Origin of the sequence: Brevibacterium sp. S22, assembly GCF_004745485.1 — a bacterium.
Lineage (GTDB): Bacteria > Actinomycetota > Actinomycetes > Actinomycetales > Brevibacteriaceae > Brevibacterium.
On record NZ_RHFG01000002.1, the window covers coordinates 346,030 to 391,147 of the forward strand.

The 45,118-nt window shown below is 66.0% G+C and carries 38 protein-coding genes and 1 pseudogene (1 of these 39 cut by a window edge); 21 read left to right on the plus strand and 18 right to left on the minus strand.

Going from position 1 to position 45,118, the window contains the following annotated elements:
- The 3 genes from EB835_RS03870 to EB835_RS03880 form a co-directional block, all read left to right on the plus strand.
- Positions 1 to 1,342: the 3' portion of an MFS transporter gene (locus EB835_RS03870; RefSeq protein WP_205749860.1), read on the plus strand. Its footprint begins 8 nt before the window's first position; the window shows 1,342 of its 1,350 coding nt (coding positions 9–1,350); the start codon falls outside the window, past its left edge; it ends in the stop codon at positions 1,340 to 1,342.
- Between the two features lie 65 nt (positions 1,343 to 1,407).
- Positions 1,408 to 2,661: an aminopeptidase P family protein gene (locus tag EB835_RS03875; protein WP_135808139.1), complete on the plus strand. Its 1,254-nt coding sequence runs from the start codon at positions 1,408 to 1,410 to the stop codon at positions 2,659 to 2,661.
- 149 nt (positions 2,662 to 2,810) lie between these two features.
- Positions 2,811 to 3,509 (plus strand): IclR family transcriptional regulator, encoded by a 699-nt coding sequence (locus tag EB835_RS03880; RefSeq protein WP_135808140.1) that lies wholly within the window; start codon positions 2,811 to 2,813, stop codon positions 3,507 to 3,509.
- A gap of 77 nt (positions 3,510 to 3,586) precedes the next feature.
- On the opposite strand, the gene EB835_RS03885 is transcribed toward EB835_RS03880, so the two are convergent.
- Both EB835_RS03885 and EB835_RS03890 read right to left on the minus strand, forming a co-directional pair.
- A complete protein-coding gene (locus EB835_RS03885) occupies positions 3,587 to 4,711 on the minus strand; it encodes a YkvI family membrane protein (protein ID WP_135808141.1) in 1,125 nt (374 codons plus the stop codon).
- 229 nt (positions 4,712 to 4,940) lie between these two features.
- Positions 4,941 to 5,594 carry a GntR family transcriptional regulator gene (locus EB835_RS03890; RefSeq protein ID WP_135808142.1) on the minus strand — a complete coding sequence of 218 codons (654 nt, stop codon included), beginning with the start codon at positions 5,592 to 5,594 and terminating at the stop codon, positions 4,941 to 4,943.
- A 162-nt stretch (positions 5,595 to 5,756) separates the two neighbouring features.
- On the opposite strand from EB835_RS03890, the gene glyA reads away from it, so the two are divergent.
- The 8 genes from glyA (at position 5,757) to EB835_RS03930 (ending at position 15,336) form a co-directional block, all read left to right on the plus strand.
- Positions 5,757 to 7,124, plus strand: coding sequence for a serine hydroxymethyltransferase (glyA, locus tag EB835_RS03895; protein ID WP_135808143.1), 1,368 nt, complete (start codon positions 5,757 to 5,759; stop codon positions 7,122 to 7,124).
- A complete protein-coding gene (locus EB835_RS03900) occupies positions 7,124 to 8,341 on the plus strand; it encodes a sarcosine oxidase subunit beta family protein (protein WP_135808144.1) in 1,218 nt (405 codons plus the stop codon). Before glyA ends, EB835_RS03900 begins: the two co-directional genes overlap by 1 nt.
- 32 nt (positions 8,342 to 8,373) lie before the next feature.
- The gene (locus EB835_RS03905) at positions 8,374 to 8,664 is read left to right on the plus strand and encodes a sarcosine oxidase subunit delta (protein WP_135808145.1); all 291 of its coding nucleotides are present in this window, start codon (positions 8,374 to 8,376) and stop codon (positions 8,662 to 8,664) included.
- Positions 8,661 to 11,570, plus strand: coding sequence for a glycine cleavage T C-terminal barrel domain-containing protein (locus EB835_RS03910; protein WP_135808146.1), 2,910 nt, complete (start codon positions 8,661 to 8,663; stop codon positions 11,568 to 11,570). The genes EB835_RS03905 and EB835_RS03910 overlap by 4 nt, the downstream gene beginning before the upstream one ends.
- Positions 11,563 to 12,246, plus strand: a complete 684-nt coding sequence (locus EB835_RS03915) for a sarcosine oxidase subunit gamma (protein ID WP_135808147.1) — start codon at positions 11,563 to 11,565, stop codon at positions 12,244 to 12,246. Before EB835_RS03910 ends, EB835_RS03915 begins: the two co-directional genes overlap by 8 nt.
- Entirely contained in the window at positions 12,246 to 13,673 is a 1,428-nt protein-coding gene (locus tag EB835_RS03920; protein WP_135808148.1) for an L-serine ammonia-lyase, read from the plus strand. The genes EB835_RS03915 and EB835_RS03920 overlap by 1 nt, the downstream gene beginning before the upstream one ends.
- Before the next feature lie 64 nt (positions 13,674 to 13,737).
- The gene (gene purU, locus EB835_RS03925; RefSeq protein WP_135808210.1) at positions 13,738 to 14,592 is read left to right on the plus strand and encodes a formyltetrahydrofolate deformylase; all 855 of its coding nucleotides are present in this window, start codon (positions 13,738 to 13,740) and stop codon (positions 14,590 to 14,592) included.
- A 69-nt stretch (positions 14,593 to 14,661) separates the two neighbouring features.
- A complete protein-coding gene (locus tag EB835_RS03930; protein WP_205749861.1) occupies positions 14,662 to 15,336 on the plus strand; it encodes a GntR family transcriptional regulator in 675 nt (224 codons plus the stop codon).
- A 100-nt stretch (positions 15,337 to 15,436) separates the two neighbouring features.
- On the opposite strand, the gene EB835_RS03935 is transcribed toward EB835_RS03930, so the two are convergent.
- Together EB835_RS03935 and EB835_RS03940 are read right to left on the minus strand one after the other, a co-directional pair.
- Positions 15,437 to 16,252, minus strand: a complete 816-nt coding sequence (locus EB835_RS03935) for a MerR family transcriptional regulator (protein WP_135808149.1) — start codon at positions 16,250 to 16,252, stop codon at positions 15,437 to 15,439.
- 89 nt (positions 16,253 to 16,341) lie between these two features.
- On the minus strand, positions 16,342 to 16,845 hold the full coding sequence (locus EB835_RS03940; protein ID WP_135808150.1) for a GyrI-like domain-containing protein: 504 nt from the start codon (positions 16,843 to 16,845) through the stop codon (positions 16,342 to 16,344).
- Between the two features lie 208 nt (positions 16,846 to 17,053).
- Here EB835_RS03940 and EB835_RS03945 point away from each other — a divergent pair, with 208 nt between their 5' ends.
- Both EB835_RS03945 and EB835_RS03950 read left to right on the plus strand, forming a co-directional pair.
- Positions 17,054 to 18,580 (plus strand): protoporphyrinogen/coproporphyrinogen oxidase, encoded by a 1,527-nt coding sequence (locus EB835_RS03945; protein ID WP_135808151.1) that lies wholly within the window; start codon positions 17,054 to 17,056, stop codon positions 18,578 to 18,580.
- The gene (locus tag EB835_RS03950; RefSeq protein ID WP_135808152.1) at positions 18,577 to 19,512 is read left to right on the plus strand and encodes a dihydrodipicolinate synthase family protein; all 936 of its coding nucleotides are present in this window, start codon (positions 18,577 to 18,579) and stop codon (positions 19,510 to 19,512) included. Before EB835_RS03945 ends, EB835_RS03950 begins: the two co-directional genes overlap by 4 nt.
- On the opposite strand, the gene EB835_RS03955 is transcribed toward EB835_RS03950, so the two are convergent.
- Complete coding sequence (locus EB835_RS03955; protein WP_135808153.1) at positions 19,457 to 20,446, minus strand: Ldh family oxidoreductase; 990 nt, start codon at positions 20,444 to 20,446, stop codon at positions 19,457 to 19,459. The two genes, EB835_RS03950 and EB835_RS03955, sit on opposite strands and share 56 nt — an antisense overlap.
- 36 nt (positions 20,447 to 20,482) lie before the next feature.
- On the minus strand, positions 20,483 to 21,406 hold the full coding sequence (locus tag EB835_RS03960) for an IclR family transcriptional regulator (protein WP_135808154.1): 924 nt from the start codon (positions 21,404 to 21,406) through the stop codon (positions 20,483 to 20,485).
- A gap of 238 nt (positions 21,407 to 21,644) precedes the next feature.
- Between EB835_RS03960 and EB835_RS03965 the strand changes: the two genes are divergently transcribed.
- Both EB835_RS03965 and EB835_RS03970 read left to right on the plus strand, forming a co-directional pair.
- Complete coding sequence (locus EB835_RS03965) at positions 21,645 to 23,255, plus strand: GMC family oxidoreductase (protein WP_135808155.1); 1,611 nt, start codon at positions 21,645 to 21,647, stop codon at positions 23,253 to 23,255.
- Positions 23,252 to 24,778 carry an aldehyde dehydrogenase family protein gene (locus tag EB835_RS03970; protein WP_135808156.1) on the plus strand — a complete coding sequence of 509 codons (1,527 nt, stop codon included), beginning with the start codon at positions 23,252 to 23,254 and terminating at the stop codon, positions 24,776 to 24,778. The genes EB835_RS03965 and EB835_RS03970 overlap by 4 nt, the downstream gene beginning before the upstream one ends.
- A gap of 144 nt (positions 24,779 to 24,922) precedes the next feature.
- Here the strand turns inward: EB835_RS03970 and EB835_RS03975 are convergent, their stop codons facing one another.
- Complete coding sequence (locus tag EB835_RS03975; protein ID WP_135808157.1) at positions 24,923 to 26,161, minus strand: PucR family transcriptional regulator; 1,239 nt, start codon at positions 26,159 to 26,161, stop codon at positions 24,923 to 24,925.
- Positions 26,162 to 26,402: 241 nt separating this feature from the next.
- Here EB835_RS03975 and EB835_RS03980 point away from each other — a divergent pair, with 241 nt between their 5' ends.
- The 4 genes from EB835_RS03980 (at position 26,403) to EB835_RS03995 (ending at position 30,082) form a co-directional block, all read left to right on the plus strand.
- On the plus strand, positions 26,403 to 27,902 hold the full coding sequence (locus EB835_RS03980) for a long-chain-fatty-acid--CoA ligase (RefSeq protein WP_135808158.1): 1,500 nt from the start codon (positions 26,403 to 26,405) through the stop codon (positions 27,900 to 27,902).
- A 116-nt stretch (positions 27,903 to 28,018) separates the two neighbouring features.
- A complete protein-coding gene (locus EB835_RS03985; RefSeq protein WP_135808159.1) occupies positions 28,019 to 28,573 on the plus strand; it encodes a GNAT family N-acetyltransferase in 555 nt (184 codons plus the stop codon).
- Between the two features lie 204 nt (positions 28,574 to 28,777).
- Positions 28,778 to 29,620, plus strand: coding sequence for an ABC transporter ATP-binding protein (locus tag EB835_RS03990; protein ID WP_240688531.1), 843 nt, complete (start codon positions 28,778 to 28,780; stop codon positions 29,618 to 29,620).
- A gap of 270 nt (positions 29,621 to 29,890) precedes the next feature.
- Positions 29,891 to 30,082: a hypothetical protein gene (locus EB835_RS03995; protein ID WP_135808161.1), complete on the plus strand. Its 192-nt coding sequence runs from the start codon at positions 29,891 to 29,893 to the stop codon at positions 30,080 to 30,082.
- Between the two features lie 74 nt (positions 30,083 to 30,156).
- Here the strand turns inward: EB835_RS03995 and EB835_RS04000 are convergent, their stop codons facing one another.
- Both EB835_RS04000 and EB835_RS04005 read right to left on the minus strand, forming a co-directional pair.
- On the minus strand, positions 30,157 to 31,158 hold the full coding sequence (locus EB835_RS04000; protein WP_135808162.1) for a threonine/serine dehydratase: 1,002 nt from the start codon (positions 31,156 to 31,158) through the stop codon (positions 30,157 to 30,159).
- 205 nt (positions 31,159 to 31,363) lie between these two features.
- Positions 31,364 to 32,728: an MFS transporter gene (locus tag EB835_RS04005; protein ID WP_135808163.1), complete on the minus strand. Its 1,365-nt coding sequence runs from the start codon at positions 32,726 to 32,728 to the stop codon at positions 31,364 to 31,366.
- A gap of 366 nt (positions 32,729 to 33,094) precedes the next feature.
- On the opposite strand from EB835_RS04005, the gene paaZ reads away from it, so the two are divergent.
- Positions 33,095 to 35,131, plus strand: coding sequence for a phenylacetic acid degradation bifunctional protein PaaZ (gene paaZ / locus EB835_RS04010; protein WP_135808164.1), 2,037 nt, complete (start codon positions 33,095 to 33,097; stop codon positions 35,129 to 35,131).
- 75 nt (positions 35,132 to 35,206) lie between these two features.
- On the opposite strand, the gene EB835_RS04015 is transcribed toward paaZ, so the two are convergent.
- Genes EB835_RS04015 through EB835_RS04025 form a run of 3 tightly spaced genes read right to left on the minus strand, consistent with a single transcriptional unit; the run spans position 35,207 to position 39,383 of the window.
- Positions 35,207 to 36,112 (minus strand): diacylglycerol/lipid kinase family protein, encoded by a 906-nt coding sequence (locus tag EB835_RS04015; protein WP_168216627.1) that lies wholly within the window; start codon positions 36,110 to 36,112, stop codon positions 35,207 to 35,209.
- Positions 36,109 to 37,761 (minus strand): FAD-binding oxidoreductase, encoded by a 1,653-nt coding sequence (locus tag EB835_RS04020; RefSeq protein ID WP_135808166.1) that lies wholly within the window; start codon positions 37,759 to 37,761, stop codon positions 36,109 to 36,111. Before EB835_RS04020 ends, EB835_RS04015 begins: the two co-directional genes overlap by 4 nt.
- 5 nt (positions 37,762 to 37,766) lie before the next feature.
- Positions 37,767 to 39,383 (minus strand): glycerol-3-phosphate dehydrogenase/oxidase, encoded by a 1,617-nt coding sequence (locus EB835_RS04025; protein ID WP_135808167.1) that lies wholly within the window; start codon positions 39,381 to 39,383, stop codon positions 37,767 to 37,769.
- A gap of 67 nt (positions 39,384 to 39,450) precedes the next feature.
- Here EB835_RS04025 and EB835_RS04030 point away from each other — a divergent pair, with 67 nt between their 5' ends.
- Positions 39,451 to 40,092 (plus strand): TetR/AcrR family transcriptional regulator, encoded by a 642-nt coding sequence (locus tag EB835_RS04030; RefSeq protein WP_168216628.1) that lies wholly within the window; start codon positions 39,451 to 39,453, stop codon positions 40,090 to 40,092.
- Positions 40,093 to 40,278: 186 nt separating this feature from the next.
- Here the strand turns inward: EB835_RS04030 and EB835_RS20755 are convergent, their stop codons facing one another.
- The 6 genes and pseudogenes from EB835_RS20755 to EB835_RS04060 form a co-directional block, all read right to left on the minus strand.
- On the minus strand, positions 40,279 to 40,515 hold the full coding sequence (locus EB835_RS20755) for a hypothetical protein (protein WP_276605978.1): 237 nt from the start codon (positions 40,513 to 40,515) through the stop codon (positions 40,279 to 40,281).
- Positions 40,516 to 40,892: 377 nt separating this feature from the next.
- Positions 40,893 to 41,447: a hypothetical protein gene (locus tag EB835_RS04040; RefSeq protein ID WP_135808169.1), complete on the minus strand. Its 555-nt coding sequence runs from the start codon at positions 41,445 to 41,447 to the stop codon at positions 40,893 to 40,895.
- Positions 41,448 to 41,665: 218 nt separating this feature from the next.
- A complete protein-coding gene (locus EB835_RS04045; protein ID WP_135808170.1) occupies positions 41,666 to 42,424 on the minus strand; it encodes a TetR/AcrR family transcriptional regulator in 759 nt (252 codons plus the stop codon).
- A gap of 131 nt (positions 42,425 to 42,555) precedes the next feature.
- Positions 42,556 to 43,851, minus strand: a complete 1,296-nt coding sequence (locus tag EB835_RS04050; protein ID WP_135808171.1) for an AMP-binding protein — start codon at positions 43,849 to 43,851, stop codon at positions 42,556 to 42,558.
- Between the two features lie 191 nt (positions 43,852 to 44,042).
- Entirely contained in the window at positions 44,043 to 44,537 is a 495-nt protein-coding gene (gene paaI, locus EB835_RS04055) for a hydroxyphenylacetyl-CoA thioesterase PaaI (protein WP_135808172.1), read from the minus strand.
- A 458-nt stretch (positions 44,538 to 44,995) separates the two neighbouring features.
- Positions 44,996 to 45,118 (minus strand): annotated as a pseudogene (locus tag EB835_RS04060) (IS30 family transposase); the annotation flags it as partial.

A 45,118-nucleotide genomic window follows, 5' to 3' on the forward strand; every position in this document is an offset into this window, starting at 1 on the left:
CGACCTCGCTCCAGAGAACAACGACGCGGCGAAGACGGAAGAGCCGTCGCCCACCCAGCCCACACTCGAGCAGAAGCGCACCCTGCGGCGCGTTGTCTCCGCGAGCTTCGTCGGCAACTTCGTCGAATGGTTCGACTACGGCGTCTACGGCTACTTCGCGACCACGATCGCGATCGTCTTCTTCCCCGAGTCCGAAGGCAACCTCGCGCTGCTGTCGACCTTCGCGGTCTTCGCCGTGTCATTCGTCGTCCGTCCCGTCGGCGGTTTCATCTGGGGACACATCGGCGACAAAATCGGACGCCGCTCCGCGCTGTCCGTGTCGATCCTCATCATGTCGGTCTCCACCTTTGCGATCGGACTGCTGCCGAGCTACGCCATGGCCGGGCTCTTCGCCCCCGTGCTGCTGCTGCTCGTCCGGCTCGTGCAGGGCTTCTCTGCGGCCGGCGAGTATGCAGGCGCCTCCGCCTTCCTCGTCGAATACGCTCCTCCCCGCCGCCGCGGCCTCTATGCCGCGGTGGTCCCCGCCAGCACCGCGACCGGACTGCTCCTCGGCTCGGTACTCGCCGCGGTCCTCTCGGCCACGCTCAGCGATGGCCAGCTGGAGAGCTGGGGCTGGAGGCTCCCGTTCTTCCTCGCCGCCCCCATGGGACTCATCGGCCGCTACATCCGGACCCGTCTCGAGGACACCCCGGCCTTCCGCGAACTCGCACAGCAGGACGAAGTCATCAAGGCCCCCGTGTTCGCGATGTTCCGCGACCACTGGCGTCCCCTGCTCATCTCGATGTGTGCGGTGCTGCTCAACGCGGTCGGCTTTTACGTCGTCCTCACTTATATGCCCACCTACCTCACGACCGAACTCGGCTACGAGGCGACCGAATCTTTCATCGCTACGACCATTGCGCTTGTGACCTACATCGGGTTCATCCTGCTCACCGGACTCGCCTCCGACCGGTTCGGTCGCAAGCGGATGCTCACCATCGCGTCCATCGCTTTCATCGCACTCACAGTGCCCGCGTTCATGCTCCTCGACGCCGGCAGCTTCACCGTCGTCGTCCTCGTCGAGATCGGGCTCGGTGCGATGCTCACGCTCAACGACGGCACACTGCCGAGCTTCCTCGCTGAGATGTTCCCGACGAAGATCCGATACACCGGATTCGCGGTCAGCTTCAATGTCTCGAACGCACTCTTCGGCGGCACGGCTCCCTTCATGGCGACCCTGCTCATCGGCCTGACGCATTCGAACTTGGCCCCCGGCTGGTACCTCATGGCCGCGGCCGCTGTCTGCCTCGGCGCGGTCATCTGCGCCAAGGAGACCTTCCACAAGCCCCTGCGCGAAGTCTGAGACCGCGCGGAAACACACCCAGCAGCCCCATTGGGACAGCTGTGCAGAACGAATAGGAGAGAACAATGACCACCTTTGCCGACAACGCCTCCACCGCTGACCTCGACCGCCTCAAGGTGCTCCACAACGGCTCGAAGACGCCGCTGACCTTCACCGACGCAGAGATGGAACGCCGACTGACCGGGCTGCGAACGATCATGGCTGAGAAGGAACTCGACGCCGTGATCCTGACCTCGTATCACAACATCAAGTACTACTCGGACTTCCTCTTCACCTACTTCGGGCGCTCCTATGCGATGGTTGTCACCGCCGACAACACCGTGACAATCACGGCGAACATCGATGCGGGTATGCCCTGGCGGACCAGCTACGGCGAGAACATCGTCTACACGGACTGGCGACGTGACAACTACTACCATGCGATCCAGGAAGGTCTCCGCGAACGAGGCATCACCGCGCCGCGCCGCCTCGGCGTCGAGGACGACAACCTTCCCCTGGACAACCGCAACCGACTGCAGGCAGCCTTCCCCGAGGCCGAACTCGTCGACATCGCCCAAGCCTCGATGCGGCAGCGGATGATCAAATCGGACGAAGAGATCGAGGTGATCAAGCACAGCGCCCGGATCGGTGACCTCGGCGGTGAGGCGATCAAGACCGCCATCACCGAGGGCATCAGCGAATACGAACTCGCCCTCATCGGCACCGAGGCGATGATCCACGAGATCGCGAAGACCTTCCCCAGCCAAGAGATCAGGGATACCTGGGTGTGGTTCCAGTCGGGAATCAACACCGACGGTGCACATAACTGGGCGACGACGAGGAAGATCCGCAAGGGCGACATTCTCAGCCTCAACTGTTTCGCAATGCCCTCGGGCTACTACACGGCATTGGAGCGGACCCTGTTCTACGGCGAGCCCGACGAGCGGTCGCTCGAGCTGTGGAACGTCAATGTCGAGGTGCACAAGCGCGGGATCGAGCTCATCAAACCCGGCGCCGTGTGCAAGGACATCGCGGCCGAACTCAACGAGATCTACATCGAGCACGGCCTCTTCGGAAATCGCACCTTCGGATATGGGCACTCCTTCGGCGTCCTCAGCCATTACTACGGTCGGGAGGCGGGCCTGGAGCTGCGTGAGGACATCGACACCGTGATCGAGCCGGGCATGGTCATCTCCATGGAACCGATGATCACGGTGCCGGAAGGTCAGCCCGGTGCCGGCGGGTATCGGGAGCACGACATCGTCGTCGTCGGTGAGCACGGCTCCGAAGACATCACGAAGTTCCCGTTCGGTCCCGACCACAACATCATTCCGGCCTGAATCTGTCGAGGACAAGGTTCCAGTGTCACGACAGTGACCGATGGCGCTGCTCTCGGTTCCGTGGACGGGGAGAGCCGAGAATGGGAACTCTGCTCTCCCCGACCCCGTGGCAGCAGGCCGGGGTCGGGGAATGGGAATAAGGTGAGAGCATGCCTCGCACCAGTTCGAATTCTGAGTCCACGGGCCGCGGTGCCTCGGTCATCGAGAACACCGTGGCGATTCTGCGTTGCTTCTCGCCCGACCGGCAGGAGCTCGGTGTCACCGAGATCGCCCCACGCGTGGGGCTGCACAAGAGCACGGTGTCCCGCATCCTTGCCTCGCTCGAGCAGGAAGGGATCGTCGAGCAGGTGCCGTCCAAGCAGTATCGCCTCGGCCTCGGAATCATCGCTATCGCCGGACCTCTGCTGGCCGACCTCGATGTGCGACGTGCCGCTTACCCGATCCTGCAGGCCCTGACACGTGCGACTTCGGAGACGAGCGCACTGATGGTGTGGGACGGGGCGGAAGCGATCACGGTCGAACAGATACCGAGTCCCCAGCCGGTCAAGCACACCTCCAGTCTGGGATCACGGTATCGGACGGATGGCAGTGCCTCGGTGAAGGTCTTCCTCGAGGCCGCGGACGGTGAAGAACGGACCGACGGGGCCGCCTATGCCCTCAATGATGCCGAGACCTCACCGAACGAGGTCGGCATCGCCGCGTCAGTGCGCGACCACCGAGGCGCGGTCGTCGCCGCGGTCCTCATCGCAGCGCCGAAGTTCCGCACCGATGCGAAACGGGTCGCCGAACTCGGGGACCACTGCGTCCAGGCCGCGCAACGGATCTCCCAGCGTCTCGGCGGACGTTAGAGCAGCGAATCCCGCCTTCACCGGCGCCGCAGCGACGGTGAGAGCGGGACGACGAGTCGCCTCGGTGACGGAAGGGCTCAGACCTTGCTGCGGGTGGCAAGGTGGCGGATGGTGCGGATGATCATCAGCGCCAGGAGCACGATGCCGACGTAGCCGTTGATGACGTAGACGACGTTGACCATCTGCGAAAACGGCAGGACGAGGCCGATGACCGTGCCGAGGGCGGCGAGGCCGATCGTCAGGTACTTGAACTTCTTCGTCTTGTCGTCGAAGAAGCGCGCCGAGACCGTCCACAGCAGCGGGATGGCCGTGGTGTAGATGCCGGCGAGGATCATCACGGAGATGAGGGCGCCGATCCACGGGCCGAGGTCACCGGCGAGGACGAGCATGGGGATCTCGGCGTCATAGACCTGCGCCATGTTCGCGAGCAGCCCGAGCCCGACGACCATGCACGCCAGCGAGAACGCGATCCCGCCGACGAGGCCGCCGGCCGTGGCCTCGCGACGGTTCTTCACGGTCTTGCCGAGGGCCGTGAGGAAGGCGGCGAGCCAGAGCATGCAGAAGCCGACGTAGGACAGGCCGAAGAGGAGCCAGTTCGACGAGGCCTGGGTGACGTCGAGGTTGGGCAGCATCGCGTTGCCGGTCGAGATGCCCTCGGGATCGCGGACGATTCCGTAGATACCCAGTGCAATCGCCACGATGACGATGATCGGGCCGATCTTGCCGATGACGTCGACGAGGCTGGTCAGGCCGAACCACACGGTGAGTCCGACGACGGCGGCCAAGGCGATTCCGCCGATGAACTTCGAAAACCCGTAGTACTCCTCGAATACGGCTCCGGCTCCGGAGATCATCACGGTGAAGCTCAGGAACACGAAGAGGATCGAGAAGTAGTCGAAGAACGTTCCGAGGTACTTCCCGCAGTAGTGGTAGAAGACGCCCGAGGGCTTCTCGAACTGCTCACGCCGGCCGGTGAGGAAGAACTCGACGGCGACATAGGAGATGAGGATGAGGACGATCGAGCCGGTGCCGAAGACGCCCCAGAACCCATAAGAGGCGTAGTACTGGAGGATCTCCTGGCCGGTGGCGAACCCGGAGCCGATGAGGAAGGCGATGATCGCCCCGGCGTAGGTGATGACCCGCAGGATGCTGGTCTTCTCGGTGGTGGCCAGGTGAGTGGTGGTGGAGGTGTTGTCTGCCATGTGTTCCTTCTTCGTTGAGGGTCAGGTCAGAGTCGGTCGGCTGACGGCGTTGCCATGCGCAAAGGCGACCGTCCAGTCCAGATCTTTCAGATCAACAACTGATATGTCAGTCGTTGGAGAGACTATCGTGCGGATGTGATCCAGTCAACATTATGTGATCACGCAGGTGGCGGGTGGTTCTTCGCGTGCTGCGGGGTCTAGGCGCTATCGAACGTGGCCGCTGTGCAGGCTAGGTGAGTGCGGACCGGATGGTGGCTTCGAATTCGCGGACGTGCTCGCCTGCGTGGGAGGCGACTTGGTCTTCATCGCCGGAGAGGATGCCTTCGAGGAGGCCGATGTGCTCGCGGATGTGGCCGATGAGGTCGGGGATCCGCGGCAGCACGAGGCACCAGATGCGCGTGGCGAGGTCGTCGAGGTGGACGAGGGTCTCCTGCAGGTGGAGATTGTCGACCGCGCGGTAGATGAGGCGATGGACGCCGAGGTCGCGCTCGATGAGCGTGCGCGCATCCTGCTCGGGGTCGAGGTTCTTGATCGCCGTGATCGTTTCGGCGAACTCCGCGCGCAGTTCGGGCGTGATGTTCCGAGCGGCCCGACGGGCGGCGATCGGCTCGAGCGCCTCGCGCATCTCGGTGATCGCGGCCAGGTCCGTGAGATCGACATTGCTCGCGAAGGTCCCGCGCCGTGGGTACGAATTGACCAGATGCTCACCTTCGAGCCGCTTGAGGGCCTCGCGGATCGGCGTCCTGCCGACGCCAAGCTCGGCGCTCAGTGATGCCTCGTTGATCGCGTCACCGGGCGCGATGTCGAGCATGATGAGTCGGTGACGAAGCACCTCGTAGGCGTGTTCGGCCAGGGAGGACTTGCTGTCGAGGGTCTCGGCCATCGATCTCGGCTCCTCTCTGCGCTCTCAATACAGCCGCCGAAGAATTCTCGTTCCAGGCATTGCACTTCTCAAGTTCCGCGTTCTAGACTACAGGAACGCATCTGATATATTAGTTGACGATCAACCCGAATAAAGGGTTCGTCGGCCGATCGAAGGAGATCCATGACAGAGCAACTCGCAAACCCCGCCGAAGCCGGCACGACCGAGACCTTTGCCAGCCGCCAACCTGTCGAGCTGAACACCAGCCTCGCCGAACTCGATCCCTCGATTGCCGGTTTCATCGACGCTGAACTGGCCCGGCAGCGCGAAGGGCTGGAGATGATCGCCTCGGAGAACCACACCGCCGCGGCAGTCATGGAAGCACAGGGATCGGTGCTGACGAACAAATACGCTGAAGGGTACCCGGGACGCCGCTACTACGGCGGCTGCGAACACGTCGATGAGATCGAACGCATCGCCATCGACCGCGTCAAGGCCCTCTTCGGCGCGGAGTATGCGAACGTCCAACCGCACTCCGGCGCCCAGGCCAACGCCTCGGTCATGCACGCCCTCATCCGTCCCGGCGACACCGTCCTCGGACTCAACCTCGCCCACGGGGGCCACCTCACCCACGGGATGAAGATCAACTTCTCCGGTCGCCTCTACAGCATCGTCCCTTACGGCCTCGATGCCGAGACCGGCCGCGTCGACATGGACGAGGTCGAACGTCTGGCCAAGGAGCACCAGCCGAAGCTCATCGTCGCCGGCTGGTCGGCGTACTCCCGGCAGCTCGACTTCGCTGAGTTCCGGCGCATCGCCGATGAGGTCGGCGCCTACCTCATGGTCGACATGGCCCACTTCGCCGGTCTCGTCGCCGCCGGCCTCCACCCCTCGCCCGTTCCGCACGCCCACGTCGTGTCCTCGACGACGCACAAGACGCTCGGCGGACCGCGCGGCGGCATCATCATCACCAACGATGCGGACATCGCGAAGAAGATCAACTCCGCCGTCTTCCCCGGGCAACAGGGCGGGCCGCTCGAACACGTCATCGCCGGAAAGGCCGTGGCCTTCGGCCTGGCCGCCACGGACACCTTCGTCGACAAGCAGAAGCGGACCCTGGCCGGTGCTGCGGAGCTTGCTCGCCGCCTGACCGAACCCGATGTCGCCGACCGCGGAATCTCCGTGCTCACCGGAGGCACCGATGTCCACCTCGTCCTCGTCGACCTGCGCAACTCCGTGCTCGACGGCGCACAGGCCGAAGATCTGCTCGCCCAGATCGGGATCACCGTCAACCGAAACGCCGTACCCGACGACCCCCGACCACCGATGGTCACCTCCGGTCTGCGGATCGGCACCCCGGCCCTGGCCAGTCGCGGCTTCGGATCCGGAGCCTTCGCCGAGGGGGCCGACATCATCGCCGAGGTGCTCAAGGCCGGCACGAACGAGGACGGAGCGAGCCCCGAGACCATCGCCTCCTTAAGCGAACGCGTCACCCGGCTGGCGAACGACCACCCCCTGTACCCCACCCTCACCGAGATCGGAGCACGCTGATGGCAGACCAGCTTCCCGAACACCCCGACTTCCTGTGGCGCAACCCCGAGCCGAAGAAGTCCTACGAAGCCGTCATCATCGGCGGCGGCGGACACGGCCTGGCCACCGCCTACTACCTGGCGAAGAACCACGGGATGACGAACATCGCCATCCTCGAGCGCGGGTGGCTGGCCGGGGGCAACATGGCCCGGAACACGACGATCATCCGCTCGAACTACCTCTGGGACGAATCCGCGGCGATCTACGAGAAGTCTCTCAAGCTCTGGGAGCAGCTTCCCGAGGAACTCGACTACGACTTCCTCTTCTCCCAGCGCGGCGTGCTCAACCTCGCCCACACCCTCCAGGACGTTCGCGAATCCCAGCGCCGCGTCAACGCCAACAAGCTCAACGGCGTCGACGCCGAATGGCTCGACCCCAGCCAAGTCAAGGAAGTCTGCCCGATCATCAACATCGGCGACGACCTGCGCTACCCCGTGATGGGCGGGACCTACCAGCCGCGCGCCGGCATCGCCAAGCACGACCATGTGGCCTGGGCCTTCGCCCGCAAGGCCGATGAGATGGGTGTCGACATCATCCAGAACTGCGAGGTCACCGGCATCGAACGCATCGGCGACAAGGTCGTCGGCGTGCAGACGAACCGCGGACCGATCGCCACCGAGAAGGTCGCGCTGGCCGTGGCCGGCGACTCCTCGGTGCTCGCCGATATGGCCGGGATCCGCCTGCCGATCCAGACTCACCCGCTGCAGGCGCTGGTCTCCGAACTCTTCGAACCCGTGCACCCGACCGTGGTCATGTCCAACCACGTCCACGTCTACGTGTCCCAGGCGCACAAGGGCGAACTCGTCATGGGCGCCGGCGTCGACTCGTACAACGGCTACGGTCAACGAGGCGGCTTCCACGTCATCGAGGAGCAGCTGGCGGCCGCGGTCGAGCTCTTCCCGATCTTCGCCCGCGCCCATGTGCTGCGCACCTGGGGCGGCAACGTCGACGTCACCCTCGACGCCTCACCGATCGTGTCGAAGACGGAAGTCCAGGGACTCTACGCCAACTGCGGCTGGGGCACCGGCGGCTTCAAGGGAACCCCTGCGGCGGGCTTCACCTACGCCCACACCATCGCCAACGACGAACCCCACCCGCTCAACGCCCCGTTCGCCCTCGACCGCTTCGAAACCGGCCACCTCATCGACGAACACGGCGCCGCCGCCGTGGCGCACTGAGCGAGTCGACGCACCGGACTGAAAGGACCGACATGCTGCTCATCCACTGCCCGAACTGCGGGCCGAGGGACGAAACCGAATTCCACTACGGCGGACAGGCGCACGTTCCCTACCCCGAGGACCCGTACGCCCTGACCGACAGGGAATGGGGCGAATACCTCTTCTACCGTGAGAACAACCGCGGTGCCTTTGCCGAGATGTGGAGCCACAGTGCCGGCTGCCGGAAATGGTTCAACGCCGTCCGCGACACGGCCACCTACGACTTCACCGCGATCTACCCGATGGGATCGCCCCGTCCCGACACTCAAGGAGAGGTTCGATGACGAACACCACCCGTCTGCCCGGTGCCACCGGCATCGACACCAGCCGTCCGATCGACTTCACCGTCGACGGAGCGACCTACTCGGGCTTCGCCGGTGACACCATCGCCAGCGCGCTCATCGCCGCAGGCCGCATCGACTGCGGCAACTCCACCTACCTCGGCCGGGCCCGCGGCGTCCTCGGCGCCGGCGTCGAGGAGTCCAACGCGCTCGTCCGCGTGCACTCCCGGTTCCCCGGTGATGTCTCCGAGTCGATGCTGCCCGCCACCCGCGTGGCCATCGTCGAGGGACTCGAAGCCGACTACCTCGCCGGGCTCGGCATCCTCGACCCCGGCCAGGACGAACTGACCTATGAGCACAAGCACGTGCACACCGACGTCCTCATCGTCGGCGCCGGCCCTGCCGGACTCGCTGCCGCCCGCGAAGCCGGCAAGTCCGGTGCCCGCACGCTGCTGCTCGATGACCAGTCCGTGCCCGGCGGCTCCCTGCTCTCGGCAGGACCGGCCACCGCCGAGACCATCGACGGCCAGGACGCCACAGACTGGGTCGAATCCACCGTCGCCGGATTCGCCGAGCACGAAGAGCTCAGCTACGTCCCGAACACCACGGTCTTCGGCAGCTACGACTCGAACTACTTCGTCGCCCTCGAAGACCGCACCGAAGCCGTCGCCGCCGCCGGCGGCCGCGGAGTGCGCCAGAAGGTCTGGCACATCCGCGCCGGCCAGGTCGTGCTTGCCACCGGCACCCACGACCGTCCGATCGTCTTCGCCGACAACGACCGCCCGGGCATCATGCTCGCCTCGGCCGTGCGCACCTACCTCGGCCGCTATGGCGTGGCCGCAGGACAGACTGTTGCCGTGGCGACCACGAACGACTCCGCCTACGACCTCGTGGCCGACCTCCACGCGGCAGGCATCACCGTTCCCGCGGTCATCGACTCCCGCCCGACCGCCTCGGCAGTGGCCGAATCCGTCACCGCGGCCACAGGCACCCGCCTCATCCTCGGCTCCGCCGTCACCGGCACCGCCGGTGAGGGGCCGACGGGTCGCATCAGCGCGATCACCGTCGCCTCCCTCGACGACGACGGCGTCGCTGCTGCTGAGAGCGAAGAGATCGCCGTCGACCTGCTCGCGGTGAGCGGCGGACACTCGCCGGTCATCCACCTGCACGGCCAGCGCAGGGGAAAGATCCACTGGAACACCGACATCGCGGCCTTCGTGCCCACGACCCCCGTCCGCGACCAGTTCACCGTCGGAGCCGTGACCGGGGACTATTCCCTCGAATCGGCACTGCGTCAGGGCGCCGAGGCAGGCAACCAGGCTGCGAACCGCACCGGCTTCCCGGCCGCGCTCAGCGTCCCTGCGGCCTCCGCGATGGCCTATGCTCCGGCCCGCCCGCTGTGGCTGGTCACCTCGGCGAATGACGATCACACGAACCTGACCACGCACTTCATCGACTTCCAGCGTGACCAGACCGTCGCCGACGTGCAGCGGGCCATGGGCGCGGGCATGCGCTCGGTCGAGCACATCAAGCGCTACACCTCGATCTCGACGGCGAACGATCAGGGCAAGACCTCAGCGGTCAACGCCATCGGCGCGATCGCCTCGGTGCTGGGGAAGGCCGACGACCTCGGACAGGTCGGACACACGACCTTCCGCGCACCGTTCGCCCCGGTCCCGTTCGCGGCACTGGCCGGACGGCGCAAGGGCGAACTCTTCGACCCGGCCCGAGTCACCTCGATCCACCCCTGGCACGTCGCCCACGGCGCCGAATTCGAAGACGTCGGCCAGTGGAAGCGGCCCTGGTACTACCCGAAGCCGGGTGAGGACATGGACGCGGCGGTGCTGCGCGAAGGCAAGGCCGTGCGCGAATCCGTCGGCTTCCAGGACGCCTCGACGCTCGGCAAGATCGAGATCCGCGGAAAGGATGCGGGCGAGTTCCTCGGCCAGATCTACACGAACGGCTTCAAGAAGCTCAAGGTGGGCAAGGGCCGCTACGGGCTGATGTGCAAACCCGACGGCATGATCTTCGACGACGGCGTGACCCTGCGCGTGGCCGAGGACCGCTACTACATGACGACGACCACCGGCGGAGCGGCGACCGTCCTCGAATGGCTCGAGGAATGGCACCAGACCGAATGGCCCGAACTCGACGTCGTCTTCACCTCGGTGACCGAACAGTGGTCGACCGTCGCCGTGGCCGGACCCCGGTCACGCGACGTCATCGCGAAACTCGCCCCGAACCTCGACGTGTCGAACGAGGCCTTCGAGTTCATGGGCTTCCGCGAGACGACATTGGCGAACGGCATCCCCGCACGGATCTGCCGGATCTCGTTCTCCGGCGAACTCGCCTTCGAGATCAACGTCGACACGTTCTACGGTCTGACCGTCTGGGAGGCCGTCGCCGAGGCGGGTGCCGAGTTCGACATCACCCCGTACGGGACCGAAGTCATGCACGTGCTGCGTGCCGAGAAGGGCTTCATCATCGTCGGCCAGGACACCGACGGCACCGTGACCCCACAGGATGCGGGCATGGAGTGGATCGTCTCGAAGCTCAAGGACTTCATCGGCAAACGCTCCTACACCCGGGCCGACAACGTCAAGGAGGACCGCAAGCACCTCGTGGGCGTGCTCCCGGTCGACGGGACGACACGTCTGGCCGAAGGCGCCCAGCTCATCACCTCGGGCACCCCGGTCACCCCGGAGGAGGGACCGGTGCCGATGATCGGCCATGTCACCTCGTCCTACATCTCGCCGTCGCTCGACCGGCCCATCGGGCTCGCCCTCGTCGAGAACGGCCGCAACAGAGAAGGTGAGGTCGTCCAATCCCCGCTGGGGGACACCCTGGTCGACGTCGAGATCACCTCGCCCGTCTTCTACGATCCGGAAGGGAACCGCCGCGATGGCTGACACCACCTATTCCACTGACACCCTCGTCACCCCCGAATCCCTCGATGACCTCCGGGTCTCCCCGGCAGCGCATCTGTCCGAGGCGATGGTCGATGCGAGTGCCGCCGGGGGTCGCCGGGTCGCCCTGCGCGAGCTGCCGTTCTCCGTCCAACTCGGTCTGCGGGCGCATCCAGATTCGGCATCCGGGCGTGCTCTCGAAGACGCCTTCGGCCTGCCGCTGCCGGGTCGGGTCGGTGAGGTCACCGGAGACAGCGCAGGACTGCACATCCTGTGGCTGAGCCCCGACGAGTTCCTCGCCGTCGACGTCTCCCGGCAGCAGCAGCCGGGCGAGACGCTCGTCGCCGAGGCGGGACTCGAAGGACTGCCCGGACAGGCCGTCGACCTCTCCGCCAACCGCACGATTCTCCAGCTGTCGGGCTCGAAGGCCCGGGAGGTGCTCGAGAAGAGCTGCCGTGCCGACCTCCATCCGCGCGCCTTCGGTGTGGGAACGGCGATCGTCACGGCGCTGGGACCCGTCCCGGTCATCCTCCACCACTCCTCGGTGCTCGAATACCGTGTCTACCCGCGGGCGAGCTTCGCGGACTTCGCCGTCCGCTGGATGCTCGACGGAATGGCCGAGTTCCTCGTCGGTGAGGTCGATGCAGCGGGTGCCGGCGCCGCGGAGGGGAGCGGCTGATGGCACTCGGGGTCCTCGATCTCTTCTCGATCGGCATCGGCCCCTCCTCCTCCCATACGGTGGGGCCGATGCGGGCGGCACTGCGGTTCGTCGATGAACTCGAAGAGCAGGGTCTCCTGCACCGGGTCCGCCGGGTCCGCGTCGGACTCTACGGTTCGCTGGCCGCGACCGGCATCGGGCACGGTTCGGATTCGGCGGTGCTCGTCGGGTTGAGCGGTTTCGATCCAGAGACGCTCGACCCCGACCAGGTGGGCCCGCTGGTCGAGGAGGTCAAGAGCCGACGCAAGCTCCACCTCGGCGGGCGCCTGGTCATCGAATTCGAACCCGAGACCGACTTGGTCCTCCACTTGAGGAAGAACCTGCCCGGCCATCCCAACGGGATGCTCATCCGCGCCGAGGCGGGCGACGAGGTCATCGAGCGCGAATACTACTCAGTCGGCGGGGGTTTCGTCGTCACCGCCGAGGAGCTCGCGGCCGACAAGGACGCCGCCGAGACGATCGAGGCCTCCGAACAGGCAGTGCAGCAGGACACCGCCGCGGGGGAGAAGCAGCAGACGATCGAGTTCGCCACGGCCGATGAGCTCCTCGCCCGCTGCCGGGAGCACGGACTGAGCATCGCCGAGCTCATGGCCGTCAACGAACGTGTGACTCGCACGGATGAGCAGCTGCGGGAGAAGCTGTTGGCGATCTGGGCGGTGATGCGCGAATGCGTGCACAACGGGTGCACGCGGGAGGAGACGACTCTGCCCGGCGGGCTCAAGGTGCGCAGGCGGGCCCCGGAGCTGGCTGCGAAGCTCGAAGACGCCGAGTACAAGGCCTCCGGTTCGCTCGACGCCCTCGAATGGGTCAACCTCTACGCCTTGGCCGTCAACGAGGAGAACGCCTCGGGTGGGCGGATCGTCACGGCCCCGACGAACGGGGCCGCGGGGATCATCCCCGCGGTGCTCCATTACATGGATCGCTTCGTCACCGATGCGGACATGTCCGATGACGCCGTCGTGAAGTTCCTGCTCACCGCCGGGGCGATCGGGATCCTGTTCAAACGCAATGCCTCGATCTCTGGCGCCGAGGTGGGCTGCCAGGGAGAGGTCGGATCGGCCTGTGCGATGGCTGCCGCGGGACTGTGTGCCGTCCTCGGCGGAACACCTGAGCAGGTCGAGAACGCCGCCGAGATCGGTCTCGAGCACAACCTCGGGCTGACCTGTGACCCGGTCGGCGGACTCGTCCAGGTTCCGTGCATCGAACGCAACGCGATCGCCTCGGTGAAGGCGATCAACGCCGCCCGCCTGGCGATGCACGGCGACGGCACTCACCGGGTCAGTCTCGATCAGGCGATCGAGACGATGCGGCAGACTGGTGCCGATATGAAATCGAAGTACAAGGAGACCTCGCGGGGCGGTCTGGCCGTCAACGTCGTCGAATGCTGACCGCCCTCGGGTCTCTGTGCACCACCCCTCTCACTTTCACACCACTGAACAGGAAGACATGGACATGCAGGATTTCATCTTCACCCTCGAATGCGACGAGCGCCCGGGCATCCTCCACTCGGTGACCGGGGCGCTGCTCACCCACGGCGGTGACATCAAGGAACTCAAGCAGTTCGATGATCAGCATGCGCAGCGGCTGTTCCTGCGCATCGACTTCAGCGTCTCCGCGGAGCCGGGCAACGGCATCGAAGCGCTGCGGGCGGACTTCGAATCGATCGGGCAGGAGTTCGACGCGACCTGGCAGCTGTGGCCGCAGGGTGAGAAGCGTCGGGTGCTCATCATGGTCTCGAAGTTCGAGCACTGCCTCAATGACCTGCTCTTCCGCGCCCAGATCGGCGAACTGCCGATCGAGATCGCGGCGGTGGTGTCGAATCATCCAGATCACCGTGAGCTCGTCGAATGGCACCGCGTCCCGTTCTTCCGGATCCCGGTGACGAAGGATACGAAGCCCGAGGCGGAGGCGAAGCTGCTTGAGCTCGTCGATCGTTTCGAGGTCGATCTCGTCGTGCTGGCCCGCTATATGCAGGTTCTCTCCGATGACCTGGCGCGCGAGCTCACCGGTCGGGCCATCAACATCCACCACTCGTTCCTGCCCTCGTTCAAGGGCGCCAAGCCCTACCACCAGGCGTGGGAGCGGGGAGTGAAGACCGTGGGTGCGACCGCGCACTTCGTCAACAGCGAACTCGACGAGGGCCCGATCATCGCCCAGCAGCTCGTCGAGGTCGACCATTCGTTCGCGCCCGAGGACCTCGTGGCAGCCGGTCGCGATGCCGAGTGCAAGGCGTTGTCGAACGCTGTGAAGTGGCACTGCGAAGGCCGCGTGTTCCTCTCAGGCAGAAGGACCGTCGTCCTGCGGTGAGGCGGCGTGGGATGCGTTCGTTCTGCCGGCACCGGGGTGCGCCGCCTCGGCGAGGTTAGACTGACGAGCATGACTGAGTCCGCAGGTGAACCCGGTGTGCGCATCGGTGATCAGGTGTTCGAGGCGATGCAGGCGAAGATCCTCAGCGGTGAGTATCCCAGCGGTCATCGCCTGCGCATCCGCCAGCTCGCCGCCGAGCTCGGCACGTCCGTGATGCCGGTGCGCGAGTCGATCGCCCGGCTCGAGGAGGTCGGGCTCGTCGAGACCAGCCCGCACCGCGGCGGGATCGTCAAGGCCTTCACCGCCGAGGAGCTTCTGCAGATCTACGCCGTGCGCCTGCTGCTCGAGGTCGAGGCGACGGTGAATGGCGTCGAGGCATTGGACGAGGTGGGACGGGCGCGACTCGACGAGGAGTTCACAGCGATGGAGTCCGCGCTCGCGGCCGGGGACGCCGCGGCGTACCTCGACCATGACGAAGAGCTTCTGTCCGTCATCTACTCCGCCGTCGGCAATCCCGTTCTCGTCGACACCATCCGGATGCTGTGGCTGCGGTGCCGAGCCTATAAGCTCGTCGGCGCTCGCCGGGCGCTCGAATCCGGCGACCTTCAGTCGCTGCTCGAGCATCAGCGCCGCCTGATGGACGCCGTCGATGCCGGTGACGCCGAGGCGGCCCGTGTGGCTGCTGAGAATTCGCTGTCCGATGCGATCGTGCGCATCCGCAGCGTGCTCGACAAGCAGAACTGAGTCGCCGCCCGCGGCAGGGCTGAAGCCGGCGGGCTTGCTGGAAGTCCTTGACGGCGAACCGTGCTTGAACTGAGGAAGCGGCGTTCCGAAAGGACCGGGCTCAGTCTGCGTGCACCGGAAGCACCACCTCGCAGTCGGGGACCTGTCCGGCGGTGAACGGAGCGTAGAACTCCCGCGGCGGACCCGACCGGGTGAGTCCGAGCTGCTTCGCTCGAGTCGCAACGGCGTCGAACGCTCCGAGGATCCGAGGGAACTGCACGTCTGCGCGGCGCACGGGAGTGAACAGCTGGGTCTGGGCGGATTCGACGCGATGTGCCCGTTCCGAGTGACGAATGGGCACGCAGATCTCGATAGGGCCGTCCGACTCCCAACCGACTTGGCCGTGGTAGATGACGAAGAGGGGGCCGGCGATTCCGCCGCGATCACTCGCAAGCGCGATGAGTCGGTCGGCACATGTATGAATGACCTCCGGGAGCTCCTTGGCTGAGGTGTGGCGAGTCGAGGTCAGTACCGGCAGCCTCGGTGACCTGCGGCTCTTCACGTCGTACCCCGGAACCGGTGGCTGCTCATCACCGTCGAGAGACCCGCGGTCGACGGCGTGTTCGAGGAATCGTGCCAGTGTCTGTCGTCTGTCGTGCTCGACTGATGCCGCCTCGCGATGACGCGCGATCATCTCCGCCCGGTCGTGGGCAGGCAAGGTGAGCAGGTCGCCGATCTCAACCAGCGACATATCGATGCGCCGGAGCATCGAGATCAGCCGGGCAGTATTGACCTGATCCCTGCTGTACCTGCGGTACCCGGTGACCGGGTCCACGGAGTTCGGCGACAGCAGTCCGTTGCTGTCATAGATCCGCAGAGCCTTCGGCGAGAGCCAGGTGGCGGTGGAGAATTCGCCGATCGACAGGTGACCGGTCATCCGTGCCTCCTGCTCAGCTCGACGGTGCGCTCCCTCATCTTGGCGAGTATAGGCCAGCGGTCGTCGGAGTTTGCCGAGCGTTTCCCCTCTCATACCGTCATGAACAGCAGCTCGGTCACCCATTTCGATGGATCGGGCTCCTCACTCGGGTCTGTGAGGAAGTGCTCGGCGTGGCCGGTCCACGGCATACCGTCTGCGTCAACCGGGGTGCTCAGATCTCGTCCTTCGGCCTCGGCCCACACTCGGATCTTCTCCTGGGCGGCGGGGATTCCGTCTGGTGAACCGACATGGCGGCCGACGACGTAGACCCCGGCGGGCAGGTAGCCCAACTGCAGTCCGGTGGAGGGGGTGACCGCCTCGGCGAGGGGAACGCCGACGGTGAGATCGACGGGGTCGCTCGGGTCCCCGACGAATCGATAGACGTAGAGTGGCCCGCCCGCGGGGGCGGTCTCATGCTCCGCGAGCCACTGATAGATCCGGGGGATCGTGTCGTTGGGGCCATCTGGAGCGCCGAATTCAGTGAATCGAGCGGTGAACGGGATCCCGATATAGGGGATCTCTGGGCGCTGCTGCACGGAGATGTCGAGTGTCATGGTGATGCTCCTTCGGGTGGTCGTCCTGTTGATCACGAGTCGCGGACCCGCTGGTTTCCACTGAAGGGCCTGCCCCTGGGGCAAGGTCAAGGAAACGGTCGAAATCGACGCCGAGAAGCTCTTGCCGACTAATGTGATCACATTTTAGAGTGTGGGCAGGAGCCGATGCGACGGAGCATCGGCGCGTGCGATTAAGGGGGTGTTCCCCATGAAGGATGCGGTCATCGTCGGAGGCGGACTCGCGGGACTGTCCGCGGCTTGGCGGCTGCGGAACTGGGATATCACGCTGTTGGAATCGAGCCATCGAGTCGGCGGACGGATTCGTTCGGAAAACCGCGGCCGATACTTCCTCAACTGGGGCGGACATATGTTCGCCGGAGGGAAGTCATCGACGAACGAACTCATCACTGAGACCGAGACGCGCACGAGTGAGATCCCCGGGTCCCTGTCGGCGATCTCGATGAACGGCAAGCTGCTTCTGAACGGTCCGGTCCAGTCCTATCCGTTCCGGATCCCGATGGCGATGAAGGACCGAGTCTCCATGGTCAAGGCCGGGGCCAAGGTCTCCGCCGACGTCCTCCGCTACGCCCAGGCCGTGCGCCTGCGCCCGAACGAGACCGCCGAGGCCCGCCAGCAGCGCATCTACGACTTCGAGAACGACCGGTCATTCGCCGACTACATCGGGGAACTCTCCGAAGACGCCGAGGCGATGTTCCGACCCACGATCACCCGCTCGGCCGCCGACCCCGACGAACTCGCCGCCGGTGCCGGCATCGGCTACTTCAGCCTCGTGTGGAACATCGGCCAGGGACTCAACCGCAGCATCAGCGGAGGGCCGTCCAACCTCGTCGAATCGATCGCCGCCCCGCTGCAGGAGGACATCCGCCTCGACGCGAAGGTCCAGGAGATCGTCCACAAGAAGGACCACGTCGTCGTCCGCTACCGGCAGGACGACATCGACCACGAGATTGAAGCGCTCACCGTCGTCCTCGCCACCCCGGCCACCGTCGCCCACCGGGTCGCGGTCGACCTGCAGGAGGACAAGCGTGAGGCACTCGGCAAGATCGTCTACGGCCCCTACGTCTCGGCGGCGTTCCTCACGAATGAGACGGAACCGCAGCCATGGGACGGCGCGTACGGCATCGCGACCCCGAAGCGCTCCTTCAACGTCGTGATGAACCAGGGCAATATCGTCCGCGGGACCGAGACCGAACGCCAGCCCGGCGGCAGCATCATGACGTTCTCACCGGCGAGCCTGGCCCGCAGGCTGCTCGACCTCGACGATGCGGACATCCTCGACACGTACATCTCCGACCTCGACGAGGTGCTGCCCGGCTTCGCCGGAATGGTCGCCGAGGCGCAGGTGCAGAGATGGCGGACGGGAGCACCGTACTGCTTCCCCCGCCGGGGGAAGCTCCAACCGGCACTGACCTCCCTGTCCGGGCGGGTGTTCCTCGCCGGCGACTACCTCGGAACCCTGTACACAGAGACGGCGATCAGCTCCGGGCTCACCGCCGCCCAGCAGGCCGCGAACATCCTCGCCACCGCGCGGCAGACCAGGCGACACCACCCGGTCCAGCACCCCGACGAGAACGAACCGCCACGCCACGATGAGGGGACCGCCTCGGCGCGGGAGACGACGACGGGGATCACCCCGCACACCCGCCACATGAGCGCCCCAACACCATCAGCCACAGCGACAACCACAGCATCGACGAACTCGGAGGCATCATGACCACTCAACTGCGCGGCGTCCTCACCGCCCTGACCACCCCCTTCGACGCCGAGGAGAACATCAACTTCGACGTTCTCAGCCGCATCGTCGACCGTTCGATCAACGGCGGAGTCGACGGACTCGTCGTCGGCGGATCGACCGCCGAATTCGCCACGATGACCGCCGAGGAGCGGGAGACGATGGTCGAATTCGTCATCGACCGTGCCGCCGGCCGCGTCCCCGTCGTCGCACAGACCGGGGCGACGACCACCCGCGAGGCCATCCGCCAGTCGAAGGCCGCGCAGGCCGCCGGTGCCGACGTGCTCATGATCGTCACCCCCTACTACGAGCCGCTCACCCTGGCCGAGACCCTCGACTACATCCGCACGGTCGCCGCTGCCGTCGACATCGACGTCATGCTCTACAACATCCCCGGAGCCACCGGGGTCAACCTCGACCCGGACACAGTCCTCACCCTCGCCGAGGAGATCCCCAACGTCCGGTACATCAAGGATTCCAGCGCGGACTGGGAACAGGGACTCAAGCTCATCCACCACCACAGCGACGTCATCGGCACCTTCATCGGCTGGGATTCCTACATCTACTCCGGCCTCGTCGAAGGTGCCGCCGGAATGGTCGCCGGTGCCGCGAACGTCGTTCCGGCCGAGATCGTGTCCGTCTCTGCGAAGATCGTGGCCGGCGACCTGGCCGGGGCACTCCAGGAGTGGAAGAGGCTCTACCCGGTCATCGACGCGATGATCTCCGAACCCTTCATCCAAGCGGTCAAGACCGGACTCGAACTCCAGGGCGAACCCGTCGGGTCACCTCGGCGTCCGATGGCCGACACCGACCCCGATGCCAGGGACCGGATCAAGAGCGCGCTTGCCGGGCTGAGGCTCAGCGCCTCGTCTTCTCGACGAGACGCGCGTGCACTTCGGCCGGGAGTTCGATGACCTCGAGGTTGCGCTTCCGGCCGAAGTCGATGCCGAAGTCGCGGTTCAGCCGGTCGAGGTGCGATGCGATGCGATCGGTGTAGCCCGGGTCGAAGGCGTCAGCGGCGATCGCGATGACGAAAAGTCCAGTGCCCGGACTGTCCTCGCCGCTGTCGAAAGCAGGCGCATCGACGGAGAAACGACCTCCGCCGTGGACGGAGAGCAGTTCGACCATGAGCGCGATATTGCTGCCCTTGACCCCACCGAACGGCAGCAGGGAACCGGCGAGGGCAGCCTCTGCATCGATCGTGGCCGACCCGTTCGGGTCCTGCGCCCACCCCTCGGGGATCGGTTCTCCTCGGTCCGCGGCATGACGGATCTTCACCCATGCGGTCTCACTGCTCGCCTGATCGAACATGCGTGGACCGTCGGGGTGCGGGACGGCGAAGGAGTAGGGGTTTGTCCCGGTGGCTGCGCGCGTCGATCCGAACAGCGACATCAGTGCCGGCGAATCGGCTCCCGCGATCGCCAGCAGGCCATGGTCTGCGAGTCGGCTCGTATAGTAGCCGAGCTCCCCGGCGGTGAAGGCATTGGCGATGTTGAGGATGGAGATGCCGAACTTCGCCGAGGACGCGGCGAAGGCCTCGACCACCTCGTCGAAGGCGAGCTGCGCGATGCCTCGATCGGCATCGACATGATGAGCGGCAGGCAGGGGATTCGATACCGTCGGACTCGCCTGCCCGTTGATTCGACCGGCTTCGAGCCCGTCGAGGTAGTCGAAGAGATGCGCAGTGCCGACGGCGGTCTTGCCCCGTCGCTCGGCTGCCACTGTCGCCTCCGCCAAGGACTGCGTCAGTGCGGGTGACCCGCCGGCCGCGGCGATTGCTGGGATGCACAGGTCCCGCAGCTCGGTGACTGTCAGGGACACGATCGGGGAGGCGGAAGTCTCTGGCATGCCCTTCACGCTACCCGACACCGCCCGTGGCTCACCTCAGAGGTCACCGGCGTCCGGGGCCGGATCGGAATGGGAGCTCAGCGCCTCGGCGATGGCCTTCGCCTCCCGGCGCAGCAGAGCGACGAGACGTTCGACCCGTGAACCGGTGATGCGGTCGGCGATCGACGCGATCGACAGTGCCGCACGCGGGCGGGAGCCGCGGATGCGCAGCGGCACCGCCACCGCCCACGACCCCTTCGCGAAGAGCCCCGGGTTGTGGACGAAGCCGTCGATTCGGGCCTGATCGATGATGTCGCGCAGGTGAGGAACGGAGACCTTCGGATACCTCTCGGCGAGGATCTCGGCGTTGGCCTCGAACTGGGCGTCCACCTCGGCGGGGGAGAGCTCGGAGAGGATCGCCAACGATCCCGCACCGATGCCCAGCGGGTGTCGGTCGCCCACGGACAGGGCGTTGTTGAAGATCTCGCCGAAGCCCTCCTCGCGGCGGGCGCAGATCGAATAGCTGCCGGTGCGCAGGGTGAGGAACACGGTGTCCTGACTGAGCTCGGCCAGACGCAGCAGACTCGACTCGGATTCTGTGACCAGCGGATCCACTGATTTCTGTGCGAGTTGGCCGAGGATCTGCGATTGCACGCCGAGGCGGTATCCGCCCTCTTCGAGGCGCTCGACATAGCCCATGGTGATCAGCGCTTGGAGCATGCGGTGGACGCTGGCCTTCGGGCGGCCGCTGATCGAGGCGAGCTCTGACAGGCTCGCCCCCTCGCGACGTTCTCCGGCGATGAGACCGACGAGGTTGAGCAGCGTCAGCGCGCGTTGGATGCTCTGTGCGCCCGTGCCCGGTTCGAGGCTGTCGACGGCATGGGCGACATTGAACGAAGCCGACCGGCGCAGAAGCCGACCGCGCATCTTGATGCGATACTCCTCGCGGAGGTCCTCATTCGAATCGGCGCCGTTGTGCATGCCTCCATTATGGCCCGTGCATGTCCGGGAGCCGACCGCAGACTCAGGGGAACCGGCTGTCGGTGGGCCGCCTAGGCGAGCTGACCTGGAGCGATCCCCCTCCCCGGGGATCGGGGACCATTTGTGGTTCGGTCACAATCGACGGCCGTGAAGTCTGGGTCGACTGACGAAGCATCCTTGCTGTGTTCTGCACCACACTCGAATTGCACAGAAGCAATGACGCAACAGTGAGGACATCATGTACGACTACATCGTTGTAGGAGCAGGATCAGCCGGATGTGTGCTGGCCGCACGACTGAGCGAAGACCCGGACGTCAAGGTCGCGCTCATCGAAGCCGGAGCCGCCGACACCGCCGACGAGATCCACATCCCAGCCGCATTCAGCACCCTGTTCAAGAGCCAGTGGGACTGGGATCTCGACACCGAACCGGAACTCGAACTCCACCGCCGCCGCGCCTACCTTCCCCGCGGCAAGATGCTCGGCGGGTCGAGTTCGATGAACGCGATGATCTACATGCGCGGCAACCAGGCCGACTACGACCAGTGGGCCGCCGACGGTGCCGAAGGCTGGTCCTATGACGAGGTGCTTCCGTACTTCCGCAAGGCCGAGTCCAATGAACGCGGTGCTGATGACTTCCACGGAGCCGACGGCCCGCTGACCGTGTCCGAGAGCCGGTCGATGAATCCGCTGTGCGACGCCTGGGTCGACGGTGCCGTCGAAGCCGGCTACCCGCACAACGAGGACTTCAACGCCGGCGAGCAGCTCGGCGTCGGCCGGTTCCAGACGACTCAGCGAGGCGGCATGCGCTGTTCCACCGCCGTCGCCTACCTGCACCCGGTGGCGGACCGGAAGAACCTCACCGTCATCACCGACGCCCACGCCCGGAAGGTCGTCTTCGAGGGACAGCGCGCCGTCGGCGTCGAGATCGAACGCTACGGCGAGATCGAGGAGATCCGCGCCGAACGCGAGGTCGTCCTCTCGGCCGGTGCCTATGGGTCGGCCCACCTGCTCCTGCTCTCCGGAGTCGGACCGGCCGCCCAGCTCGACGCCTTCGGCATCGAGGAGGTCGCGGACCTGCCGGTCGGCGAACGGATGCAGGACCACTATATGGTCATGCTCAACTACACGACCGAACTCGAAACGCTCAAGACCGCCGTCTCTCCGGCCAACGCCGAACTCCTGCAGACCGAAGGCCGCGGCCCCCTGACCTCGAACATCGGCGAGGCCGGCGGCTTCTTCGAAACCCGTGACGGGCTGAATGGCCCCGATGTGCAGTTCCACTCCACCCCCTGCCTCTTCGCCGAGGAGGGACTGGGCGCCCAGACGGTCCAGGGCCTGGCAGCCGGACCCTGCGTGCTCAAACCCACGAGCACCGGAACGCTCACCCTGCGCTCGCCCGACCCACACGTCGCCCCGCGGATCCTCCACAACTACCTCGGATCCGATGAGGACAAGCAGAGCATCCTCGCCGGTCTGCGCATCGCGCTGAGCATCGCCTCCCAGCCGGCGATGCAGAAGGTCATCTCCGGCGACCACATCGTGCCGGACGGAACGAGCGACCAGGAGCTGCTCGAATTCGCCCGCCAGGTCGGCCAGACGCTCTACCACCCGACCTCGACCTGCTCGATCGGCCACGTCGTCGACCCTGAGCTCAAAGTCATCGGCGTCGAAGGTCTGCGCGTCGCCGACGCCTCGGTGATGCCGACCGTCGTGCGCGGCAACACGAACGCCCCGACGATCATGATCGCCGAGAAGGCCGCCGACCTCATCGGGTCCGACGGCACCACCACAACCACCGTCGCCGAGGCGACCACCCCCACCACGCAGAAAGAGGAGGTTCCGGCATGACCGAGATCCCCAGCTACCGCATGTACATCGACGGCCAGTGGGTCGACACCCCTGAAACCCATGCGATCACCTCGCCGGCCACAGGCCAGACCGCCGCCCGAGTCGCCTTCGGCGGAGTCGAGCACGCCGATGCCGCAGTCGCCGCTGCCGCCGCCGCTCATAAAGAGGGCACCTGGTGGAACATGACGCCTGATCAGCGCGCAGACATCCTTGATCGGATCGCCGCGAGCATGGAGGCCAAGGCCGACCGACTGGCAGCCCTGGCGACCGCCGAGAACGGAGTCACCGTGCGTACCGCCGGCGCCTTCCACATCGGACTCGGCACCGCGAACCTGCGAGTCTTCGCAGGCATGGCCCGCGGCTTCACCCCCGAACAGGACAATCCGCTGGCCCCCGAGTCACCGGATTCGCGGGCGACCATCCGCCGCGAACCCATCGGCGTCTGCGCAGGAATCGTACCCTTCAACTTCCCCCTCGTCCTCGCGGGATGGAAGCTCGGACCGGCACTGGCAGCGGGCAACACCTTCGTCCTCAAAGCCGACGAGAACACCCCGCTGACCCTGCTCGAACTCGCCCGCTCGGCCGAAGAGGCAGGCCTGCCGCCCGGCGTCCTCAACGTCATCACCGGTCCCGGTGAGACCGTCGGCGCCCGCCTCGCCGAACACCCGGACGTGCGCAAGATCGGCTTCACCGGATCCACCGAAGTCGGCAAGTCCGTGCAGCGCGCAGCCGCCGACAACCTCAAGAAGGTGACCCTCGAACTCGGCGGCAAGGGACCGAACATCATTCTCGACGATGCGGACCTCGACGCCGCGATCGACGGCTCGATCTTCGCGTTCCTCATGTACTCCGGCCAGGTGTGCGAATCCGGCACCCGACTGCTCGTACCCAATTCCCGCAAGGACGAGATCGTCGACCGCCTCATCACCCGTCTGAAGGACGTGCGGATCGGCGATCCCACTGACCCCGCCTCGGACATGGGCCCGGTCGCCTCGGCCGACCAGAAGGCCAGGGTCGAGCGCTACCTCCAGATCGCCGCCGAGGAGGGAGCGACCCTGGCCTACCGCGGAACCCTTCCCGAGGGGCAGATGTTCGAGAACGGTGCGTGGGTGCCGCCGATCGTGTTCACCGATGTCACCAACGACATGCGCATCGCCCGCGAAGAGGTGTTCGGACCCGTGCTCGTCGTCATCGGCTACAACGATGTGGCCGAGGCGGTCGAGATCGCCAACGACAGCGATTACGGACTCTCCGCCGGAGTCTGGGGCTCCTCCGAGCGTGCCCGCGTCGTCGCCGCCGAACTCGAAGCCGGCACGGTGTGGGTCAACGACTGGCACGCGGGCTTCCCGTTCAACCCGTTCGGCGGCTACAAGCAGTCCGGCATCGGCCGGGAGCTCGGTCCCGACGCCCTGGCCGAATACACGCAGGTCAAGTCCGTCCACGAAAGCCTCGACAACGACTGGGCCAAACACGGCTACGCTCTCGTGCTGCCGGCTCCCGCACAGGTCCCGGCCGGCGTCTGAGGTCAGTGACCGGCCTGAGCCGGACCGAACCCCGCGCCGAGGTGGTCCTCCCGAAATCTGGGAGGTGCCGCCTCGGCGCGGGGTTTCGCTGTTCGGGTGTGAGCGCCCGGGATCAGGGCGGGATCACCTCGGCGCGGGGATTCCTCATCTGTGGGACGGGGTCCTGGCGTGGGCGGTGAGCATGCGGATGGCCACGATCGTCTCCTGCAGATCCGTGAAGCTGCGGACATTGCGGCCGGTGCGCTCGGCCGCCGAGTCGACGCGGTAGTACGCGGTGTTCACATGCACGTGGAGGCGCTCGGCCGCGAGCTTCGCATTGAGATCGCAGGCCGCGTACTCGAGCAGCGTCTCGATGAGGACCCCGCCCGCGGCGAGGTCGTCCTCGACGAAGCGACGCAGCTCGGGACGGATGAGCCGGTGGGCCACCTCGTCGTCGAGGGTGACGAGATAGTCGAGCGGGGTGAGCACGTGCAGCGACCGGACGCCCGGGGCCCCATCGAGGCTCTCCCGGGCGAGCACGGCCTCCCGGTATGCCTCGGGCACTCGGTCGAGGCCTTCGTGGACGGTTGACGTGCCTACGCACAGGTCGGTGCCGTGGCGGGCCAACTCCTGATGGACCCGTTCGAGATCGGCCAGGGTGGTGGACCCGTCGGAGGTCACCGGGGTGATGCCGACGATCTGGTCCTGGAGGACCACGGCGATGCCGCGTCGGCCGACGTCGAAGACCGAGCGCAGGGCCGTGACGACCTCGCGCAGACCCCGATCATCACGCAGCGGCGTCTGTGAGGTGGCCGTGGCGACGAGCACGCGCGAATCCGGGCGGAGGTCGGACACCTCGGCGAGGTCGGCGCTGGGCCCCGGTGCCAGACGTCGGCCCGACAGCAGGTCATCGACGAGGTCGCGGCGGACCCGGTCGCCCTCGGCCATGTCGAGCTGCTGGGTCTCGAGGTAGGCGACCGCCCCGACGGAGCTGCCGACCTCGATGACGCTCATGACGTGGATGGCGATGTGCAGCGCCTCGTCGCGGGTCTCCTGTTCGGAGTCCGAGGCGTCGACGATCGCCTCCCACAGGGTCTCCTGACCGATCCGGAATCCGGTGAGGAAGTCCGGCAGTGTCACACCCTGCCGCAGCCGGCGCCTGGCCTGGGAGGCGGTGATCGGGAAGTCCTCGGCCGTGGCGCGGCGTCCCTCCTCCAAAGGGGTGAGTGCGGCTTCGAAGACGGTGTACGTGTGTGCGGTGAGGTCCTCGGCGAGGCTCTTGTCCGGACTGCGGGGATAGGCAGGCACCTCCCGCCAGGTGCGGCTGACCGACCGCTGGACCGTGGCCGGCAGCGATGCGCGGACACGATCGACGATGCGTAAGACAAGCGGATTTGCGACCATACGATCAGCATACGATCTGTTCTTGTTGTTCGGCCACAAGTGACGGCTCGCGATTCTGTCGTACATCCCGTTGTCCACGGTCGCCGACAGCGGCAGAGTGGGCGATATAGGGCCGAACGGCGGAAGTCGATTCCGGTCCGGAGCCGACTCTTCTCCTGTGCTGGGACCACAACCAGTGGTGGTTCCGATTGCACCAGCACCGAGCCGATCAAAGACGAACGAATCAAGCCTGGAGGAAGCCATGACCAACCTGGCCGACAATCTCACCGTCACCGCGAGCCGACACGGTGACCGACCTGCCGTCCGCCTCGGCGATACTGCGCTGACGTATACGCAGCTGCAGGATCGTGCCCAGCGGGTTGCGACCCTGCTCACGCAGAGGGGAATCGGACCCGGCGACCGTGTCGGACTCGTTCTGCCGAACGTCCTCGAATTTCCCGTTCTCTTCTATGGTGCGCTGTCCGTCGGTGCGATCGTCGTACCGATGAACCCGCTGCTCAAGGCACGCGAGGTGGAGTACTACCTCGAGGACTCCGGCGCCGCGATCGTCTTCGCATGGAAGGACATGGCAGGCGAGGCGGGCAAGGCTGCGGCCGCCGTCGGCATCGAATGCGTCAGCGTCGACCCCGCCGACTTCGCCGATCAGCTGTCCGCCTTCGATCCCACTGCGGAGGTGGTGTCCCGCGCCGACGACGACACCGTCGTGCTCCTCTACACCTCGGGCACCACCGGTCAGCCCAAGGGTGCGGAGCTCACCCACTTCAATATGATGACCAACGCCGCCGTGACCGCTGAGACGCTCATCCACCTCACCGAGACCGATATGGTCATGGGTTGCCTGCCGCTGTTCCACTGCTTCGGCCTGACCTGCGGACTCAACGCCTCCGTGCTCAGCGGTTCCTGCCTCGCCCTCATCCCGCGCTTCGACCCGATCGAAGCCCTTGAGACCATCCAGGGTGCGCAGGTCAGCGTGTTCATCGGTGTGCCGACGATGTACGCACGCATGCTTCATGCCGAGGGTCGCGAGTCCTTCGACGTGTCCAGCCTGCGCTCGTGCATCTCCGGCGGATCGGCGATGCCGGTCGAGGTGATGAAGAACTTCGAGTCCGCCTTCGACTGCATCATCCTCGAAGGGTACGGGCTGTCCGAGACCTCGCCGGTGGCGTGCTTCAACCAGCCGGGAATGGAACGCAAGACCGGCACCATCGGAGTCCCCGTGCGCGGCGTCGAGATGAAGCTCGTCGACGATGACGGCAACGACGTCGCCGTGGGTGAGGTCGGCGAGATCGCGGTCAAGGGCGAGCCCGTGATGAAGGGCTACTGGGAGCGTGAGGCTGCGACGGAGGAGGCCATCCGCGACGGATGGTTCCACTCCGGCGACCTCGCCGAACAGGACGCCGACGGCTACTTCACGATCGTCGATCGGAAGAAGGACCTCATCATCCGCGGCGGCTACAACGTCTACCCGCGTGAGGTTGAAGAGGCACTGTATGAACACGAGGCCGTCGCCGAGGCGGCCGTGATCGGCATCGCCAACGACGACCTCGGCGAGGAGGTCGGTGCCGCCGTCGCGCTCAAGGCCGGCAGCAGCGTCGACGCCGAGGCGCTGCGAGCCTTCGCGAAGGACCGCATCGCCGCCTACAAATACCCGCGCAATGTGTGGATCGTCGACGAACTGCCCAAGGGGCCGACCGGCAAGATCCTGCGCCGTGAGATCTCCGCTCCGGCGGAGCACGCTTGAGCCGTGTGAAGCGGCGGGGAGACGGTCGGCCTGAGGGGCTGTGACCATCGTGACATCCGGGAACATCGCGAGCAGTTCGAAGCGTTGCACCGGTGAACTCGCGAAAGGATCCGCTCATGACCGTACCTGCGACCGCCTCGGCGTCCTCTTCTGCGCCCGATTCTCGGCAGCGCTTCGTCCGCATCGCCTACGACGATCCGCTCGGGGCTCCGCTGCTCGATGACCTCGAGCGCGAATACGACGAGCGGTACGGAGACGTCCACGAACAGCCCGCGCGGACCGAGATCCTGCGCTATCCTCCTGAGGCGTTCGCGGCTCCCACCGGGGCATTCATTCACCTGCTCGAAGACGAAGAACCGATCTCGGGCGGAGCATTCATGCGCTTTGATGAGTCCACTGCCGAGTTCAAACGGATCTGGACGCACTCCGACCATCTTGGTCGAGGGCTCGCCAGCCGTGTGTTGGCCGAACTCGAGGCCGAAGCCCTCCGGCTCGGCTACACGCAGGTGTATCTGACCACGGGACCCCGCCAGCCCGAGGCCGTTCGCCTCTATCTCAAGAACGGCTACACCCCGCTCTTCGACTCGACACTCGAAGCCGAGGAGATCGGCATCCACGGTTTCACGAAGGACCTCACGAGCCTCGGGGAAATCGACAAGACTGCCGGCTGAACCGGCGGGGCAGTCAACTGAGCTGGCGTGGTATCCGCCGGCGAACCCAGATCCAGGATGTGGAACGTCGGTATCTCGGGGCGGCGGCCGCCTCGGCGAAAGGGGTCCTAGAATCGAATGGGCCCAGCCGCAGACAGCGGCCCGGGCTCAAGTAGCCTCCCGCCGGGAGAGCCTGTGAACGATGATGCGAAAGGTGAGTGCGACGTGGCCGAGACCGTCCTCGACATCGCCGATGTGACGTTCCGACGTGGGCAGACTCAGATCCTGCACGGGATCGATCTGCGCATCGCCGCCGGCGAGCACTGGGTGCTCATCGGACCCAACGGGGCCGGAAAGTCGACCCTGCTCAGCTTCGCCTCGGCGCAGGTGTTCCCGACCTCGGGAACGGTCGACATCCTCGGCGAGAGGATGGGGCGGGTCGAACTCGCCGCGCTGCGCCGCCTCATCGGCCACGTCAACCCGCGCCACCCGCTGCGCTCGAACCTGTCCGTGACCGAGGTCGTCCTCACTGGGCTGACCGGCACCATCGAACGCCCGATGCGCTGGGAACCGAGCGACGATGACCTCGCGAGGGCCGAGGCCCGCATCGCCGAGGTGGAGCTGTCCGCCCGCGCCGACGCCGGGTGGAAGGTGCTGTCCCAGGGCGAGCGTGGCCGCGCCCTCGTCGCTCGCGCCCTCATCGCCGATCCGCAGCTGCTGCTCTTCGACGAGCCGACCACCGGCCTCGACGTCGCCGCCCGCGAACAGCTGCTCGAGACCATCGACGACCTCTCCGTGCGCTCACCGGAACTGGCGACCGTGCTCGTCACCCACCATCTCGAGGAGATCCCCGAGACCACCTCGCATGCCGCACTCATCTCCGACGGCCGACTGACCGCGGCGGGCCCCATCGCCGAGGTGCTCACCTCCGAGCAGGTCTCTGCCGCCTTCGACCATCCGATCGAGGTCGGCTTCGCCGACCGACGGTGGTCGGCGCGTGCGGTGAGGTCGGCGCGAGCTGTGTGGCCAGCCCGCGCTGTGGGGGACGCTCGGTCCGTGACGCCGTGACGCCGTGACGCCGTGACGCCGTGACGCCGTGACGCGTCGCTGACGCAGCTGCGTTCGGCTGACAGCTGCTGGCTCGGCGGCTCACCACTTTTGGTACGTCAACCCTGTTCGCGTACAGATGTGTCGGACCAAAAGTGAAGTCGGTATGGACGAAATGTGGTGCGACCCGTACGCGGTGTGATGGCAGACAGCTCGCCGCGTCGCTGAGGATCGGCTGGGATCGTGACCGCTGTCATTGCGCCGGTTCCCGCGCGGGCCTAGGCTTGAGGTATGAAGATGAGTACCGTGTGGAGCATCATCGGCGCGATCATTGCCATCATCATCGCGTGGTGGGTGGTCAACGTCGCGTTCTCGATCGCGTGGTTCCTCGTCAAGGCCATCATCGCCGTCGTCGTTGCGGTCGCCATCTTCGGCCTCATCAAGGGCTCGCTGAAGTCCAAAGACCGCGACCGAACACGCTGACGTCGGCACGGGCTGACTCAGCAGGGCTGATCGGGAGGGCCCGAGGAGCTTTCGCCGAGGCCGTCACCGCTCGATCAGAGATCGCCGAGGCTGGTGTTCGCCCCGCAGAGGACGACGCAGACCTTCTCTCCCTCGCCCGGCGCATAGCCGTCCTCACCATGGATCCCGGCCAGTGCCGTGGCCGCGGCATGTTCGACGGCCAGCCGGTGCTGATCCCACAGATGCTGCCGAGCATCGATGATCGCTTCGTCGCCGACGAGCACCGAGGTGACCAGATCGGACTGTGCCGCGGACAGTGCCAGCGGTGTGGCCCTCCGGGCACCGAGTGAATCCGAGGCCACCGAATCCACCGGCACGTCGACCGGCTGACCCGCTTCGATCGCCGCATTCAGCGCTCGGCAGTTCTCCGGCTCCACAGCGATCGTCCGTACTCCGTGATGGGTCGCCGCCGTCGCCACACCGGCGAACAGCCCGCCCCCGCCGACCGACACGACCACCGTGTCGAGATCAGGCACCTGCGTCAGAATTTCGGTGAACATTGTGCCCGCGCCAGCGGCGATGAGCGGATGATCGTAGGCGTGCGAGGCCAACGCACCCGATGAGGCGACGAACTCCTGGCAGGCGGCGGCCGCCTCGGCGTACTCGCGACCGACCAGCCGCACCTCGGCGCCGTAGGAGCGCAGGCGCGCGACCTTGACCTCTGGTGCGGTCTCCGGCAGGAACACGGTCGCGGGCACCCCGGCCTCGCGGGCGGCCCACGCGCAGGCCAGGCCAGCGTTTCCGCCCGAAGCGATCGTCACTCCCGCCTCGGGGAAGGTGCCCTCGGCAAGGTGGGTGCGGATGAAGTTCTGCGCGCCGCGGGCCTTGAACGTGCCCGTGTACTGCATGAATTCGAGGGCGAAGTACAGCCCCGAGGCGGCCGGATCGGTCGTCGGTGCCGCGCTCCAAGTGGCACCGGTGTCGGTCTCCGCAGCGGGCAGATTCCCCGGCTGCGCCGAAGCGACCGCCACCGGGCGCACGCGTCCGGCGATTCGTGCGGCGGCCGCCTCGACGTCGGCATACGTCATTTCAGTCATGCCCTCAGCCTATGCGAGAGCTGCTGCAAGGTTTCGTTTCCTGCGGCAGATTGTTTGGTCGATCCACCGTGATCCAGGCGCCCAGAGCGCCGTGGATCGACCAAACAATCGGGTGCAAGGAGAAGATTCGAGGGGTGGGCTGAGGGCAATCACCTCGGCGAGGGGCCGGCGACGGCGTGAGCCGGCCTCGGCGTTACCTGATGACTCAGTGGTGCTTGGTCACGCCGAGGTCAACGCCCTTCGTCTCCTTGACGAGGCTGACGCCGATGAGCGAGATGATGCACACGATGATCATGTAGATCGCGATTGACAGCGACGAACCGGTCTCCGCGAGCAGCGTCTCGGCGATGGTCGGGGCGAAGGCACCGCCGAGGATCGCACCGAGGGCGTAGCCGATCGACACTCCGGAGTAGCGGACCTGGGCGGGGAACATCTCCGCGTACATCGCCGACATCGGGCCATAGGACAGGCCCATGCCGACGGTGAGGACGAAGATGCCGATGCCGTACATCCAGATATTGGCCATATCGATCATGAGGAACGTCGGGATGAGCCACATGATGAGGAGGATGTAGCCGATCTGGAAGGTACGCACGCGGCCCAACTTGTCCGACAGCGCCCCGCCCCACATCGTGAAGACCAGCCACCCGAAGCTCGCCAGCGTCGTCGCCAGCAGCACGGGTGCCCGGTCGAGGCCGACCGAACCGCCCTCGGCGAGCGGGCGGGAGGCATAGGCGGCGAAGAACGCGATGATCATGTAACCGACGGCGTTGTTGCCGATGAAGATGAGCGCGGAGAGGATGACCTCCTTCGTGTTCTTCTTGAACAGGGTGCCCAGCGGGGCCGAGGACTCGGCCTTGCGTTCGGCGAGCTCGGCGAAGACGGGGGACTCCTCGACCTGGCGGCGGATGTAGTAGCCGACGAAGACGAGGACGACGGAGAAGAGGAACGGGATCCGCCAGCCGAAGCTCGCGAACTGTTCGGGACTGAGCACCGTGGTCAGGACCCAGATGACGCCGGTGGCCAGGATCATCCCGACCGGCACGCCGATCTGCGGGTAGGCGCCGAAGATGCCGCGCTTGGAGATCGGGGCGTGTTCGACCGACAGCAGCGCGGCCCCGCCCCATTCGCCTCCGGCGGAGAAGCCCTGGAGGATCCGCAGCAGGGTGAGCAGGATGGGAGCGCCGACTCCGATCGCGGCATAGGTCGGCAGCAGACCGATGAGCGAGGTCGCCGCACCCATGAGGATGAGCGTGAGCACGAGCATCTTCTTGCGCCCGATCCGATCACCGAGGTGGCCGGCGATGATCGCGCCCAATGGCCGGAACAGGAAGGAGATGCCCAGAGAGGCCCAGGCCATGATCTGCCCGAGTGCCGGATTGTCCGCGGCCAGCGGTCCGAAGTACTGGGTCGAGAGGACGAGACCGGCGGCCTGGGCGTAGATGAAGAAGTCGTACCACTCGATGGTGGTGCCGACCAGGGTGCCCGCGAGGACCTTGCGCTCCTCCCGGGTGATCGAATGGGGTGCGGGCGGCTGTGCTGCGGCGGGGCCGGGTGCTGTGGTGGACATCAGAGGATCTTTCGGTTGCTGGGCGACATTGCCTTGCACCTCGCGGGCGGCGGTGGTCCTCGACTCTGAGTGATCGCCGGTGCCGCCGGCGAGGCGAATGACGGGTGGCCGTCGTGCGCTTCTCTCCTGACTCGACTGACTGTCTGGTCAGTAATTGACACAAATCATAGAGCAGAACGAGCTCCGTGTCACTCGCACGCCACCGGGGTGTGCCGTGGGTCGATGGCCGTTTCGCTCGACCGCCGCGGCCGGGGCGAGCAATGACAATTACCGACCAATTGGTTAGTATATTTCTAGGAATCGGCAGCGGTGCCGAACGCGGCCGCCGTGGACCGGGAGACGTCGTTTCACCAGGGAGAGCAAAGCATGACCGAAATCCTCAGTTCCTATGTGGCCGGATCCTGGCACACCCCCGCAGCGACCGAGTCCGCCCGCCCCGTCCGCGACGCCGGCACCGGAGAACTCCTGCACTCGGTGAGCTCGGCCGGAGTCGACTTCGCCGCCGTCGCCGACCATGCTCGGACCACCGGTCTCGAGCAGCTGCAGAGCCTCACCTTCCACCAGCGCGGTGTGATCCTGAAGAAACTCGCGACCTATCTCATGGAGCGCACGAAGGACTACCACGAGATCTCGTTTTCCACCGGCACCACGAAGCGCGATGCCTTCGTCGATATCGAGGGCGGAATCGGCACTCTCTTCACCTATTCCGGTATTGCTCGCCGGCAGATGCCGAACTCGACCGTCCACCTCGACGGCGGTGTCGAGCGCCTGTCGAAGAACGGCACCTTCGTCGGTCGCCATATCCTCACTTCCCGGCAAGGCCTGGCATGTCAGATCAACGCCTTCAACTTCCCCGTCTGGGGCATGCTCGAGAAGTTCGGGCCGATGTTCACAGCCGGCGTCCCTGTCGTCGTCAAGCCCGCCACCGACACCGCGCACCTGACCCGTGCCGTGGTCGCGGATATGGTCGAATCCGGTCTGCTCCCCGCCGGTGCGATCCAGCTGGTCAACGGTGACGTCACCCCGCTGTTCGACCACCTCGCCGAACAGGACGCGATCGCCTTCACCGGTTCTGCGAACACCGCCCGCCACCTCTCTGCTCTCGACTGCGTGACCCAACGCGGCACCCGATTCTTCGCCGAGGCGGACTCGCTGAACTTCTCCCTGCTCGGTCCCGATGCCGGACCCGGCTCGCAGGAATTCGACCTCTTCGTCGAAGGCGTCGTCGCCGAGATGACCGTCAAGGCCGGACAGAAGTGCACAGCGATCCGCCGCACCTTCGTCCCCGAGGCCTATGCCGAGGCGGTCGGCGAGGCCATCATCGCGAAGCTCGCCACACAGGGCGTGGGCGATCCGCGCGAGAAGTCCACCCGGCTGGGCCCCGTCGTGTCGACCAAGCAGCGCACCGATGTCCTCGACGCGGTCGACCAGATCATCGCCGGGGGAGCGCACCTGCTGACCGGTGGTCGTGAGGAGTCGGACAGGCTCGCCGCCGAGCACGGCGGCGCCTATGTCGCGGCCACCGTTCTTCAGGCCGATGACGCGTGGGCCGACGCCGTCCACGACGTCGAGGCCTTCGGGCCCGTGACCTCGATCATCACCTACTCCGACACCGAGGAGGCAGTCCGCCTGGCCGCCCGTGGCCGTGGCTCCCTGGTCGGCTCGGTCGTCACCCACGATGCTGAGTTCGCCACCGAGTTCGTCCGCCGGATCGCCCCGTGGCACGGCCGCATCCTCGTCCTCGACCGCGATGACGCCGAAGAGTCGACCGGGCACGGTTCGCCCCTGCCGAACCTCATCCACGGCGGTCCGGGTCGGGCCGGCGGCGGCGAGGAGATGGGCGGACTGCGCGGCGTCGAACACTTCATGCAGCGCACCGCGATCCAAGCCTCCCCGGATATGCTCACCGCCATCGGCGGGGAATGGGTGAATGGTTCGGAGCGCCGCCTCGGCGAGCATCCGTTCACGAAGTCACTTGCGGATCTGCGCATCGGCGATGCGCTCGATTCGGAATGGCGGGAAGTCACGCTCGACGATATCGAGCACTTCGCGAACTTCACCGGGGACACCTTCTACGCGCATATGAACGAAGAGGCAGCGGCCGCGAACCCGTTCTTCCCGGGGCGGGTGGCGCACGGGTACCTCATCGTCTCCTTCGCGGCCGGACTCTTCGTCCAGCCGGACCCGGGTCCGGTGCTCGCGAATTACGGCCTCGAAGGTCTGAACTTCATCACGCCCGTCTCACCAGGGGATTCGCTCAAGGTCACGCTCACAGCCAAGCGCATCACCCCGCGCGAGACCGACGAATACGGCGAGGTCCGCTGGGACGCGCAGGTCGTCAACCAAAACTACGAACCTGTAGCGAACTACGACGTGCTCACCCTCGTGGCGAAGGAGTACTGACAGTCGGACCGGCTGTCCCCGTCGATCAGGCGAGGGCAGCCGGTCGGACGGTTTGGGATTCGGACGGAATGAGATTCAGGCTGGAACACGAACGGTGAGCGAACCCGGTCGGATCCGCACGGTCGCCGGCGTCTGCGCCACAGCATCGCCGTCGGCGACGATCTCGATCGGATCCGCAGCCTCGGCGGCGGCGATGTGGATCTCGCGGGCCCGAGTGAAGCGGATGTGCGGGTGGAGACGACGTCCGGCCCCGAACATGTAGGCCACGAGTTCCAAGGCCAGGAGTGGGATAGCGGCATCGGTGAAGAGCACCACGTCGATGAGTCCATCGTCGATCTCGGCCGCTGGCGAAAGCTTCAGGCCGCCTCCGTAGCGCCCGGAATTCGCGAACCCCGCGGAGAACCCGCGGAAGTCGATGCTTTCGTCATCGACGGTGAGGGTCACCTCGATGCGACGGGCGCGGACGATCGCACGGACCAGTCCGTACAGGTAGACCCAGTGGCCGCGGATCCGTCTGACCGAGTCGGCGAAGGCTTGGACCTGCGAGTCGAGGCCGAGACTGACGTTGCCGACGCAGACCCGCCCGTCGAGGTCGAGGACGTCGATGGTGCGATTGCGGCCTCCCGCGATGAGACCGGCGGCAGCCGAGACGTTCTTCGGGATGCCGAGTTTGCCGATGAAGTCGTTGCCGCGGCCGCCCGGGACGATGCCCAGCGCCGTGTCCGTGTCGACGAGGCCCGCCGCGACGGCACGGACCATGCCGTCCCCGCCGAGGGAGAGAACGATCGGCGCACCCTGCTCGGCGAATCGTGCGGCAAGCTCGGTCGCGTGCGCCTCGCTCGTGCTCTCGACGAGTTCGGCGCTGAAACCGTCCGCGGCCAGCACCTTCTTCAGCGGGGCGATCCGCTTCCTGACTGCGCCGTTGCGGGCGGAGGGATTGAGGATGACAGGGACGGTCGTCCGTACGGTCGCGGCGTTCACAGCCGATCGGGACCGTTCATGAGCTTGCCCGGGTTCATGATGCCGGTCGGATCGACCTCCGCCTTGGCCGCGCGCAGCATCCGCAGCCACAGCTTGCCGGTCTCTTCGGGCAGCCAGGGGGCATGGTCGGTGCCGACGGCATGGTGGTGGGTGATCGTGCCGCCGCCTGTCATGATGGCGTCGCTGGCCGCGGACTTCAGGGCCTTCCACTGCGCAATCTCCGCTCCGACTTGCTGCTTGGCGAAGACCGTGTAATACAGCGAGCAGCCGGCGGCGTAGAGGTGCGAGACGTGGCAGAGCACGAATGCGGGGGTGCCGCGGTCAGCCATCTCCTTCTCGATTCCGGCCCTGATCGAGTCATGGAGGTCTTCCACCTTCGACCAGGGTGCAGAGGTCTCCAGCGTTTCGACGATCATCCCCTCACGCAGCAGCTGATCACGCAGGTATGGAGTCGAGAACCGGTGTTTCTCCCACGAGGTCTCCGGCACAGCGCCGAGGTTGACGCCCTTGTGCCTGCGCACGATTGAGCGGCCCTGGGAGCGACGCGAACGCACATCGGGCTGGGCGCCGTCGTAGCGGACGACGAGGAGGCAGGGGGTCGTGATGCCGCGGGCGCGCAGATAGGCGAGAACGCCCTTGCGCTGCAGCTCGCTGCCGAGCTGAGCGAGACCGAACTCGGTCTCGTTGACATCGGAGAGACGGGCGATGTCGAGGTGCAGGCCCGACTGCTCCATCTCCCGCAGCGCCGCGGTGCCTGAGGCGAAGTCGGGGAAGAACCAGGAGTCGGCCTGAACCGCCTTCGGCACGCGACGGATCCGCAGGGTCACCTCGGTGATGATGCCCAGCGTCCCTTCGGAACCGACGAACAGCTGGCGCGGATTCGGGCCGGCCGCTGTCGCCGGCGTGGTGCGCAGCTCGACGGGGCCGCTCGGGGTCGAGCAGCGCAGGCCGTAGACGTTCTCATCGATGCGTCCGTAGCCGGTCGACTGCTGACCGGCCGAGCGGGTGGCGACCCAGCCGCCGACGGTGCTGAATTCGAAGGACTGCGGATAGTGTGCGAGCGTGAAGCCGCGCGCCTGCAGTGCGTCCTCCAAGTCGGGTCCGAAGACGCCGGCCTGGACGGTGGCTGTCAGCGACTCCTCGTCGATGTCGACGATCCGGTCGAGACGGGCCATGCTGATGCTCACGGCTGCGGAGAACTCGCCGCGCACGGCGTCGACGCCCCCGACGACACTGGTGCCGCCGCCGAACGGGACGACCGCAACGGATTCTTCGGCGCACACGGCCAGCAGGGCATCCACCTCGGCGTCGGAGGCAGGGTAGAGCACCGCATCGGGAGCGTGGGTCAGCTGCCCGCTGCGCAGGCGGATGAGGTCGGGCAGGCTGCGCCCGGCCGCATGGGAGACGCGGACGGCATGGTCGTCGCGGACGAAGTCCTCGCCCACTGTCTCCGCGAGGCGGATGCGCACCGCATCGGTGAGTTCCGATTCGGGAAGTGAGACGTCCTCGAGTGCCACATGCGGCCTGTCGACTCCGGCCGGCCACCCGCAGTGCTTGCTCAGGATCACCTTCGCGCCGGGCTTGACGGGCCCGTCATTGCCGTCCTCGCCCCAGCCCCACCAGCGCATACGCGGCCCCGTGTTGTCCATGATCGTCATCCTTCGTGTCGTGATTCGGTGCTGAGCTCCGGAGCCAGCCGGGCCACTGCGTCAAAGAGGTCGGCGCGATCGGCGTCGACGAGTCCCCATCGGGTCCGCCGGTCGATGACGTCTTCGACCGTGAGAGCGAGTTCGTGTTCGACGGCGAAGCGGACTTCCGCCCCGGTCAGAGGGATTCCCTCTCGCACGGGCTCGTTGAGGGCGGGGTCGGCGTCACCGTAGGCGGCGACCTTCGCGGCGTCGGTTCCGTAGACGGCGACGAGACGTTCGGGCAGACCGGGCGCGGGTGTTCCCTTGCCGACGAGCCCGAGTTCGCTCGTTCGGCATTCTCCGGCCTGCAGCCCGCCGACCCTGACGACGTCATCGACGGCATCTTCGGCCATGCGTCGGTAGGCGGTGAGCTTTCCCCCGACGATGGTCAGCGCCCCCGTCCGCGAGTCGCGCAGCAGGGCGTGTCTGCGGGAGAGGTCGGCGCTGCTGGAGCCTCCCGTGCTCGTGGAGTCTCCCGTGCTCTTGATCAGGGGGCGGAAGCCGGCGTAGCCGCCGACGATGTCCTCAGATGTCAGTTCGTCCTCGAGGACGGCGTTGATCGTGTCGAGGAGGAACGCCTCCTCGTCGTCGTCGGGAAGGGCCCGATCCGGGATCGGGCCCTGGTGCGGATCGTCGGTGAGGCCGATCATGACCAGACCGTTGTGCCACGGCACGGCGAAGACGTAGCGGCCGAAGTGACCGGGCACCGGTGCGGTGATCGCGGCCTCCGGATTGCCCAGGCGAGCGGCCGGCACGAGGATGTGCGAACCCTTGCTCGGAGCCAGTTCGACTTCGTCGGACAGAGTATCGGACCAGACGCCGGCGGCATTGATGATCTGGCGGGCGCGCAGCGTGTGCTCGTGCCCGGTGAGGCGGTCTCTGATGTGCACGCGAGAGGGTTCGATGTCGGTCGCCTCGGCGTAGGTGATGATGCCCGCGCCATGTTCGGCGGCCGTGCGGGCCAAAGCGACGACGAGCCGGGCATCGTCGATGAGCTGGCCGTCCCAGCTGAGCAGTCCGCCGCGCAGACCATCGGTCGCCGTCGTCGGGGCGAGCCGCCGGACTGCTGCGGCCGAGACGCGGCGGGGGCGGGGGAGGAGTTCCTTCGGGGTGCGGGCGAGCATCCGCAGGACATTGCCGGCGTGGAAGCCGGTGCTCGTCACGGTGGCCTCGACGCGGCCGATCCCCGGGTGCAGCGGGAAGATCATCGGCAGCGGTCGGATGAGATGCGGGGCGATGGTGTTCATCAGCCGGCCGCGTTCGACGGCGGATTCCCACGCGATCCCGACCTCGGCCTTGGCGAGGTAGCGCAGTCCGCCGTGGGCGAGCTTCGAACTCCAGCTGCTCGTGCCCGAGGCGAGATCGCCGCGTTCGACGAGGGTGACCGAGAGTCCCCGGCTGGCCGCGTCAAGGGCGGCCCCGACGCCGGTGAATCCGCCGCCGATGACAACGACGTCGGAGACATTCGCCGCGGCGGCCGTGAGATCGCGTTCGCGTTGAACGGCGTTGAGGGCCGAGGCGCTCTTGTTCGTGCGAGCACCGAGTCCTGCCGCGGCGCCGGCGTCCGGTGTGGTGGAGTCCATTCCCTGCCTTTCTGGTACGAAGTCGTACCAGTTTGCGATAACCGGCGAATGTTGTCAAGATCACAGTGTGACTACTCGAGGACGCCCCTATGCCGGAGCCAGCCGTGAAGCGCGGAAGGGAGCCCGGCGGGAACAGCTCGTCTCCGCAGGGCTCGAGCTGTTCGGAACCGAAGGATACCGAGCGGCCACGGTCGGGGCGATCTGCGAGAGAGCCGGCCTGAACAAGCGCTATTTCTACGAATCGTTCAGCACGCTGGAGGATCTGCTGTGCGTGGTCTACGAGCACGTGGTCGCCGACCTGCGGGCCGCAGTGCTCGCCGGCGACGGCGAATCCGCGCCTGAGATGCTGCGTGGTTTCATCTCGGCGTTCCTCGCATGGGCGCAGAGTCATCCGGTCGAGGCGAAGGTCCACCTCTTCGAAGTCCTCGGCGTGAGCTCGCGTGTCGACGAGCTCTATCGCTCACACGCGCGCTCGATCGGTGACGAGCTCGTCGACCGACTGGCCGCGTCGTTCTCCGGGCCGGAGCTGAGCGCGGAACAGGGGCGCATCCTCGGTGATGTGCTCGTCGGTGCGGGGCTCCAGCTCGTCGTCGACTGGGTGATCAGCGGCTATCAGCCTCCGCGCGAAGAGTTTCTGGCTGAGATGGACGAGACGCTGAGTTGGATCGTGGCCGCAGGGATGTCGGCTCTCGGGCTCGGTCGCGGGTGAGTTCGGTCGCGTGAGCGGCACGATTCCAGATCACCCAGTGAATGGATATCATCAGGTATTCAGGGGTGCGTGATGACTGATGTGTTGATTCGGAATATCTCAGCGGCGACCTTGTCGAGAGTGGATGCTCTTGCGAGTCGCGCGGGCCTGTCCCGTGAGGAATACCTGCGCACGGCCCTCGAACGCTCAGGCTTCCAGCCCTTGGAAGGCCATCGTCGTGACCGCCTCGGCGATGGTGTCGGGATCGACGGGATAGCTGGGCCGGTACCACTCGGTGATCGAGTTGACCATGCCAGAGGACAAAGCACTCTGGTCCTGATGCTTCCGGCAATCGTTGACTCCCAGTCGACAAGTCTGCGTGGCGCCGACCGTCCTGATTCCGCCCGGACTGGGATCGACGCAGTACCGAAATAGCAATGTCATTATTTCCGAGATAGCTGTGAATCTGTGGTCAGTCGGGAAGATTGCGGCGTAGTGTTGCGAAGTGCCGCTGGGCCGTGAGAAGCAATATGACTGCGACTGACTGGTATGGACGGCGAGTGTTGACAGAAAGCGACAATGGGGTCGTCAGCCAGATAGACGACAGCAGCTGGTTGAGAATTGATAGGCTGGCGAGCTCGTTGGCCTTGTCATGCTCATCAACCGGGCGCAGATATTCGTAAGGCTATGAGTCTTGAGGACCTGCGTCGAACATATATACTATTAGATGCCAAGAGTTATCACTCAAGGCGTTTAAGGTGAACGCCGTATATATCCGTATCCAATGGCAATTGGTCATATTTAGGAAGGGCCCCGCGGGCTTACTTGAATAGCAGTGGTAGCCGATCTAAAAACCGATTGCTATCGTTAAGAAGAACTTTTCTGCGAAGATATCTACCGCCAGAACGAACTGTTGCTACGTGAATTCGGACCGGAGAGGATGGTGGAATCTCTGGTGGCAGTTTCTTTAAATTCAGCGTCCAGTCCTGGTGTTCGGTCGGATCGAGAGTTACTTCGTCTGGACCGTCAAAATGGAATCTCGGATCAATGTCGATGTATCGAGCATTGCTATTTAAATCAACGACCGGTGCCTTGATCGAACATTTCAACCGACCCTGATTCTCAATTCGAATAATAAATATGTGAGTCGTCTGATTCTTTTCTGCTTCGGCGGAATTGTCCCGGTGGTTCCAGATGGTTAGGACTGGGAGTGGGCCAGTCTCACGATGTATTCTGCGCGTTAATTTCATGCTGTCGCGACTTGTCTTGAGGGAAATAAGGGCTGCGCCGCAGGCGCCTGCGGCGGCAACTGCGCCGGCAATCGCTCCGATGGCTGTCCAGTGATCTGGAGTTAGGCCGAAAACGAGGTCGTTCATATAGGAATATTCTCATAGCGCAAGTGGAGGCTACGAGCCTCGGCAATCATGAAGCGAGGCTGGCGTCGTCAGCGGCTCCACAGTACTGTTCAGTTAGTTTTTGACAGTCAGGCTGCGGATGGTTGAAGGTGCTTAGGTGCATCTCGTGGGACGAAGCAGCGCTGGTTGTGGTCTTCCAGAGGTGTCGCTGTCCATGAGTCCGGCGGACCTTCCGTCCCTTACGCCTCCAGCCCTTGGAAGGCCATCGTCGTGACCGCCTCGGCGATGGTGTCGGGGTCGACAGGATAGCTGGTCCGGTACCACTCGGTGATCGAGTTGACCATGCCGAAGAGCAGACGCGTGATCAGGCCGGGAGTGAAGTCCGAGCGCAGACCGCCCTCGGCGATGGCGCTTTCGACGAGAGCACGGACCTTCGCATCGATGTTGCGGCGGGCCTCGAGGGCTTCTCGTTCCAGAGGCGAGTTTCCGCGCACGCGCAGCAGCAGGGTCACCGAATGGTGGTACTCGATGAGGATGACCACGCTGGCGTGCACGGCCAGCTGCAGGCGTTCGAGCGCGGTGAGGTTCTCGCGCAGGCTCTCGGTCTCGACCGCGGAGTCGAGGGCGCGGATCCCGCGGCTGATCGCCAGATGCAGCAGCTCTTCCTTCGACTTCACATGGTGATAGATCGCCGACTTCGTGATGCCCAGCTCCCGGGCGACCGTGTCCATGGAGGTGCCGTCGTAGCCGCGGGAGACGAAGACCTCCGTAGCTTTGTTGATCAGGGTCTCCCGGTCGTAGCCGGGACGGCCGCGGCGGGAGCGTTTGGGCGTCGTCGCCTCAGCCGAGGCGGCAGGCGTCGGGGCGGCCGCCTTACCCGAGGCGGCAGGCGTCGTGGCGGCCGCCTCGGCGGGGGTGGTCGACGAAGAAGCGTTCGACGCTGACGTCGGCGACGTCGATGCTGGTGAGGTCGACGTGGGTGAGGACGATTCGGGCATGCGCATCAGTCTAATCGGCCACCTCGGTGAGTGCCGCGACGCAGGTCACAGCACTTCCCTCAGCACTCATTGCCGCATTCACAGCAGCACTCACTGCCGCATTCGCCTGAGCGCATGCCCCGCGCCTCATCTCAGCGCACGCCTTCGCGGCGGTCGATGATGCGCTTCATCTTGCCGACCGAGCGCGGCAGGTCGCCGGGCAGTTTGATGTCGATGCTGCAGGAGACGCCGAGGCGCTCCTTGATCCGGGCGGCCACGAGCTTGTCGAGACCGTCGATCTCGACGGCGCCGACGCCTTCGCGGGCCTCGACCTGGACGGTCATCTCATCCATCCGACCCGGTCGGGTGAGGACGAGCTGGAAATGCGGGCTCAAGGGTGCGAATTCGAAGAGCACGGTCTCGACGTTCGCCGGGTAGACGTTGACGCCGCGGATGATCATGAGGTCGTCGGAGCGGCCGGTGATGCGCGAGATGCGGCGGAAGTTCGGGCGTGCGGTGCCCGGCAGCAGGGTCGCCAGGTCGTGCGTGCGGTAGCGGATGATCGGCAGCGCCTCCTTCGTCAGCGAGGTGAAGACGAGTTCGCCCTCCTCGCCGTCGGGCAGCACCTCACCGGTGAAGGGGTCGACGATCTCCGGGTAGAAATGGTCCTCCCAGATCGTCGGGCCGTCCTTCGTCACCGCGGATTCGCAGGCCACACCCGGGCCCATGACCTCGGAGAGGCCGTAGATGTCGACGGCGTTGATATTGAAGGACTGCTCGATCTCCTTGCGCATCTCGTCCGTCCACGGCTCGGCGCCGCAGATCGCGGTCTTCAGGCTCGTCGACCTCGGATCGATGCCCTGCTTGTGGAACTCGTCGAGGATCGTGAGCAGATACGTCGGGGTGGCCGTGATGAGATCGGGCTTGAAGTCCTGGATCAGCTGGACCTGGCGCGGGGTCTGTCCGCCGGAGATCGGCACGACGGTGAACCCGTGACGCTCCGCCCCGTGGACACCCAGACCGCCGGTGAACAGGCCGTATCCATAGGCGTTGTGCATCATCTGCCCGCGTTTGCCGCCGGCGCCGAGGATGGATCGGGCGATGAGGCTGCCCCACCGATCGAGGTCGCCCATGGTGTACCCGACGACGGTCGGCAGGCCGGTCGTGCCCGAGGAGGCGTGGATGCGTGCGACCTGCTCCTGCGGGACCGCGAAGAGCCCGAACGGGTAGTTGTCGCGCAGGTCCTGCTTGGTCGTGAACGGCAGCTTCGCAATGTCGTCGAGACTCGTGATGTCGGCCGGAGTCACGCCGAGGTCGTCGAAGGCCTTCCGGTAGAACGGCACCCGTTCGTACACCGACGTCACGGTCGTCTTGAGGTTCTTCAGCTGGTCGGAGCGCAGCTCGTCCAGGCTCATCCGTTCGCCGGCATCGAGGTCGGTCTCAGTCATCATCGTCTCCTTGAGAATCTCTTCTGTGTCTCAGATCCATCTGTGGTTCAGATCCAAAGGCCGCCGAGGTGGTCCACCGTGCTCAGGTGTCCGGTCGTCGACGGGGGTGCGGTGGGGTTCGTTCGTCTCGGCTGGCTGCCGATCGTCGGTTCGGGTGAGCGCCGGGCTCTGTTTGCCGGTGAGAGGCGGGTCTACTTGCGGGCAGGCAGCGTGCGGGAGCGTCCGCGATAGGTGGCGATGATGTCATCGCCGCGGGTGACTGTGACGTCGTAGATGCCCGAGCGGCCCTGCCTGACGATCTCGTGGCCGCGAGCGACGAGCTCGTCTCCGAGGTGCGTGGGTCTGAGGAAGTCGATGTCCCCGCCCGAGGCGACCGTGATCGAGCCGGGATAGTTGCAGGCCATTGCGAAGGTGGTGTCGGCGAAGAGGAAGACGTAGCCGCCGTGAGTGATGTCGTGGCCGTTGGTCATGGTCTCGGTGACCGTCATCGAACACTGCGCCCAACCGGGTCCGTGGTCATCGACGGTGATTCCCAGATGCTGCGAAGCCCGGTCATTGGCGAACATCGCGGCCGCACCGGTCTCTGGGGCCGCCTCGTTGGGGGTCTCTTCGGCCGCCTCGGTGGGGGATGGATCGCTTGGGGTCTCCGGCTCCGCGGTCGTCGTATCGTGGGCGGGCTGTCCCATAGTCGGCTCCTCCTCGAGTCGCGGGTTCGGGCGCTGATGCACGGGGAGTGTCTGCGCCGCTGCGTATGGACGACGGTGAGAGTTCCCCGTGATCCCGGACGGTCGGCCCGTCGGAGAATAAACGACCATCTGGTCAATAAATATCGTTCCGATCGTCGCCGCTGTCAAGTTCCGGCGAACGCGCCGCCGGCAATCGCGCACGCATCGTCAAGTCGGGGCGGGCGGCGCGGGGCGCGGTCCGGGGTGGCGCGGTCCGGGGCGCCGAAGCAACGCTGCAGCGCCGAGACCACGGTGCGTGCGCAGGTGTCTCGGCGCTCCACCGTTGCTGGGGAGGGCGTCGGCGGGGCGGTGCGGCGTTGCGCCTCGACGTGGGCGCGCAGGGTCGTGGGGGCGCCTCGATGTGGGTGCGCCGGGTCGCGATTTACTGGTCGATCCGCGGCGTTCGGGTCGCGGCGGATTCAAGCTATCGTTGCAACACCTGTCGAATCGTCGTGTTCGTTCAATAGTTTAGCCAGGGCCTCGGCCGGCGTCTTCCAACCCAACCGTTTCCGGGGCCGGGCGTTGAGCTCAGCAGCGACCAT

Coding starts and splice junctions, on each gene's coding strand:
- EB835_RS04025 (WP_135808167.1), bottom strand. CDS start 39,383: ATGGACTCCACCACACCGGACGCCGGCGCCGCGGCAGGACTCGGTGCT.
- EB835_RS03950 (WP_135808152.1), top strand. CDS start 18,577: ATGACCACTCAACTGCGCGGCGTCCTCACCGCCCTGACCACCCCCTTC.
- EB835_RS03955 (WP_135808153.1), bottom strand. CDS start 20,446: ATGCCAGAGACTTCCGCCTCCCCGATCGTGTCCCTGACAGTCACCGAG.
- EB835_RS03915 (WP_135808147.1), top strand. CDS start 11,563: ATGGCTGACACCACCTATTCCACTGACACCCTCGTCACCCCCGAATCC.
- EB835_RS04005 (WP_135808163.1), bottom strand. CDS start 32,728: ATGTCCACCACAGCACCCGGCCCCGCCGCAGCACAGCCGCCCGCACCC.
- EB835_RS03975 (WP_135808157.1), bottom strand. CDS start 26,161: ATGGTCGCAAATCCGCTTGTCTTACGCATCGTCGATCGTGTCCGCGCA.
- EB835_RS03890 (WP_135808142.1), bottom strand. CDS start 5,594: ATGGCCGAGACCCTCGACAGCAAGTCCTCCCTGGCCGAACACGCCTAC.
- EB835_RS03970 (WP_135808156.1), top strand. CDS start 23,252: ATGACCGAGATCCCCAGCTACCGCATGTACATCGACGGCCAGTGGGTC.
- EB835_RS03875 (WP_135808139.1), top strand. CDS start 1,408: ATGACCACCTTTGCCGACAACGCCTCCACCGCTGACCTCGACCGCCTC.
- EB835_RS03980 (WP_135808158.1), top strand. CDS start 26,403: ATGACCAACCTGGCCGACAATCTCACCGTCACCGCGAGCCGACACGGT.
- paaI (WP_135808172.1), bottom strand. CDS start 44,537: ATGGGACAGCCCGCCCACGATACGACGACCGCGGAGCCGGAGACCCCA.
- purU (WP_135808210.1), top strand. CDS start 13,738: ATGCAGGATTTCATCTTCACCCTCGAATGCGACGAGCGCCCGGGCATC.
- EB835_RS03960 (WP_135808154.1), bottom strand. CDS start 21,406: ATGCACAACGGCGCCGATTCGAATGAGGACCTCCGCGAGGAGTATCGC.
- EB835_RS03900 (WP_135808144.1), top strand. CDS start 7,124: ATGGCAGACCAGCTTCCCGAACACCCCGACTTCCTGTGGCGCAACCCC.
- EB835_RS04040 (WP_135808169.1), bottom strand. CDS start 41,447: ATGAACGACCTCGTTTTCGGCCTAACTCCAGATCACTGGACAGCCATC.
- EB835_RS03905 (WP_135808145.1), top strand. CDS start 8,374: ATGCTGCTCATCCACTGCCCGAACTGCGGGCCGAGGGACGAAACCGAA.
- EB835_RS04045 (WP_135808170.1), bottom strand. CDS start 42,424: ATGCCCGAATCGTCCTCACCCACGTCGACCTCACCAGCATCGACGTCG.
- EB835_RS03935 (WP_135808149.1), bottom strand. CDS start 16,252: ATGACCGGTCACCTGTCGATCGGCGAATTCTCCACCGCCACCTGGCTC.
- EB835_RS03910 (WP_135808146.1), top strand. CDS start 8,661: ATGACGAACACCACCCGTCTGCCCGGTGCCACCGGCATCGACACCAGC.
- EB835_RS04000 (WP_135808162.1), bottom strand. CDS start 31,158: ATGACTGAAATGACGTATGCCGACGTCGAGGCGGCCGCCGCACGAATC.
- EB835_RS03940 (WP_135808150.1), bottom strand. CDS start 16,845: ATGACACTCGACATCTCCGTGCAGCAGCGCCCAGAGATCCCCTATATC.
- EB835_RS04020 (WP_135808166.1), bottom strand. CDS start 37,761: ATGGACAACACGGGGCCGCGTATGCGCTGGTGGGGCTGGGGCGAGGAC.
- paaZ (WP_135808164.1), top strand. CDS start 33,095: ATGACCGAAATCCTCAGTTCCTATGTGGCCGGATCCTGGCACACCCCC.
- EB835_RS03880 (WP_135808140.1), top strand. CDS start 2,811: ATGCCTCGCACCAGTTCGAATTCTGAGTCCACGGGCCGCGGTGCCTCG.
- glyA (WP_135808143.1), top strand. CDS start 5,757: ATGACAGAGCAACTCGCAAACCCCGCCGAAGCCGGCACGACCGAGACC.
- EB835_RS03920 (WP_135808148.1), top strand. CDS start 12,246: ATGGCACTCGGGGTCCTCGATCTCTTCTCGATCGGCATCGGCCCCTCC.
- EB835_RS03885 (WP_135808141.1), bottom strand. CDS start 4,711: ATGGCAGACAACACCTCCACCACCACTCACCTGGCCACCACCGAGAAG.
- EB835_RS03985 (WP_135808159.1), top strand. CDS start 28,019: ATGACCGTACCTGCGACCGCCTCGGCGTCCTCTTCTGCGCCCGATTCT.
- EB835_RS03995 (WP_135808161.1), top strand. CDS start 29,891: ATGAAGATGAGTACCGTGTGGAGCATCATCGGCGCGATCATTGCCATC.
- EB835_RS03930 (WP_205749861.1), top strand. CDS start 14,662: ATGACTGAGTCCGCAGGTGAACCCGGTGTGCGCATCGGTGATCAGGTG.
- EB835_RS20755 (WP_276605978.1), bottom strand. CDS start 40,515: ATGACATTGCTATTTCGGTACTGCGTCGATCCCAGTCCGGGCGGAATC.
- EB835_RS03945 (WP_135808151.1), top strand. CDS start 17,054: ATGAAGGATGCGGTCATCGTCGGAGGCGGACTCGCGGGACTGTCCGCG.
- EB835_RS04050 (WP_135808171.1), bottom strand. CDS start 43,851: ATGACTGAGACCGACCTCGATGCCGGCGAACGGATGAGCCTGGACGAG.
- EB835_RS03965 (WP_135808155.1), top strand. CDS start 21,645: ATGTACGACTACATCGTTGTAGGAGCAGGATCAGCCGGATGTGTGCTG.